We start from the raw sequence: 48,286 nt of genomic DNA on the forward strand, positions 1-48,286 counted from the left end.
TTGTTCGCGTGGCTGTGAAACCCCGTAAGGGTTTCGTTTGAAGCTCTGGAGCCTCTCGGGGGAGAGACCGTCTTCACCATCCTGTCGGATGGCCCCGCTTCCTCACTTCCACCTTGTCATCCTGCTCGCCTTCCTTGAAGGCTCAGAAAGAATAGTCCAAAGTTCGCGACCTGTCAAGGGGCTTCTCCTTCGACATGAAAAAGGGCGCCCGAAGGCGCCCCCGAGCCGAAGGTTTATCAGCGCAGCAGCCAGGCGAACAGCGCCTTGACCAGGATGTCGCGGTTGGTCGGATCGAGACCTTCCAAGCCGAATCCCATCGTGACCGTGCGGTAACGGCCCGCATCGTTGAGGACGATCGCGCCAGCGTCCGACGCGGACAAAGCGCGCACGCGTCCACCTTGCGCCGCCTTCACGCGCGCACGCTGAGCATTCGGGTCGGTACGAACCGACTGAGCGGAGACCGCCTGCGTGTTGTAGGTCGCGGCGAGCGTCGCGCCGCTGTTGGCATCGATGACGTCCGGGTAGAACTGATTCTGCTGACTGCCCGGCGCGTTGAGGACGTAGCGGCGCGAGCCGATAAAGCCACTCGACACGACGTTCGTGGTCGTCGACGAGTCGGCGACGAACGTCGCCTTGAGGACGTTGCGGTAGAAGTCGCTGTCGCCGATGTCGAAGCCGACATCCTGCCCGGTCACGATGAGCTTGCCGCCGCCTTGCAGATACTGACGCAGCGTGTTCTGGTCTTGGGCACTGATGGTGTTTTCGTAGGATTCACCCGCCGCCCAGATGACCACTTCGGCGCGTTGCAGTTGCGCGAGAGGCACGGGGCCTTGCGTTTGCACGTCCCAGCGCAGAGGCGACGTGGCATTGGCGCGCAGGATGTCGCGCAGGGCCGCCGTGACGTCCGCTCCAAAACCTTGATCGTCGTCGACGAGCAGCAAGGTCGGCTTGCGGGCAGGTTGAGGCGTCGGCGTCGGCTGCGGTTGAGGGGTGGGCTGGGGTTGAGGCGTCGGTTGCGGGGTGGGCTGAGGGGTGGGTTGCGGAGTTGGTTGAGGCTGCGGAGTCGGTTGCGGTTGAGGCGTCGGGGTCGGCTGCGGTTGAGGCGTCGGTTGGGGTGTCGGTTGAGGGGTGGGCTGTGGAGTCGGTTGCGGCTGGGGCGCGGGCTGAGCCGCCGCACCGAGCTTCGCGAGCGCACCCGGCAAGTTCACGAGGCCGTATCCCGACGTGTTGTCCTTGCCGCTCGCGCCGAGGTTCGTCGCCGAGGTGTACAACGCGTTCTTGATCGTGTCGACGCTCGAGCCGGGACGAGCGGACAGCATGACCGCCACGGCGCCTGCCGTGATCGGCGCGGCTTGCGACGTGCCGCTGAGCGAGCCGTATCCGCCGCCCGGGAAGCTGGAGGTGATTTCCACGCCGGGGGCGACGACATCAGGCTTCACGAAGGTGCCGCTGATGACCGAAGTCCAGTTCACCGGGCCACGGCTGGAGAAGCTCGCCACTTGATTGTTCTGATCGGTCGCGCCGACGCCAATCGCCTCGGGAATATTGCCCGGGCTGGCCGTCGTTCCGGCATTCGGGCCGAAGTTGCCGACAGCGAACACGGCGATGACGCCCGCGTCGATCATGTTGCGCGTCGGTTGCACGAACTCGTCGTACGTGCCTTGCAAGCCGAGCGACATGCTCACGACGTCCGCGCCGTCGTCCGTGGCCGAGTTGTTGTCGGGATCGAGCACCCACTGCATCCCGGCGATGACTTGCGCGAAGGTGCCCGAACCGTTTGGAAGGACGAGCGCGGACAGCAATCGAGCGTTGGGTGCCACGCCGACCGTGTTGCCGACCAGCAATCCCGCCGTGTGCGTTCCGTGTTGCTGCGTATCGCGCGCTTGCGCGTTCGCGACGCGGTTTCCGTTGTCGTCGAACTCGGCGAAGGAGAGAATCTTGCCTTTGTACTCGGGCGAGTTCGGATCGATGCCCGTGTCGAGGTGGCCGATGCGAACGTTTTGCCCGCGGAACCCGGCCGCCCACGCTTGTTGAGCGCCGATCTTTTGCAAATACCAAGGATTTCCCGTCGGTGCGGCCGCACCCGTCGCGCTGAGCGGGCGGGCGAGGCGCACTTCGAAGTTCTCGAAGATGCGGTCGACGTTCGGCAGGATGGCGAGCGTCCGAATGATCGCGGGAGACGTCTTGAGGACGATCGACTGATCGAGCCACAATTCCGCGTACTGCAAGGCTTGCTGCGCCGTACGGTTCGCCTGGCCGCGCGCGGCGCCCGTGAGAGGCTCGATGGTGCGCAGTGCGTCTCGCAGTTGCTTGCGCAAGGCTTGGAACAGCTGCCTGCCCTTCTCTTTTTGCGTCAGGCGGAAACGCACGACGACTTCAAATTGACCGTTCGGATTCTGCTGCATCTTGCGTTGCAGTTCCGGATCGATTTGACCCGCGTGCGCCGCGCCGAGGCTCGCGACGGTCAAGGCCGCCCCGAGAATCACCATCTTTCGCTTCATGCGGTTAGCCTAGTGGCTCACGTGTGACGCGCCCTGAAAAAAATTTGAGAGGCTCTTCATAGCGCGTCAGAGCCTCATCAGACGAAAAGGTGAATGAAGATGTGTGGAAGTGCGGCAGTCAGGCTTTGTCGGTCACCTCGAACGCCGTTCGCGTTCGATTCGGGTTGTGCCCGTCGACGACGCGAACGTTCCGAATGTGATAGTGCTGCCCCTCGTGGATCATGTGGTTGTCGTAGGACGGGGGCTGCGCGGGAACCAGGAAGATCGTGGCTCCTTCGGGAAGCCAGGCGTGGGGACTCTGAACGACGACGTGTTCGTTTTGAGCGCCATCCGGTACGGTTTCGGCAAGGATGTCCATACGCTTATCTTTCTCGCGCCGTACGGTCTGCCCGTGAGGAGGACGTCAAGCAGGCTTAGACGTTGCTAAGTTGAAGAGGTGTTCGACCCCTTCCTCGATCGCTGGAAGCTCACTCGCGACGGCGACCCGATTCGCACGTTCAGCAGCGATCTGCTCCCCGTTCTGTTCGAGGGACGGCCCGCCATGCTGAAAGTCGCTCGCTTCGAAGAGGAAGTCCGCGGCGGACGGCTGCTCGCGTGGTGGCAAGGACGTGGCGCGGCGCCCGTGCTCGCGTTGCATGGCGACGCCCTGTTGCTGGAGCGAGCGAACGATGACGGTCGTCTCACACGCCTTGCCCACGAGGATGACGACGAGGCGACGCGAATCTTGTGCGACACGGCCGCCCGACTGCACGAGCCGAGAAACGATCACCCACCCGCCTTGACTCCGCTGCGCGAGTGGTTTCGATCCTTGTGGCGCGCGGGCGAACGGTACGGCGGAACGTACCGAGCGGCCCTCGAAGCGGCCGAGCGGCTGATCGCCGAGCCTCGAGACGTTCGCCCCCTGCACGGCGACTTGCATCACGGCAACGTCCTCTCGTTCGGTGAGCGCGGTTGGCTCGCCATCGATCCGAAGGGTTTGATCGGCGAGCGGAGCTTCGACTACGCCAATATCTTCTACAACCCGGTCCCGCTTCTGGCGACGAATCCCGAGCGCTTTCGCAGGCGGGTCGACGTCGTCTCGGAACGGGCGGGCTTGGAGCGAGAACGCCTCGTGCAGTGGATCTTGGCGTACGGCGGCTTGTCCTCGGCGTGGCATTTGGAGGACGGCGATGAGCGAGGCGCCCGCCTTGCCCTGATCGTCGCGGAACTCGCTCGTCAGAACAGCTCGTCCAGCAAGCGGTAGTAGGCGAGTTTCGACGCGTCCACGAGAAAGCGGCCGTAGGCGTCCAGGAAAAGCTCGGCGAACTCGGGGCCGTAGTTGTGCGAAAGGCTGCGCGCGGCGAGCGCGAGGTCCGCGTGTCGGTCGGCGATACCCGCGCGACCCACGTCCACGAAGCCTTCCACGAATTCGCCGGAGACGATCACGTTCGGAAGACAGGGGTCGCCGTGCGTCACGACGAGGTCCTCGCGAGACGGCCGGGTGCCGAGCAATTCACGCAAGACGTCCTCGGCTCGTCTTCCCTGCCGCTCGTCATCGAAGTCTTGCTCGTCGACGAATCCGGCGCTCACGCGTTCGCGCGCTTCTCGAAGCTTCGTTCTCAAGGACGCGTCGAACGGACAGTCTTGGATCGGGAGGGCGTGCAGTTCGCGCAAGGCGCGCGCCAGGAGTTCCGCGTTGCGGCGAGGATGCAGTCGCGCGTCCTCGTGACTCATGTCGACGCCGGGCAGGCGCGTCACGGCGAGGTACTCTCCCGTGGCGTCCTTGAGGTACGCCACGACCTTGGGAGCGGGCACGCGCCCCTCCAGCCAGCGCAACTTCTCCTTTTCGGCGAACAGCGTGTCGAAGGGTTCGGTCGTGCGCTTCACCTTCAGGACGTGGCGTGTGGAGCGGTACACCCTCGAACTCGACATCCCGACGGTCACTTCCTCCCAGCGCGCGACGGGCAAGACGCGCCGAAGCGCTTCCGGTAGGTCGAGGTTCATCCGCGCACTTTAACGTCTGGGAACTTTCACGTCTCTTTGCGACTCTAAGATTCGAGGGCCGCGTTGAACGACTCCTTCGAATCCTGGACGGACGCACAACTCACCGTGCTCGCTCGCAGAGACGACGCTGCCTTCGAGGCGTTGGTGCGACGTCACGCGCCGCGCGTGCATGCCGTCGCCGCCAGCATGGTCGGGTCGGGAAGCGCGGACGACGTCGTGCAGGAGGTGTTCTTGAGCGTCCACAAGAACCTGAGGAACTTTCGCGGTGACGCGTTGTTCACGACGTGGCTGCACCGCATCGCCCTCAATGCCTGTTACAAGGTCTTGGGCGCGAAGGAGACGAAGGCGACCGTGCCCCTGGACGACATCTTGGAACCTTCCGCTCCGCACGATCCCGTGCGCGCGGGCGAAGCGGCGGACTTGCGCGAGAAGTTGTCGCGAGCCCTCGCCCAGTTGCCCACGGATCAGCGCGAAGCGGTGGTCCTGCGCGAACTGTCGGGCTTGGAATACGCCGAAATCGCCGAAGTGCTCGGCGTGGAACTCGGCACCGTCAAGTCCCGCATCAACCGTGGACGCACCGCCTTGAAAGCCTTGCTGCTGCGAAGGGGCGTCACTCCTTGAGATTCACCTCGAATCGGACCGACCCTAGACCGACGGAGCACGTATGAACGACGATCAAGACCTGCAACTCGACGCTTTGTTCGCGAGCGCACGCACGCTCGGACCGGCAGACATCGCGGCAGCCGAGCGCGTCCTGCCTCACTTGCGCGACGCGCACGCTCGACGCCAACGCTCCGTGGTGCGCGCTTGGACGTCGGGCTTGCTCGCAAGCGCCGCGATGCTGGGCGCGATTCTGTACGTTCGTCAAGACGCGACGTTACCGACGAGCGCCGCCTACGAAACGTACAACTCCATCTCGGGGAGCGGCTGGTGAGGTTTTTGCTGTCGGCAGTTCTGCTCGCGGCGTTCGGAGTCGGGCACGCGCAGGACCTTCCCGCCTTGCTGCAGATCCTGCGGCAAGCCGAGCGCTTCGACGTGCGCGGCGAGGTCACGAGCAGCGTGTACTTCCCGCCGCGCGCCAACCCGACGCGCACGCTCGACGCGTTGCCACGCGTGGAGTTCGTTCCGTGGCTCGTACGCCGCAACTTCACCTTGGGCGACGCGGCGAGCGACAAGGTCGCCGGGCGGGACGCCAAGCGCTTCGACCTCACGCCGAGCAACGCGAACGCGAGCCGTTGGTCGATCTGGGTCGACGTGCAGTGGCACGTGCCACTCGCGTACGAGGAGCGCTCCCCGAGCGGCGATCTCATACGTCGCGCCAGTTTCGAGCGAGTGCAGGACGCGCCGCGCCGACGCCCCAACGGCTCTGCTGCGCGCTTGCCGAGTGCCGAGTTCCGCCGCGCCGTCCTCGCCGCCCTGCCGGGGTTGCGCTTGCCGAGCGGCTTCGAGCCCGTTCGGTTGCTGCGTTCGCAGCGCGGTCTGGAGATCGCCTTGTCGGACGGCATCAACGTCCTCGCGCTCGTCATCGCCGATCGCAACGTCCGAGTCGGGGAGGGTGTGTTCGCGCGCAAAGTCGGCGCCCGGTTCGTGTGGCTCGTCGGAAACCTTCCGGAAGCCCAGCTTCGCCTCGTCTTGGGAAAGATCAGCGCGGTGCAGCAAGACAAGCTCGGAACTTTCGTGTCGAGCGCCGACTCCAATCCGTAGACCAGCGCGACTTCGCCTTCCATCTTCCAGAGGAGCTTTCATGACCTTGTCACCTTACCGACCTCGCACCTTTTCGCTCGAAGACGCCGCGCACCTCCTGAGGCGCGCGGCATTCGGCGCGACGGCCGCGTTGACGCGCGAGTTCGCCGCCCTCGGCCCCCAAAAGGCCGTCGAGCGCCTCTTGAACTTCGACACGACCGAATTGCCCGACAACCCCTTCGATCCGGCCGAAGGCGTCAACGGGGGCGCGGCCGTCCGGCTCGCCCAGATGCGCTGGCTGCACGAACTGATGTACTCGCCGCATCCGCTGCGTGAAAAGCTCGCGTTGACGTGGAGCAACCACTTCGTGATCGGCGTGGACAAAGTTCGGCAAGCCGGGATGCTCAAGGGGTACATGCGCGTCTTGCGCGAACACGGCCTGAGCAAGTTCGAGCGGCTCACGCTGGAAGTGTCGAAGACGCCCGCGATGCTGTTGTACCTCGACAACAACCAGAACAAGAAAGGCAAGCCGAACGAGAACTTCAGCCGCGAACTCTTGGAGCTCTTCACGACCGGCATCGGGCATTACACGGAAGAGGACGTCAAGGAAGGCGCGCGCGCCTTCACCGGATGGGCGTTTCGCGGGTTGCTGGGTCTCAACAACCCCGCTCAGACGGCCGTGCCGGAGTTCGTCTTTCAAAGCAACCAGCACGACCGGGGCCGCAAGACGTACCTCGGGCAGAGCGGGAACCTCACCGGAGAGGACGTCATACGCATCGCGACGCACCACCCGGCCACAGCGGACTTCGTGGGCCGCAAGTTGTGGCGCGCGTTCGTGAGCGACACGCCGAGCGACGCGGGCGTGCGTGAGCTCGTGCAGCTTTGGAACGACACGGACGGCGATCTTCGAGCGATCTTGACGGCGCTGTTGACGTCGGAGACTTTCTACGCGCCGGAGAACCGCCACGCGATCATCAAGAGCCCCGTGGAATACGTGGTGGGCACCGTGCGCGCCTTGGGGCAGCCGAAGCTCAAGGACGAGAAGCGGTACACGCAAGTGGTACAGCAGATGGCGAAGATGGGCCAAGCGCTGCTCGGGCCGCCCACGGTGGAAGGATGGAAGGGCGGCCGCGACTGGATCAGCGACACGGCCCTCTTGACCCGCATGCAAACCGCCGCGAGTTTCGCGTTGGGAAGCACCCTCTCCAAGGACGTCAAGGCGGCCGATCTTCCCCTCGCGTTGCTGGGCCGCGAGCGCGCTCCCTTCGAGGCGGCCCTGCGCGGCCTCGGCGTGCCGCAGCAAGCCTACCTCACGCTCATCTCGCCCGAATACGCCCTCGCTTAGGAGCCGCCATGCAACGACGTGACTTTCTCAAACTCTCGGCCCTCGCCTTGTCCGTGACGAGCGGCATGCCGGGCTTTCTCGCGCGTGCCGCCACGGTCGCGGGCGGCGACAAGATCCTCGTGGTGATTCAACTCACGGGCGGCAACGACGGTCTCAACACCCTCGTGCCGTTCAGCAATTCCGCGTACTACGCCGCTCGGCCCACCATTGCCATTCCGAAGAAGGACGTGCTGAACCTCACGGCGGATTTGGGCATGCATCCCGCGCTGCGACCTCTGTCGAAGCTGTGGGATGATGGAGAACTCGCCTGGATCGAGAGCGTCGGCTATCCGAACCCGAACCGATCGCACTTCGCGTCCATGGCGATTTGGCACACGGCCGATCCGACGCAGGCGCAGCGCGAAGGCTGGATCGGGCGCATCGCCGAGAAGATCGGCGATCCTTTCTGCGCGAGCAACCTCGACCGCCAACCCGTGAAGGCCCTGCGGACCGACACGATGATCCTCCCGACGATCGACGACCTCGACACGTTCGCCTTGACGCTTCCCAAGGGCGTGGAGGACGCGTACGCGGCGCTGCTGAACATCAAACGTGACGGCGAAGTGGCCTTCGTGGAGAAGGCGGTGCGGCAGATGGCGCAGAACACCGCCAAAGTCCAGGCGAACATCAAGAAGTACAAGGCGGGCGTGACGTACCCGCAAGGGCGCTTTCCCGAGCAGCTCAAGGACATCGCGCGCCTCATCGCGTCGGGAACGGGCCAGCGGGTGCTGTACACGAGCCTCGGCGGGTTCGACACGCACGCGGGTCAGCGCGCCGAGCAAGACGAGTTGCTCACGGTGCTGGCGAACTCGCTCGTGGCGTTCCGAGCCGACCTCGAAGCGCAAGGACTCGCCGACAAGGTCGTCGTGATGGCCTTTTCGGAGTTCGGACGGCGCGTCGCCGAGAACGACTCGGCGGGCACCGATCACGGGCAGGGCGGCGTGATGTTCACGCTCGGCAAGGCCGTGAAAGGCGGCGTTCACGGCGAAAGTCCGGATCTCGAGAACCTCGCCGACGGCGACGTGCGCTACAAGCAAGACTTTCGCGGCGTGTACGCCGAGGCGCTCGACAAGTGGCTGGGCCTTTCGTCGGCCGACATTCTCGGCGGCAAGTTCGGGGGCCCCGCGTGGATCGCCGGTTGAAGTTCGTGCTCTGGGGTTTGCTGTGCGTCGCTCCGCTCGCGCTCGCGCGGCCCGTGTACCGCTCTCAAGCGATCAACCAGCTTCACGTCGAAGGGTCGAAGCTCAGCACGAAGACGATGGCCTGCACCTACTGTCACGTCAATCCGAGCGGCGGCGCTCCTTGGAATTCGTTCGGCGAGGCCCTCAAGAAGGGCTTTCGCGAGAATCCGAAGGCGAAGTTCGACGAAGTCTTGTACCTCGTGCTGACGCAAAGCGAGGACAGCGACGAGGACGGCTACCCGGACGTGCTGGAGGTTTTCGCGAAAACGTTGCCGGGCGACGCGAACAGCAAACCGACGCGCAGCCTCGCAGAGTTGCGAGAAGCGTTCGAGGCCGCCGGAGGCGTGAAGCAGTACGAGAGCGAGCGGATGAAGAAAGCGTCTTGAACGTCCGCGTAGCAGGAGGTCGGCAACAGGAGCCGACCTTCGCTCTTTGGTTCTCGCGGGGACGTCAGCGGCTCGCGCCGTCTTCGTCTCGGTCGTCGTCGGCGTCGCCCGCGTCTCCGGGATCGGTGGGATCGAGGCGAACGGCGTCGGCAGGGCCAGGTTCGGGACCGTCGTAGTAGTCGCCCGCGTCAGGCGCGTTGTCGAGTTCGACTTTCGGTTTGGAGCGTGCGAGGCGCTCCTCGAAGCGGCTCATGGCGCTTTCCAAGTCGTCTCTGTGTTGGTCACCGGGATCGAAGCGGGTAGCGAGGCCGTTAGGGTAGACTTTCGTGCGGTACTCGCACAGCGCGTGCGCGAGGAGGTACGTCTCGCGGTTCATGTCGACGGGCCCTTCGTACGGTTCGGAGAGGTCGGTCAGGGCTTTCGGCGGGTCGACGGGCCGTGCGATGGATCGTGCGAGCGAGGCGATCCACTTGCCGAGTTCGGGCCTCAAGTTCGGAAACAGCGTGACGGCACTCTCCAAGAGATTGAGCGCCTTGTTTTCCGGATGGAGAGTCGGGAAAGACATGCCTTCATGCTAGGAGGCGCGCCGCATGTGCGCGAGAGTATGAAGGCAAGGTGAATTCCATGCAAGCTTTATTCACGAAGTCACATTTACTGCTTCTGCCATCAGCGTAATATGAAGACACCGGGGCGGGAGATCCACGAGCGAACTCGCAGTCGAACTCCGGCGGGCCAAGCCAAAGCCAATGCAAGAATCGACCTCCACGACCGTGGAGGTTCCTTTTGTTTTCCGCGCGCCACGATCCGGCCCTTTCGCTCGCTGGCGTCTCGCTTGCCAATAATTGATCCTTCTTGTAATCTTTCGCCAGCGTTGTGACCGTGCGTCTTCAATCGCGCACAAGGCATAAATCGAGCGCTTCCGATTCGTAGTACAGTAGCGGTGTCGATCAGTTCACATTCGCAGCGAGGTCCGTATGAACAGAGTGAAGGCCCGTCGGCTTCTGTCCGTGTTCGCCCTCTCGACCGCCCTTGGCGTCGGGTACATCACCGTGGCTACGCACGCCGAAGCTCAGCAGCGGCAAGTGACCTTGAACGTCTTCATGGGAACTCAACAGCGGCCCGAGATCTTCCAGCCGATCTTCGACCGCTTCACGCAAGCCAACCCTAACATCAAGATTCGCATCGAGACGGGAGGCGCGACTTCCGAGCAACAAAACGCCTACCTCACGACCGTCCTCGCCGCGCGCGACACCAGCCTCGACGTTTTCCTCATCGACGTCGTTCGCACGGCCACGTTCGCGTCGGCAGGTTGGGCCGAACCGCTCGACGCCCTGCTTCCGCAGCGCCAAACGTACTTGCAGCAGTTCCTGCCCGGCACGATCTCCTCCGCGCGCTTCAACAACCGCCTCTACGCCGTGCCCGCCTTCACGGACGCGCAGTTCCTGTACTACCGCAAGGACCTGCTCGAAAAGTACAAAGCCCGCGTGCCCCGCACGTGGGAGGAAATGATTCAAACCGCCCAGCGCATTCAAAAAGCCGAGGGCGGCAACATCCAAGGCTGGAACTTCCAAGCCGCCCCCATCGAAGGCACCGTTTGCAACTTCTTGCAACTCGTGTGGACGGGCGGCGGTGACGGCGACCAAGTGAACTCCACGCAAGGACGCCAAGCGCTGCAGTTCATGGTCGACGCCGTGAAGAGCAAGATCTCTCCGGCGTCCAGCGCCGAAATCCGAACTGACGACTCGCGCAAGCAGTTCCAAGCAGGCCAAGCGGTGTTCAGCAACAACTGGAGCTACGCCTGGGCGCACTTTCAAGGCAACTCGCCCGACCCCACCAAGGTCAAAGGCGAAGTCGGCGTCGCGCCACTGCCCGTTTTCGGCAAGAACAAGACGGCGACGTGTGTCGGCGGTTGGGAGTGGGCCCTCAACGCCTTCGGACGCAACAAGCCCGAAGCGGCCAAGTTGCTGCAATTCATGGCGAGCCCCGAAGTTCAACGCGAAATCGCCGTGAAGGGCGCGTACCTCCCCGTGCGCCGCGCCTTGTACAACGACCGGCAGGTGCTTCAAGCCAATCCGCACTTCAAGAGCCTTTACAGCACCGTCCTCGCCGCGAAGGCGCGCCCCGCCTCTCCCGCTTATCCGCGCATCTCCGAAATCATCCGCACGAACGTCTCGGCCGCCGTCGCGGGCAACAAGACGGTGGAAGCCGCTCTGCGCGACATGCAGCGCGACTTGGACGCGGTGAGGTGAGAAGCTTGCAGCCGTCGGCGACCCGCGATCGATAAACCGTCGATTTTGCCAATCGCCGACGGCTGCGCGCCGAAAGCTCGTTATGGCCAATCCCACGATTCCGCGAACCAAGTCTCGGCGTCCTCGACGCGACCTCAGCGAAGGCGCGCTCGCCTTGCTGTTGCTGCTGCCCGCCGCGCTCGTGTTCGGCGCCGTCCTGCTCTACCCCATGCTCAACACCTTGTGGCTGAGCTTGCACGCACAAAAGCTCACCGAGCCGTGGCTCGGCACGCCCTTCGTCGGCTTGAAGAACTTCCAGACGATGCTGGGTGACGCGCGATTTTGGAACGCGCTGCGCAACACCCTCTTCTTCGGCCTCATGACCGTCGGCGGATCCTTCCTCGTCGGAGTGCCGATGGCGCTGCTCGCCCACGTGAAATCGCGCTTGCAGTGGCTCGCACGCGTGGCCATGCTGCTGCCGTGGGCGCTTCCGCCCGTCATCACCGGCCTGATCTTCGCGTGGCTGTTCAACGGGCAGTACGGAGTCTTCAACGACTGGCTCGTGCGCCTCGGCGTCGTCAGCGCGCAAGAGCCCGTGAGGTGGCTTTCCACTCCCGGCCTCGCCGTGGCCGCCATGGTCTTCACGATCGTGTGGAAGACCTCGAGCTTCGTGGCCCTGATCGTCCTCGGCGGGCTGCAAGGCGTCCCGAAAGACCTCATCGAAGCGGCGGAAGTCGACGGGGCCACGAAAGTGCAGTCGTTTTGGCGCATCATCGTGCCGCTGCTCGTTCCCGCCCTCACCGTCGCCCTGATCTTCCGGGTGATCGCCGCCGTGCAAGTCTTCGACGTTCCGTACGTCTTCATCTCGCAGGCGCCCGCCCAGAACCTCTTGGAGACCCTCGGCGTGTACACCTACACCCAAAGCATCACGTTTCTCGATTTCGGCTACGGCGCCGCCCTGAGCGTCGCCTTGTTCGCCGTGAGCCTCGCCATCACTGCTCTGTACGTGCGCTACGTGCGAGGAGGTGACGCGTGACCGTCGTGCCGCGCTCCCGAGCGTCCACCCTCGGCGACGCGCCGCGACTTCCGCTTCACGAGCGGTTCGTCAAGGGCTTGGGCCTCACGGTGATGATCCTCGGCGGGCTCTTTCCGCTCGCGTGGATGTTCATCACGAGCATCTCGGCCGAGACGGACTTGCAAAGCTTGCCGCTGCGCTACATCCCGGCGAACCCGAACTTCGGCAACTACGGACGCGTCTTCAGCGAGCAGCCGTTCGGCACGTTCTTCCTGAATTCGCTGATCGTGTCGAGCGTCAGCACCGTCGTCGCCGTGGTGATCGCCGCCCTCGCCGCCTACGCCCTCGCGCGGCTCAACCTCAAGCGGCGCGGCCTTCTCATGACGCTCGTCGTCGCGTTCAGCATGTTTCCCGTCGTGAGTCTCGTCGTGCCCCTGTTCCGCCTCATGCGCGGCGCCGACCTTCTGAATTCCTACCCCGCGCTGATCCTGCCTTACACCGCCCTGAGCCTGCCCGTCGCGATCCTCGTCCTCGTCGCGTTCTTCTCCTCCATCCCGAAAGACTTGGAGGCCGCCGCGATGGTCGACGGCTGTTCGCGCTTCGGCGCTTTGTGGCGCGTCGTCGTGCCGCTCAGCGCGCCCGGCATGGTCACGGCGGCCCTGCTCGTCTTCGTGAATTCCTGGAACGAGTTTTTGCTCGCCTTGTCCTTCAACACGCGCGAGACGATGCGAACCGTGTCCGTCGGCGTCACCCTTTACCAAGGCGAGTTCTCGTTTCCCTGGCCGATCATTTCCGCCGCCATCATCATCGCCGTCGTTCCCGTCGTCACCCTCATCGTGATTTTTCAAAAGCGCTTCGTCGCCGGACTCACGGCGGGAGGCGTGAAAGCGTAAGGTACGGCATGCGCAGACACCTTCTCCTCGTCGCTCCCCTCCTCCTGGCGAGCTGCGACCAACTCGGCGCCCTGCCCGGAACGCCCGCGAGCGTACGAATCGCGGTCGACACGAATTCGCTCGACCGCGACTTGAGCGGAAACGTCGTCGCCCGCGGCGTAGGAGACGACCGCACGGTCGTCTCCTACTTCTCGTTCAAGGCGAACAGCGGCGTGCAAGAGCGGGAAGTGTTCGCCGGAACGATCGGGACGACCGTCGACGTGTGCGTGAACGACGCGGTCACGCCGAAACTCGCGGGCGTCGAATTCACGCTCTCGAAAGCCAGCCATCTCGTGTTGCTTCAACAAGCGGGCGACTCGGTTCGCTTCTCTCCCGACGCCGACTCGACGCCGAGTTCACGCGCGAGTTGCAACAACATCCAGTAAAGGAACGTGCCATGACCCAGCCTTCTGCATCCGAGTTCTTGTGGTTCTGCCAGCTTTCGCGTGACGGCGAGTTTATCGGCACGAAGGAGAAGCCGCCGCGCAAGCCGACCTTGGAGTACATCTCCAGCCTTATCGAGACGGCGGCCGAGGCGGGGTTCGCCAGCCTGCTGACGGCCACGAACTACCACTCGGAGCACGAGAACTACACGGCGGCCGTCGCGGCCCTCGCGAGGACACGCGGAGCGGGCCTGCTGATCGCGGTGCGGCCCGGCATGTTCCACCCCGCGATGTACGCCAAGATGATCGCCTCGCTGCAAAACCTCTTCCCGGGCCGCGTGCGCGTGAACATCGTGACCGGATCGAGCCGAGCGGAGAACGCGATGTACGGCGACTTCGAGGAGCACTCGAACCGCTACGAGCGCACGCGCGAGTTCATGAAAGTCTTGCGGACCTTGTGGACGCAAGCGCCGCCCGTGAGCTACAAGTCGGACCTCTACGCCTTCGAGAACGCCGTGCTCGACCCACCTCCGGCGCAGCCCATTCCGCTGTACTTCGGTGGTGCGTCCGAAGCCGCGCAGCGAATAGCGGCCGAACTCGCCGACGTGTACCTGCTGTGGGGCGAACGACGCGACATGCTCGAAGAGCGCCTCGGAAAGATGCGAGAATTGGAAAAGGAGTACGGACGCACGCTCGGCTACGGCTTGCGCACGCACGTCGTCGTACGCGAAACCGAGGACGAAGCGTGGGAAGCGGCGAACCGCCTCATCTCCCGCGTGGACCCCGAGGTGCGCCGCGCGTTCGTCGAGAGTTACAAGCACGTCGACTCGGTCGGGCAGCGACGCCAAATCGAAATGCTGCAAAGCGGCAACTTGCTCGTCGAGCCGCACTTGTGGGCGGGCGTCGGCATGGCGAGAAGCGGCGTCGGCGTCGCCATCGTCGGCAATCCGCAGCAAGTCGCGGACAAGATTCGCGATTACGAGTCGATGGGCATCTCCACGTTCATCTTCAGCGGCTATCCGCACCTCGAAGAAGCGCGGCGCTTCGGCGAGCTCGTCATGCCGCTTCTGAAAGGCAAGGCCGAGCAGGAGCGCGTCATCCACACGGCCACGGTCGCGCCCGTCGCTTGAGGCGCCGCGCGCGTGCGGAACCGAGCGGCGCTCGGTTCCGCACGCGCTTCGGCGCTACCGAACCTCGAAGCGCACTTTGTCCGCCGCGTTGAATTCGTAACCGTCGGGATTCCAGTCGTCTTCGGGATCGAGAGGCTGGGTGACGCCGTGCTCGTCCGTCGCGCGGCACCACACCTCGTGCTCGCCTCGCGCCAAGGTCGCGACGAGTTCCCAGCGGCGCCATCCGAAGCGGCTCGACTCGACCTCCAAGGTGGCTTCGCTCCACGACCGCCCGCCATCGACGGAAAGCTCCACCTTCGAGATGGAGCTTCGACCATCGTTGAAGGCACAACCCGAGAACGTGACGGTTCCCCGCACGATCTCTCCTTCCTCGGGCGTCCAGATCACGCTTTTGAGAAGTTGCCGCCAGCACGGCGTTCGGCGTCCGTCCGGGTGAAGCGTCCGGTAACGTTCCTGCTGCGCTTCGTGGCTCGTCTCGTCTCGGGTGAGGGTGAGCTTGCGCAGCCACTTCACGTTCACCGTGCCGTAGAAGCCCGGAACGAGCAGGCGAGCGGGACCGCCGTGCACGCCGCCGAGCGCCTCTCCGTTCATGCGGTAAGCGACGATGCCGACGTCGAGGGCGTCGGCGAGGGGCACGCTCTTCTCGAAGCCGTCACCGTCCCCGTCCCCGCCCGTCGCGGTGAGAAAGCGTGCGTCCGCCAGCACGTGCGAGTCGGCAAGCAGGGCCGAGAGCGGCACGCCGCCCCACAAGACGTTCATGACGCCGCCCCTTCCCCACTGGCAGCCTTCGATCAAGTGCGCGTCGCGGTAAAAGGCGCGCCCGTTGCCCGCGCACTGCATGACCGCCTCGACTTCACGCAGTGGAAAGGACGCGAGATCAGCGAGATCGAGCGTGAATGGCCGCCCGATCAACCCGCCGACTTCGAGCGTGCCCGTCATGGAAGGCGCTTCGAGCGTCTCGGTGCCCTCGGGGTAAGGATTGGAGTTGCGGACGAACGCGACGCTTTGCGGCGTGAAACGGTAGGCTCGCAGCAGCGCGAGCGGGGTTTCGAGCACTTCGCCTCGGTCCTCGAGGGGCCGAAGGGCAGCGCGTTTCTCCGCGAGGGTCGTCGGGAGATTCGACCTGTCCTGAATCGTCATACCGCCTCCTGAATGCCTTCAGGATGACAGATCGCGCGGCTCGCTTCCTTGAGTTCCGATTGTGTTTCGAGGCCAGACGGGCTCGCGCTTCTCCAAAAACGCCGAGACGCCCTCCTTGAGGTCGGCGGTCGTGCGCGTCCACGCGTTCACGCCCACCGCGTAGCGAAGCGCCTCGGCCAAGCCCATGCCGGGCACGAGGGCGAGCATCTCTTTGGTCGTGGCGAGCGCCGTGGGCGAATTCGAGGCGATGACGCCCGCGAGGCCGAGCGCCCGCTCCAAGGCGGTTCCGTCGGGCACGACCTCGTTCACGAGCCCCATGCGGTACGCCTCGGCGGCGGGCACGAGCTTGCCCGTCAGCAGAAGTTCGCGGGCGTGCTTCTCACCGACGACGCGCAGCAAGAACACCATCACGATCGCCGCGACGAAGCCGAGCTTCACCTCGGTGTAACCGAACTTCGCGCTTTCCCCGGCCACGACGAGGTCGCACGCGGACGCGAGGCCGGCGCCGCCCGCGATAGCCGCGCCCTCGACCGCGGCGACGACCGGCTTGTCGAAGGTGTAGATGCGCTCCAGCAAGCTCGCGAGGCGCTGCGAGTCGGCCTTGTTGGCCTCGCTGCTCGCCGAGCCGAGGGCCTGCAGGGCCTTGAGGTCCGCTCCGGCGCTGAACACCTTGCCTTCCCCGGTGAGGACGACCGCTCGGACGTTCGCGTCGTCGTGCAGCGCTTCGAGGGCGTCGTGCAGGGCGGCGACGAGGTCGGCGGACAAGGCGTTGCGAACGTCGGGGCGACTGAGCTTCACGAGGGCGACGTGGTCGGCGGTCTGCACTTGAACGAGTGACATGCAGGCACGATACAAGCCCGCGCCGTCATACTTCGCGCCTTCACCGTGCGTGAACGACCGTCACATTCACTCACTTGACGTTTGCTAGGATGTCCAACCGGAGGAAAGCAGACGTGCCGACGTATCAATACAAGAACCTCGAGACGGGTGAACTCTACGAGATCAAGCAGAGCATGACCGAAGCGCCTCTGACAGCGCACCCGGAGACGGGCGCGCCCATCAAGCGCATCTTGTCGCGTCCGGGAATCGCGTTCAAAGGCTCGGGCTTCTACGTCACCGACAGCCGTCCCGCCGAAACCAGCAAGGCGTCGGGAGAGTAAGTGCGGGCAGTTCGTCGGGCGCTTCTCGTCGCAGGGCTCCTGAGCCTCGCGACGCTCGGGTACGTCACGGGCCGCGTCACGGCTCAGCGCGCGCTCGTCACGCCCGACGAAATCAACACGGTGGAAGTCACGCGCGACGCCATCAAGGCGGTCGTGAAGATCGACGTCCGCATTCCCAAGGCGCAACTCCAGCCGGGCGAGCCGCCCACGGACACGGGGTCGGGCTTCTTCTACAAGCCCAACCTCATCATCACGAACTACCACGTGGTGCAGTTCCAAGAAGGCATCACGGTGACGCTGCACGACGGTCGGCGCGTCGCCGCGAAGCTCGAAGGCATCGATCCTGGCGTGGACGTCGCGATTCTGCGCGTGTCGGGCGTGACCGCTCCGAAAGCCGTTTCGTTCGGTTCGAGCGCGCGTCTCATCCCGGGTCAGCGACTCATCGCGATCGGGGCGCCATTCACGTATCAGAACTTCATCTCGACCGGCGTGTTCTCCACGGCGATCAGCGGCTTGCCGCGCGCCGACAATCTGGGCCTCGAAATCGGTCAGTACCTGCTGACCGACGCGAGCATTCAGAGCGGCAACTCGGGCGGCCCGATCTTCAATTCACGAGGAGAAGTCGTGGGCGTCGCGGACGCGAACGTCGCCACGAACAACTTCCTGCCCGGCGCGATCGGCGTGATCATTCCGAGCGACGTCGTGCGGCAAAGCGTCCAGGACCTCGAGCGAGTCGGCGTGCCGCAACGCGGCACGCTCGGCGTGACCTTCGTGGACCTCGGCGACATCGACCCCGCGTTTCGCCGCGGCCTGGGACTCACGAGCAGCGAAGGCGCCTTGGTCGACGAGGTGCCCGCCGGTTCGACCGGGGCGCAGGCGGGCTTGCGAGGCAGCGTACGCAACGCCAACGGCCAGCTCGTCACCCTCGGTGACGTCATCGTCGCGGTGGACGGCCAGCGGGTGAAGTCGTCGTACGACGTGTACCGTCTCGTCGCTGCCAAGCGCGCGGGGCAAAGCGTGACGCTTCGCGTGTGGCGCAACCGCAAGGAAGTCAACATCAAGGCGACCTTGCTGCGCCGCACGTTGTGACCTTCCGCTTCTTCGAAGAGGCCCCCGAGCGGGGCCTTTCTCGTTTCGTCCGCCTTTCACGCGGGCGGTTCGGGGAACGCGGGCGCTGTCAAGAAGCCGTCCTCACGTGAAGGCATTGTGAACGCAGTTAGACTGCTTCCCGATGTACGTCGTCGTCGAAGGTCCGATCGGGGTGGGCAAGACAAGCCTCACCCGCTTGCTCGCACGCGAGTTCAACGCGCGTGTCAACCTCGAGGTCGTCGAGGAAAATCCGTTCCTGGCCAAGTTCTACGAGAACCCGGGAGCGTTCGCCTTTCAAGTGCAAGCGTTCTTCTTGCTGTCGCGCTTCAAGCAACTCCAAGCGCTCGTGCAAGGCGACTTGTTCAGCGGAAACGTCGTGTCGGACTACTTCTTCGACAAGGACTTCATCTTCGCCGCAATGAACCTCAAGGACGACGAGTTCGCGCTGTACGAGGATCTCTACCAGCACTTGAAGCCGAGGGTCGCGCAGCCGGATCTGGTCGTGTATCTGCGCGCCGAGACGGACGTGCTGCTGTCGCGGATCGCCAAGCGCGGCCGATCGTTCGAGCGGGACATGCAAGCGGCGTACCTTGCCGAACTCACCCGCCGCTACGACGAGTACTTTCGCACGTACGAAGGCTCGCTGCTCGTCGTGGACGCCGCGCAGTACGATTTCGTCGGCAACGCCCTCGACGAGGCCGCCGTTTTGCGGTGCGTGCGCGACGCGCTGCCAGGAGAGGCCGCGGTGGCGTGATGTACTTGGCGATCTCCGGCAACATCGGCAGCGGAAAAAGCAGCCTCACGGGCCTGCTGTCCGAGCGGTACGGCCTCGCGCCCGTGTACGAAGCGGTCGACACGAATCCGTACTTGCAAGACTTCTACGCCGACATGCGCCGCTACTCGTTCCACAGCCAAGTGTTCTTCTTGTCGAAACGGCTGGAGCAGCACCTCAAGCTCATCAACGGAGCGCGAAGCGTCATCCAGGACCGCACGGTGTTCGAGGACGCGAACATCTTCGCGCGCAATCTCTTCGAGTCGGGCAGCATGGAAGGGCGCGATTGGCAGACGTACCTGGGCCTTTACGAAGGCATCCTGCCCGCCTTGCGCGAGCCCGACTTGCTGATTCACATCGAGGCGGGTCTGGGAACGTTACGTCGCCGTATCGCCTTGCGAGGACGCGACTACGAGCAAGGAATTCCCGACGAGTACCTGCTGCGTCTCAGCGGCCTGTACGACGAATTCGTCGACACGTACGCCCTGTCTCCCATCGTTCGCGTGCCCGGCGACGACCTCGACTTCGTGCACGACGACGCGGCGTTCGCGTGGATCTGCGACCGCATCGAGGCGCTGGGCTTCGGTGTGCCACTGCTGCGGTGACATCGGGCTGGCAAGCCTCACACCGCACGCTTCGAGAACCCTCCCGCTGGGGCGAGAACCCGCACCTTCTCCGGTTCTCGCCAAACGTCCTTCATCGCCTTCGCGTCGACGCCGTCTCGAACAGCGTCGACGCTGCTAGATTGACGTCATGTTGCTGTCGCGTCTCGCCGCCGCCTTGTCCCTGCCCGCTCCCGACCGCGATTCCGACGTGCTCGGGGTCACGCACAACGCCGACTGGGTGAAGCCCGGGGACGTGTTCGTGGCGATTCGAGGCGCCAAGTTCGACGGGCACGCGTTCATCCCCGAGGTGATCGAGCGAGGTGCGGTCGCGGTCGTCGGGCAAGGCTGGGAAGGCGAGGCGAGCGTACCTTACCTCAAGGTACCGCATGCCCGCGAGGCGCTCGCCGACCTGGCGGCCGAGTTGCGCGGCCATCCGAGCCGCGCCTTGAAGGTCGTCGGCGTGACGGGCACGGACGGCAAGACGACGACGAGTTGGCTGACCTTGCATCTTCTGAGAAGCGCCGGATTGAAGACGGGCTTGCTTTCGACGGTGGGGTATCAGCGTCCCGACGGCGAGCTTCATCACTTCCCCGCCCACTTCACGACGCCCGAGGCGCCGCAAGTGCAAGCGACGCTGAGCGAAATTCTGGAAGCGGGCGGCGAGGCGGCCGTGCTGGAGTCGAGCAGCCACGCTTTGCAACTCGACCGCGTTCGTGGCGTCGCGTACGACGTGGCCGTCTGGACGAACCTCACGCCCGAGCACCTCGACTTTCACGGGACGATGGAGGACTACTTTCTCGCGAAAAAGCGCCTCGTCGACTGGGCCGAGTTCGCGGTCGTGAACGCCGACGACGCGTGGGGCCGCCGCCTCGACGAGAAGCCGAGGTGGACGTACGGCGTCGATCACGACGCCGACTGGCGCGCGTTCGACATCCGCGACGTGCCAGGCGGCCTGGAATTCGCCGTGACCTCGCCGCTGGGTTCGTTCGACGCGCGTCTCCCGATGATCGGGCGCTTCAACGTCCACAACGCGCTCGGCGCGATGGCCGCCGCCGCGCGGCTCGGCGCGACCCTCGACGAACTTCGAGACGGCCTCGCGCGCTTCGCGGGCGTGCCGGGCCGCATGCAGATCGTCGCCGCCGAGCCCGTGCGGGTCATCGTGGACTTCGCGCACACTCCGCCGAGTCTGGAGAAGGCCCTGTCCGCCTTGCGCCCCACGACGCTCGGGCGTCTCATCGTCGTGATCGGCTCGGCGGGCGGCTTGCGCGATCCGGGCAAGCGCGCGCCCCTTGGCGAGACGGCGACGCGCCTCGCCGACGTCGCGATCTTCACGGAAGAGGATCACCGTGACACGCCCCTGGACGACATCCTGAACGAGATGGCGCGCGGCGCGCGCGAAGCGGGCCGAAGCAACTTCCTCCTCGTCGGCGATCGCCGCGAAGCCATTCGGGCCGCCATCGAGCGAGCGGAGCCCGGCGATACGGTCTTGCTCGCCGGGAAAGGCGCCGAGGACATTTTGGAGCGCACGCACGAGACGGTTCCCTGGGATGAAGCGGCGGAGGCGCGGCGGGCACTGCGGCCCGCGCCGTGAAGAGGGGCGGGTGCCTCCCGCCCCTCGTGACTTGCGCGCTCGGGGTCAACCGAAGTAGGTCAGCATGTCGAGCAGCACCCTCGGGTACTCGTCGGGCTTGAGGCCCTTCTTGTCGAGCTTGACGCCCGGCGGAAACGTGGTGACCTCGGTCTTGTGCGCATACTTGCGCAGACCGGACGCGTCGTAGTCGAGGTTCTTGTACGCGAAGGCGACGTTGATGCCCGTCATGGTGTCGTTGATGCTCGCGACGCGCTTCGCGAGGGCGGTGAGACGCAGCTTGGCGAGGTCGAGGAAGTGTTGCACTTCTTGTGGAGGAACGCCGAAGCGCTTGCGAAGATCGCGTTCGATGCGTGACAAGGCGGCGAGGGTCTTGGCTTCGGAGATGCGGCCGTACGCTGCGATGCGCTCGTCCTCGTCACCGAAGTAGGCGGGCGTGAGACGCGCGTTGACGGGCAAGTCGATGCTGACGGTCGCGGGGGCCACGAGCTTCTCGCCCTTGAGTTTCGAGACGGCTTCGGCGAGCAGTTCCGTGTACACCTCGATGGACACGGCTTGAACGTGTCCGTGCTGCTCGCCACCGAGGATGTTGCCAACGCCGCGAATCTCCATGTCCTTCTCGGCGAGCTTGTGGCCCGAGCCGAGGTCGTGCAAGTCCGCGATGGCCCACAAGCGGCGCGACGCGTTCTCGGTGATGCGCGGCGGGTAGAAGAGGTACGCGAAGGCTTCCTGAGCGCGTCGCCCGACGCGACCGCGAAGTTGGTAGAGCTGGGCGAGGCCGAGGCGATCGGCCCGCTCGATGAGGATCGTGTTCGCCTCGGGAATGTCGAGGCCCGTCTCGACGATCGTGGTGGACAGCAAGACGTCGAAGGCGCCTTCGGAGAAGCCCATCATGATCTCCTCGAGCTCCTCCTCATTCATCTGGCCGTGCGCGACGCCCACGCGCGCTTCGGGCACGAGGTTGCGCAAATACAGGCTGCGCGCGCCCATGGACGCGATGCGGTCGTGGATGTAGAAGACCTTCCCGCCGCGCTCGATCTCCGTCATGATCGCGTTGCGAACGGCGATGGGCTCGTACGGCGCGAGGACCGTCTGAATGGGCTTGCGGCCCTTCGGCGGCGTTTGAATGGAGCTCATGTCGCGCAAGCCCACCATGCTCATGTACAAAGTGCGAGGAATGGGCGTCGCCGAGAGGCTGAGGACGTCGGGTGAATTCATGCCGCTCGGGATGTCGACTTTGCCTGACTTGTCGGGTTCGGGCAGGCCCTTGAGGGCGCGCAGTTTTTCTTTCTGCGCGACGCCGAAACGGTGCTCCTCGTCGATGATGACCATGCCGAGATCCTTGAACGACACGTCTTCGGAAAGCAGGCGGTGCGTGCCGATGAGGACGTCGACTTTGCCAGCGGCCAAGTCCTTGAGGATCTGCGTCTCCTGCTTCGGCGGCGTGAAGCGCGAGAGTCCCTCGACGCGAACGGGCAAGTCCTTGAAGCGGGCGCGGAACGTCTCGGTGTGCTGCTCGGCGAGAAGGGTCGTCGGGACGAGCATCGCGACTTGCTTGCCGTGCCCGATGACGCGGTGCGCGGCGCGCAGCGCGACTTCGGTCTTGCCGAAGCCGACGTCCCCGGCGATGAGGCGGTCCATGGGGTGTGGCGCTTCGAGGTCGCGAAACGTTTCCTTCAAGGCCGTGCCTTGGTCGGCGGTAAGCTCGTACTGGAAGTTCTGCTCGATTTGCGCGTCCCACTCGGAAAGCGGGCCGAAGGAAAATCCGGGCGTCACTTGCCGCGCGGCGTACTGCACGAGAAGCTTCGCGGCGAGTTGCTCAGCGTTCTTGCGCGCCTTTTCTCTCGCCTTGCTCCAGTCTTTCTTGTCGAGGCTCGACAGCGTCGGCGGATCGTCGGTCGTGCCTGGGTGGCGACGCAAGACGGGCAGGAGTTCGATGGGAAGGAAGAGTTTCGCGCCGTTCTTGTACTCCAAGTGCAGGTAATCGCGCGCGACGCCCAGCACCGTGCGCGTTTCGAGGCCCAGGAAGCGGCCCACGCCGTGCTCGGGGTGGATCAAGAAGTCGCCGATGCCGAGTCCGAGCGCGTCCGTGACAGGTTTGCCGGCGAGTTTCTTGCCGCGCAGGGCCGCGCCGCCCTGGAATCCGTACAGCAAGTCCTCGGTGAGCACGACGATCTTCTCGTCGACGACCTCGAAGCCTCCCTCACCAGGAGCGCGCAGAAACCCGATGTCGCCCGGCCGGACTTTGGGACCCGTCAGCCACCTCGGTTCGCCTCCTCCGAGGAGGTTGTGCGAAAGGTAGGTGGCGGTGCGCTCGTGGCGTACGAGCATCAAGATCTGGTAGCCGCTCGCACGCCACGCGTCGACTTGGGACGCGAATTCGGAAAGCTTGGCGCGGTAGAAGGGCAGCGGTCGAAGCGCAACGGTGGCGTCGGGCAAGTCGAGGGGAGCGCGGCCGAAGCTCGTCACTTCACGGCCCTCAAGCAGCGACCACAGCGTGTCGAGTTGCGGACCGAGCGCCGAACCGAAGAATTCGGGCGAATCCAGAAAGATTCGCCCGGGCAGCAATTCGAGGCGCGTCGCGTCCCACTTCACGTCGCTGAGGTAGCCCTCGGCGGGCGCGAGGCTGAAGGATTCGAGCTTTTCGCCGGGCTGCCCGTACTCGTCGACTTTGCGCAGCGTATCGAGGTCGTCTCCGAAGAACTCAGCGCGAATCGTTTCCTCGCCGACGCGTAGTTCGAGGAGGTCGCCGCGCAGTTCGTACCCGGCGTCCTCGCCGCGCTCGTAGCCGAGCTTCTCCAACTTCGCGAGCAGATCCTCGCGCGGATACGTTTCGCCGACGCGCAGCGTCAGGGCGTGCGCGTCGGGATCGCGTGGAAACAGGTCGAGGGCCGTCACGACGTCGAGGACGACGTGGCGCTCGCGCCCGCTCCACTCGCGCAAGCCTGGATTGACGGACAAGGCGGACCCGAGCGGCTCCGCTCCCGCGTACAAGTGCAGACGTTCGGGCGTCGTGAGCAGAACGGACGAGCCGGGGTGCGCGGCGAACAGCGCGGCGCGCGCCACTTGCGGCAGCATCAGAAGGGTACCGAGCGGCGCGCGGGGAACGAGGGCGGTCAAGGGTCGTGCGGCGGTCGTCACGATTTGAAGGTCTCCAATCAATGCAAGCGAGGGGAGCAACGCCGATTCACGGTCGTTCTCCGAAGGGTAGGCTCCGACGTCGCGGAGCGATGACACCTCAGTGTACTCGTCGCGCGGCGCGTGAAGTATGCGAATGGTGGACGGCCCCTTGAGTTCGCCGCCGACTTCCCACTTCATGCGCGTCAACCTTAGAACACTGTAAAGTGGTCCTAATGCGGTCCTTTCAACTCGCGCCCAGCCTTCTGTCGTGCGACTTCACACGTCTCGGCGAGGAGCTCGCGGCCATCGATGCGGCGGGCGCCACGTACGCGCACATCGACGTCATGGACGGCGCGTTCGTTCCCAACATCTCCTTCGGCCTCCCGATCCTCGCGGCGGCGCGGCGCGCGTCGAGCCTGTTCTTGGACGTGCACCTCATGATCCAAGCGCCCGAGCGTTACCTCGAAGACTTCGTGCACGCGGGCGCGGACGGAATCACCGTGCACGTGGAGGCAACGCCGCACGTTCACCGCGCGGTTCAAGTCATCAAGTCCCTTGGAAAGCGCGTGGGCGTCACCCTCAATCCCGGCACGCCCCTGGAAGCGATTCGGCCCGTTCTCGCCGACGTGGACCTCGTGCTGATCATGAGCGTGAATCCCGGGTTCGGCGGCCAGCGGTTCATCGAGAGCAGCTTGGAGCGCGTCCGAACGGTGCGCGCTTGGCTCGACGCGCTCGGCTCGAGCGCCGAGCTCGAAGTCGACGGCGGCGTCTCTCCCCACAACGCCCGGGCGCTCGTGGAGGCGGGCGCGACGGTCCTCGTGGCAGGCTCCAGCGTCTTCGGTCCCGACGGACCGGAAGCGGGCGTGCGGCGCTTGCGGGAGAGCGTTCTGTGAGGCTGCGCGTCGATCTCCTGCCGCATGGAAGTTACCCCGACACCGTCCTCGTCGTGGACGTCTTGCGGGCCACGACGACGGCGAGCGTCTACTTGGAGCGTGGCGCGGAAAGTCTGCTGCTCACCTCCTCTCCCGAACGCGCCTTGGAGTTGCGCGGTGAAGGCGTGCTGCTCGGCGGAGAACGCGGCGGTCTGCCCATTCCCGGCTTCGACTTCGGCAATTCGCCCATCGAGGCCGACTCGCAGAACTTCACGGGCAAAGTCGTCGTGATGAACACCACCAACGGTACGGGCGCCGCTCACGTCGCCGGAAAATCGGGCAAGCACGTCTTCCTGGCGTCCTTGCGAAACGCGCACGCCGCCGCGCGGCGCGCGCGTGCCATCGCCGTCGAGGAGATCGCCATCGCCTGCGCGGGCACCGACGGTCGCGTCGGTTTGGAGGACGTGTACACGGCGGGCGTGTTGTGCGAGTACCTCATGGCGATGAGCAGCGTCACGATCGACGACGGCGCGCGCATCGCCCTCATGGTGCGGCGCAACACGCCCGACCCGCTCGAAGCCTTGTCGAGTTCCACGCACGGAATCGCCCTCGACCGCTTGGGTCTGGGCGAGGACGTTCGTTACAGCGCCCAACCTTCCACGTCCACCCTCGTGCCCGTTTTGGCCGAAGGGCAAGACGTGGAAGGCGCGCTACGTTTCGTGAAGTGATCGCTGCGCTCGCCCCTTCAACTCGTTCGTGATCGAGCGGGTATCTCCCGCACGCCTTCGCTCGACGCCACGAACGCCTGGGTCGCCATCCCGAGGAACAGGCCGTGCTCGACGACGCCCGGCGTGAGCTTGAGGCGCTCGGCGAGCGTGGCGGCATCCGGAAGGGCGTCGCCGAAGCGGGCGTCGAAGATGTAGTTGCCGTTGTCGGTGACGTACGCTTGCCCGCCTTGCTCGCGCAGCGTGCCGCGGGCGCCGAGGTCGGCGAGACGGGCCAGGGTGCTTTCGAAGCCGAAGCGCACGACTTCGATCGGAAGGGCGGCTTTTTCGCCGAGACGCGTGACGAGCTTCGCGTCGTCGGCGATGATCACGAGGCGCTTCGCGCGCAGTTCCACGAGTTTCTCGCGCGTGAGCGCGCCGCCGAGCCCTTTGATGAGGTCGAGATTCGGGTCGATTTCGTCCGCGCCGTCGATGGCGAGGTCGAGCTCGAGCGTGCCGAGCTCGACGATCTCGATGCCTTGCGCGCGCGCGAGCGTATCGCTGGCGTCCGAGGTGGGCACGCCGACGATGTCGGTGAGTTCGCCTTCACGCAGACGACGCCCGAGTTCGAGAATCGCGTACTTCGCGGTGCTGCCCGTGCCGAGCCCGACGCGCATGCCCGACTCGACGAGGGCGGCGGCCCGCACGGCGGCTTCCTGCTTGAGCTCTTTACGATGAGGCATGATTTGCCTTGTGCTCTTGAAGGGCCGCGAGCACTTGCTGCGCGTGGCCCTCGACGTTCACGGCCCTCCAGGCTTTCACGAGCGTCCCGTCGGGCGCGATGAGGAAGGTGGAGCGCTTCACGCCCTCGCTGACTTTGCCGTACGTGTTCTTCGTGCCGAACGCGTCGATGGATTTCAGGTATTCGGCGCTCTCGTCGGTGAGCAGGGGAAAGTTGAGGGAGTACTTCTCGGTGAACTTAGCGTGGCTGTCGGCGTCGTCGCGACTCACGCCGAGGATGACGGCGCCGTGCTCGCGAAGTTCGGCGTTGTCGCGAAAATCGCAGGCTTCCTTCGTGCAGCCCGGCGTGTCGTCCTTGGGGTAGGCGTACAAGACGACGTAGCGGCCCGCGTACCGCGCGAGGGTGTGCAGTTCACCGCTCGCGTCATGCAAGGCGAAAGGAGGAAAGGGGACTCCGGGTGCCAGCGTCTCGGGTTGCGTCATGACGCGAGAATACCAAGGCTCGGCGAGACGACCGTCATCTCCTCTTAAGTTTCCCCGCTATTCTGTGAGACGTGAATTTGGCCGATTTCATTGACCACACCCTGTTAAAGGCGACCGCAACTCCGAGCGACATTCGAAAGCTGTGCGCGGAGGCGCGCGAGCACGCGTTCAAGGCGGTGTGCGTCAATTCCGTGTACGTTCCCCTCGCCAAAGAGGAGTTGGCGGGGTCGCGCGTGTTGATCGCAACCGTCTGCGGCTTTCCGCTCGGCGCGCTCTTGCCGCGCCAGAAAGCGGCGGAAGCGGCAGCGAGCGTCGAAGCGGGCGCGGACGAAATCGACATGGTGATCGACATCGGCGCGGCCGTCTCGAACGACTTCGGCCGAGTCCAGGCGGACATCGTCGCCGTGCGGAGCGCCACCGAGGGCAAGATCCTCAAGGTCATCATCGAAACGTGCTACCTGTCCGACGACCAGAAGCGCGGCGCGACCCTCGCGGCCCTGAGCGCGGGCGCCGACTTCGTGAAGACCTCCACGGGGTTCGGCACGGGCGGCGCGACCCTCAGCGACGTCACCCTCATGAAGGACGCGCTGAAGGGCGGCGCGCAGATCAAGGCTTCGGGCGGCATTCGCACGCGTGAGGACGCCCTCGCGATGATCGCAGCGGGGGCGACGCGTCTGGGCACGTCGGGAGGCGTGGCAATCGTGACGGGCGGCGAGAACCGTACATCGTACTGATCTCGCTCGCCTTGCCTGCGCTGCTTCGAGGAGAATGAAGTCGTGACGGATCTCGTGCTCGCTTCGCAAAGCCCTCGACGGCGCGACCTCCTGTCGCGCCTCGGGGTGACGTTTCGTGTCGTGACCGCCCACACCGAGGAAGTGTCGACGTTCGAGGACCCCGCCGACGTGGCGCGCGACCTCGCGCTGCAAAAAGCGCGAGCGGTGAAAGCGCTCGCGCCGCACGCCGTCGTGATCGCCTCGGACACGCTCGTCGCACTGGACGGCGAGATTCTCGGCAAGCCGGTCGACGAAGCCCAGAACGCCGCGTACGTTCGCAAGTTGGCGGGACGCACGCACGCCGTCTTCACGGGCGTGGCGGTCCTCGGCGCCGCTCAGGAGGCGCGCGTGGAAATGACGCGCGTGACGTTCCGTGACCTCACAGACGCCGAAGTCGCGTGGTACGCGCGCAGCGGCGAAGGTCTCGACAAGGCGGGCGGCTACGGCATCCAAGAGCTCGGGCTCGCCCTCGTCGCGCGCGTGGAAGGGGACTACTCGAACGTCGTGGGCTTTCCCCTTCCGCTCGTGATCGACTTGCTGCGGCGCGCGGGCGTGGAGGTCTTGGCGTGAACGCGTGGCGTCGCCTCGCCGTCGTCTACGTCCTGCTGATGCTCGTCAGCATGGCAGCGACACGCTTTCAAATCACGCCGCCGCTCGCCGTGACGAGCGGCATCCTGCCCTTGACGCAACTCTTCGACGGCGCCGCCGACAACGTTCGTGGAGCGTACGGCACGCTCGTGGAGGAACGCGACATCGCGCGGCGCTACCGTGAGCTTCGCTCGCAAAACGATGTGCTGCGCGGCCGTCTCAGCGTCCTGGAGCGCGAAAACGCACGCTTGAAGGAAGCCGCCCAGATTCGCGCGACGCAAAGCCCGAGTCTCGTGACGGTCGCGTCGGTCGTCGCCGTGGACCCGTCTCCCCTGCTGTCACGCCTCACCGTGAACAAGGGAATTCGTGACGGCGTGAGCTTGCGCATGCCCGCCACCGTGCCCGCCGGCCTGGTCGGGCAGGTGACGAGCGTGGACGGCACGAGCGCCGCCATCACGACGATCCTCGATCCCGAAAGCCGCGTCGGCGTGAGCCTCGCGCGTGAAGGTTGGCGCGGAGGGCGGGGCCTCGCGTTCGGGTATTCGTCCGAGCGCCTCAAGGCCGAGTTTCCCCTCAGCGTCGACGTGCGCGTCGGAGACGTCGTGGAGACGTCGAACCTCGGCGGAGTGTACCCGTCGGGCATTCGCGTCGGGTCCGTCGAGGAAATCTTGCCGCTCGGCTCGAACGACGTGCGCCGCAGCGTCATCGTCAAACCCGCCGCCGATATCACATCTCTCGAAGAAGTCGCGCTGCTGCGCGCCCTTTAACGGCCCTTCATGCGAATCCTGGTGTACCTCCTGCTTCTGATCGGCGTTCAAGGCGCCCTCACTCGGCTGCTGCCCGCGAGCGTCAGCGCGCCCGACCTCTTTTTGCTGACGGCGGTGGCGCTCGCGTTTCGCTGGCGTCCGCTGCCCGCCTTGCTCGCCGCGTACCTCATCGGCCTCGTGCAAGACGTCCTGAGCCACGCGTCCCTGCTGGGCTTGCATGCCGCCGCCGTCGCGGGCGGCGTGCTGCTGGTGCTGGGCTTGCGGCGCTTTCTCGCCTCCGACGGCTTGCTTCAGACGATCGTGTCGGTCACGACGGCGACCGTGGGTCAGTGGATCGCGTTCCTGATCCTGACGTACTGGCTGCGCAACGACCTCGTGACGGTCACGACGCTCTCGACCGTTCTGCCCGCCGCGCTCGTCGGAACGCTCGTCCTCGCGCCGATGGTGGAGCGCTTCGCGACGTGGGCGTTCGGGCCGCGCGGCAGCGTCGAGGAGGGGCTGGCGTGACGCGCACGAGAGGCCGGTTCGTCGCTCGTCCCCGACGCGAGCAGGGTGCGTCCGCCCGTCCTGCTTCCCGCAGTCTCGTGGGCCGCCCGCACGTCCTCGCGCTCTTGTTCACGCTTTTCCTCGGAGGCTTCACGGCCCGCATCTACGACTTGCAGATCAAGCGGTACTCCAGCTTCGCCACGCAAAGCGCCGACAACTTTCAGCGTGACGAGATCGTGCGCGCGCTTCGCGGCGAAATCCGTACGCGTGACGGCGTGCTGATCGTCACGAACCGCCTCGCCGTGGATCTCGTGTACAAGGGCGGCGACATTGCCGATTGGGAACGGCTGCGCTTTCTCAGCGGTTACGACAACGCCGACTTGCCGAAGGTCGAGCCGGGCGGCGAAGTGACGCTTGTGCGCAACGTGGCCGAAGACAAACTGGCCGCGTTGTACGAGTTCACGGTGGGCTTGGGCAACGTGGAGTTGCGCGAGCGCGTCGAGCGCTTCTACCCGCAAGGCTCGCTCGCCGCGCACTTGCTGGGCTACACGCGCGAAGCGAACGAATCGGAAGTCAAGGAGAGCGGCTACGCCCTCGGCGATCTCGTGGGCGCGACAGGTCTCGAGGCGAGCTTGCAAGACATTTTGAAGGGCCGCAACGGCGTGCGACGCGTGGAAGTCACGGCGGCAGGTCAAGCGCAAGGCGAGCGCGTCGTCGATCCTGGTCAAAAGGGGAAGGACGTCGTCCTCACGATCGACTCGCGTCTTCAAGCGGCGGCCGAGCGGGCGCTGCGCGAAGGCCTCAAGCAAATCAACGAGACGCGCGCCAGGCACGGCGATCCGCCCGACACGAGCGTTAACGGCGCCATCGTCGCGCTCGATCCGCGCACGAACGAGGTGCTGGCGCTTGCCAGCAGCCCGACCTACGATCCGAACTGGTTCTCCCAATCGCCGAGGCCGCCGCAACTCGCCGATGCGCTGCTGGGGCGAAACGGGTACTCCACCATGAACCGCGCCGTGCAGATGTACGACTCGGGCTCGGTCTTCAAGCCGACGTCGACCCTCGCGTACATCGAGCGTTGGGGCAACAAGAGCTTTTCGTGCACGCCCTTCATTCGTTACGGCAGCATTCGCCGCAACTGGTCGTTTCGATTCATGGGGATGATGGACGGCCGTGCGGCGATCGCGAACTCTTGCAACACCTGGTACTACCAAGCGGCGATCGACGCGAATCCCGTCATCTTCAGCAACTACCTCGCTCAGCGCGCCAAGGAGCTTGGATTCGGCCGCGAGACGGGCTTGGAGATCATCGGCGAGAAGACGGGGTACTTGCCGAGCCAACGCAACGAGGAGAAGCGCTGGGCCGACGTTCGACCGGCGGGCGAACGATACTTCCCGGGCCAAGCCTTGTCGTTCGCGATCGGTCAGGACGCCCTGCGCGTGACGCCCGCACAAATCGCGTACGTTCTTTCGGCCATCGTGGACGAGGGGCGCCAGCGACCATTGACAGTCTTGAAGGCGGTCGGGGGCGAGCCGCGTCCGCGCAAGGCCGAGCGCCGAGTGCCGGGCGACGTGAAGAACTTCAAGCTCGTGAAGCAAGGCATGGAGTGGACGACGACGCGCGGCAGCGGACAAAGTGGCACGGCGGCGCACATCCTCGGGCCGGACAAGTTCCCGGTTCCGACGGCGGGCAAGACAGGTACGGCCGAGAACGCCCTCAGCAAGAAATTCAACCTCGGCTACACCAACGCGTGGTACGAAGGTTACGGCCCGGTGGACAACCCGAATTTCCTCGTCGTGGCCTTTTTCGAAAACGGCGGCGAAGGCTCGGGAACGGCCCTGCCCGCCGTGGCGAAGATGTTCGCGGCGCGCTGGTGCTTGAAGGTGGACGAAAACGGCAAGCTCGACCCGCCGATGTATCAGCAGACTCCTTGCCTTGGGGAACTGGACGCCCGCGGGCCGGCGAGCGACGGCGCGCACGCTTCCACGGCGCAGCCGACCGCCCCGAAGAAGACGCCCTGAGCGTCAGTCGGCCGCTGGAGTGGATCGCTTGGCGGCGATTCGTTCCAGCCACGCCTTGTCCTCCACGCGGCGCAAGTACGGATTGAAGAGCTGGGCGATGCAGAACACGACTTGCACGATGCCGAGGACGAGCAGGACGCTCGACGGCGAGAAGACGCCTCCGGCGATGCCGGCGAGGAAGGTGGAGAAGGGACCCGTGCACTGAGCGATCAGGCGGCGAACGCTGAACACGCGGCCTTGCATCTCGGGGGGCACCTGCGTTTGCCAAATCGCTTGAGAGTGCGCGTTGAGGATGGGAGTCATGCCGAAGTTGATCGCCGCGAGAAACGCCGAGAGGTACAAGTTCGTGGACAGCGCGAACGCGATCAAGGCGAAGCCGGCGAGAATCATGGGAACGAGCACGCCAAACACACGCCGCTCCTTGAGGCCGCCCCACGTCGAGATGAGCACGCCGCCGAGCACGCCGCCGAGACCGCCGATGGTCGTGAGGATGGCGAGGGCCGCCTCGAACGTCAAACCGCGCGCCGTCCAGTCGGGTCCGAGGGTGAACTTCACGATGAGCGGCTCGAACACGCCGAGCGGTCCGCCGATGAAGTTCACGACGCTGAACGTTCCGAGCAGCCACAGCAACGGTCGGCGCGCGAAAATGTACTTGAAGCCGAAGCCCACGTCCGACCACAAGCTCTTGGGCCGCTCGTCGCTTCGAGGTGGCGTCGGGATGTGCAGTCGCGTGAGGACGAGACCGGCGAAAACGAAGGATACCGCGTCGAGGAGGAAGACGAGGGCCGTCCCGTCGTGCAACAACGGCAACGCCACGCCGCGCTGTCCGAGCAAGGCCGGGGCGGCGATCAGGAAGGCCGCGAGCCCCGGGGCCAGCAAGCCCGACAGCGTCCACAGCGTTTGCATCATGCCGTTGGCCCGAGGCAGCTTGTCGTGGGGAACGAGAACGGCGTAACTCGTGTCGAACGCCGATCCGTGGAAGGTGCCGAGAAGGGAGCCGAGCGCGACGAGCGGCACGAGCGCCCACAACGGCAGCGCCCCGAAGACCACGAGGACGGCGAGCAGGGCGCTCACGAGGGCGCTGCCGAAGTCGCACGTGAGCATGACGCGTCGCCGATCATGGCGGTCCGCCCACGCCCCCGCGATGGGCGATCCGAAAATGGCGGGCAACGCTCCGGCGAGCGCGACCGCCGAGAGAGCGAACGCGAGGCTGGCCTTCTGATCGGGATTGGGGTAGAGCGTCTGCGTGAGGTAGATGGTGATCGCGAAGTATGACAGCGCGCTGCCCACGACGCTCAGGGACTGGGTGCCCCACAGAGTCAGGAAGGTGCGCCAGCCGTTCGGCGTCGGCTCGGACATGCGGACAGTGTAGGCAAGACGAGCGGGCGAAGCGTCCGCCTTATGGCGCATCGCGCAAAGAGAACTTGTAATCTGGCGTCATGACGAAAACGAATCCTCAGCCGCCCGTCGCTGCGTCGCGTCCGGTCGTGCACGAGCGCCACGGAGACCGCCGCACGGACGAGTACTCGTGGCTGCGCGAGCGCGACCATCCGGACGTGATGGCGCACCTGCACGCCGAGAACGCCTTCCTCGCGAAGGTGATGGAGCCCCTCCGAGGATTGCAAGGCGAGCTGTATCAAGAGATGCTTTCGCACGTTCAGGAGACGGACGACTCGCCGCCCGTGCCATGGGGCGACTTCGAGTACTACACGCGCACCGTCGAAGGCCTCGACTACCCCATTCACTGCCGCCGCCACCGAGAAGGAGGCGCCGAGGAAGTCTTGCTCGACGGCAACGAGCTCAAGCGGCGTGAGGGCCTGGAAAACGTCTGGATCGGCCGGACCCTGCCGAGCCGCGACCATGCCCTCTTGGCGTATCAACTCGACACGGCGGGCGCGGAGCGATACGAGCTTCGCGTGCGCGACCTCATGACGGGCGCGGAAACGCGGACGGGCGTTCAAGATGTGAGTGACGCGGGCCTCGCGTGGAGCGCGGACGGATCGTACCTGTACTACATTCGCAACGACGAGGCTTGGCGGCCCTTCGAGGTGTATCGCCACCGACTCGGCGAAGATCCGGCCTCGGACGAACGGCTGTACCGCGAGGATGACGAGACGTACACGCTGCGTCTGAACACGAGCGACTCGGGCGACGAACTTCTCTTGACGTCGGATTCCACGATGACGACCGAGGTGCGGCGCCTTCGAGCGACCGACACGAGCGGCGCCTTCGAGGTGATCGCGCCGAGGCGACGTGGCGTGGAGTACAGCGTCGAGGACGGCGGGCATGAGTGGCTGATCCTCACGAACGAGGACGGCGCGCGCGAATTCAAGCTGATCGGGCTCGCCAAAGAGGGCGGCGAAGTACGCGAGATCTTGCCGCACGACGAAGCGCGCTTTCTGGAGGGCGTCACGGTCTTCGAGAACTTCTTGCTCGTGAGCGGAAGAAGCGGCGGCACGACGCGCTTGTGGGTCCTGCGCCGAGACGAGGACACGGCGCGTGAGGTGACGTTCCCCGAGGAGGTCTACACGGTGCGCGTCGGCGAGAACCACGAGTTCGCGGCGACGACCGCCAGGCTCGTGTACACGAGCCTCGTCACGCCCTCGACGCACCTCGACTTGAACCTCGAAACGCTGGAGTTGCGCGAGGTGAAGCGAACGCCCGTCCCGAACTACGATCCTGAGCTGTACACATCGTCGAGGATGTGGATCACGGCGCGTGACGGCGCGCGCGTTCCCGTGAGCCTCGTGCACCGCAAGGACATCGCGCGGCCCGCCAAAACCCTCTTGTACGGCTACGGCAGCTACGGCTTGAGCATCAACCCGTCGTTCATGGCAACGCGCCTTCCGCTGCTCGATCGAGGCTTCGTGTTCGCGATCGCGCACATTCGAGGCGGCGGCGAGATGGGCCGCGCGTGGTACGAGGGCGGCAAGCTGCACGCGAAGTCGAACACCTTCACGGACTTCGTGGACGTCGCCGAGCACCTCGTTGGGCAAGGCGTGACGACGCCTTCGCACCTCGCGGTGATGGGACGCAGCGCGGGCGGCCTTCTCATGGGCGCCGTCACCAACATGCGGCCCGACTTGTTCAAGGTGGTGCTCGCCGGCGTTCCGTTCGTGGACGTCGTGACGACGATGCTCGACGCGTCGATTCCCCTCACGACGCTCGAGTGGGACGAGTGGGGCAATCCGGCCGATCCGACGTTCTACGAGGTGATGAAGGCGTACAGTCCCTACGACAACGTCGAGGCGAAAGCCTATCCGCACTTGTGGATCTCGACGGGTCTCAACGATCCGCGCGTGGCTTACTGGGAGCCGGCGAAGTGGGCGGCGAGGCTACGCGAGCGCAAGACGGACGGGAACGTCCTCGTGCTCAAGACCCTCATGGGCGGCGGGCACTTCTCCAGCAGCGGTCGCTACGACGCCCTCAAGGAAACGGCCGAGGAGTACGCGTTCATGATCGCCGCCCTCGAAGGACGGTTCGACGCCTGAGGTGAGTTTCGTCGTGACGCTCGCGTCGTGGAAGGGTGGAGTCGGAAAGTCCACCCTCGCCGTTCACCTCGCCGGCTGCCTCGCTCGACGAGACAAGCGAGTGGTGCTGCTCGACGAGGACGAGCGGGTGGGCAGCGGCGCGAGGTGGGCTTCGCGCGGCGAGACGCTCGGCTTCGAGGTACTGCGTCCCGAGGACGTGAAGCCCAAGAAGCTGCGAAACGTCGACTTCGTCGTGATCGACACGCCCGGCCGGGGCGGTCTCCGCAAGCTTCGCGAAACGCTGAAGCGCACGGACGTCCTGCTGGTACCGACGGGCCCCTGGGTGACCGAGTTGGACGCGACGCGCAGCATGGTCGAGGCGCTGCGTCCTCACGCGGAGTTCGAGAAGGTGTCGTGCGTCATCGCGCGCGCCCCGGCCGTCGGCGGAGCAGGCAAGCGGGCGCGGGACGCCCTTTCCAGAGAGGGAGTCTCGGTCGCTTCGACGATCATTCGTGCGTACAACGCTTACCTGACGGCCGCCGAGCGCGGCTGCCTGGCGTGCGACGTGCGCGGTGGAGCGAGCGCGTGGAGTGACGTGAGCGCCCTCACGAGCGAGCTGTTTTCAGCTTGACGCGCCGAGGGTGCGCGACACGAGAAACCAGACCGCTTCCGAGAGCGCTTCGGGCGGGCGGGTCGCGTCGAGAATCACGAAACGTTCCGGCGAGGCGTCCGCGAGCGTCAGGAAGCCGCGCCGAACGCGCTCGTGAAAGGCGAGGTCCGCTCGCTCGAGGCGGTCGTGCGCGCCGCGTGTCGCCGCGCGGCGCAAGCCCTCTTGCGGATCGAGGTCCAGCAAAAAGGTCACGTGCGGCATCAAGCCGCCCGTCGCTTCCCACGTGACGGTGCTCAGGAAATCGAGCGGCAAGCCGCGCCCGTACCCTTGGTAAGCGACGCTAGAGTCGGCGTAACGGTCGCACACCACGACGTTTTTGTCGTCGAGGGCGGGTCGGATGACGTCGCGTACGAGTTGCGCGCGGCTCGCCGAGTACAGCAGGAACTCGCTCAACGGCGCGATGTCGAGGTCGCTTTCGAGGACCACTTCGCGCACCTTCACGCCGAGTTCGGTTCCGCCGGGCTCGCGCGTCAGGAGGTGCGGCACGCCATGGTCATCGAGGCGTTCGGCGAGCCTGCGGACTTGCGTGCTTTTCCCGGCGCCCTCCGGACCCTCGAAGGTGACGAACAGGCTCACGGGTTGGCTTTCACAGACCCGTCGGCACGTGGATGAACTGCCACGGCAAGCCGAAGGTCTCCTCGATCTTGGCGGCGAGGGCGCGCACGCCGAAAGTCTCGGATTCGTAATGCCCGATGTACACGGAGTTGACTCCGAGTTCGAAGGGCAACGCGAAGTCCTGGTGCTTCGGCTCGCCCGTGATGAAGGTATCGAGTTCCTCGGCCGCCGCTTCGACGACACTTTCGGACGCGGCGCCCGAAATGATTCCGACGCGGCGCACCTCGCCCGGCCCGCCTCCGTGCACGAGGCAGATTTCCCCGGTGAGGCGCTGCAAGCGGTCCGCGAAGTCCTGCAGCGACATGGGGATGGGCAAGTCGCCCTTCACGCCGATCTTGAAGCCTCGGTAGGAGCCGAACGGCTGCGCGTTTTGCAATCCGAGCGCCGAGGCGATCATGGCGTTGTTGCCGACTTCGGGGTGCGCGTCGAGCGGGATGTGCGACGTGTAGAGGTTGAGGTTCGCGCCGAGCGCTTCTTGTACGCGCGTGCGGTGAGGACCGACGAGCGCGAGCGGCTCACCCCAAAAGAGGCCGTGGTGGGTGATGAGCAGGTCGGCGCCCGCGTCCACGGCGTCTTGGATGGTGCGCAGGTTCGTGTCGACGGCGACGGCCACGCGGCGAATCTCGGGCTTGCCCTCGATTTGCAGGCCGTTCATCGAGCGGTCGGGAAAGCGGGTCGTGCCGAGGTACTCGTTGAGCCAGCGAACGAGCTCGGCGCGCGCGACGGTGGGAGCGGAAGCGGTCACTGAGGCATTGTAGCGAGTTCCGAAACGTGCGCGCCCTGCACGATCTCCAAGCGGTTACCCCAAGGATCGCGAAGATACAGCCGAGGCACGTCGACGCGCTCGTCGATCTCGAACGGAATTCCGAACGCTCGGGCGCGTTCGATCATGGCGCTCAGCTCGGCGCAGCGAAGGCACGGGTGCGCTTTCGTCGCGGGCGTGAAAGGGCGCTCTACGCCGACGTGAAGTTGCCGACCGTCGGGCAAGCCGAACCAGGCGCCGCCGTTGGCGCGCAAGGCGAGCGGCTTGACGAGTTCGGGCAAGCCGAGGAACTCCCCGAAGAAGCGGCGGGCGTCGTGCTCGCATCCTTCGGGCGCGCACACTTGCACGTGGTCCAATCCGACGATCAAGGAAGTCATGCTGGAAGCGTAATGCTCGCGCGCACCCTCGCCTTGTCACCTCGCGAGAGACGTCAGCTGACCGCCCTCTTCCCCGCCTTCGACGCGAGCGCCACGTACCCCTCGACGAGCTTCACGATGACGGGGTTGTGCGTGTGAACGCCGTGCGCCTCGCGTGAACCGTCGGGCACGAAATGCGCGATGACGGCCGCCTCGTCGTCGCGCGCGAGCAACAAGCCGCTCTGCCCCACCGCCGCGATCGCCGGCAGGTCGCGCAATCCCGTTCGCGTCACCTCCACGCCTCTCGGCGTGACGTCCTCTAAGTGCGCCACGAACGGCCCCTCTCCCGCCAAGAAGAGGCAACGACGCGCGCCGAGCGCGAGCGTCTCGCACAGCGAGCGGATGGCCGCCTCGCCGCGCAGGGCGTACACGGCTTCGGGCGCGGGGTCGGGCGTGAGCCGCGACAAGTCACGCTCCAACGCCGACAGGCGATCTTGAAAGCCGCGCCGCGCCCGCTCGATGTACTCTCGGGCGGACAGCGGCGCATATTCCATGGGGCTCTCGGAGACGCGCGCGGCGAGTCCGCGCGCTTCGAGGCGTTGCAGCGTTTCGTAGATCTTCGGCCGGGGAATGTTGGCTTGACGCGCGATTCTGGCGGGTTGCGCGCGACCGAGGGCCAAGAGGGCGGTGTACGCGCGGGCTTCGTACTCGGTCAGGCCCAGCGCTTGCAAGTGGACGACGGCGCTCATTACCTCCCAGCCTACTCTGCCTCTTTCCGAAAGGAACGAGGCGAAGCGGAAGCGCTGGAGTCAGCGCCCCTTCAAGATCTCGACGGCCTTGGCAAGTTGCGCGTCTTTGGCAGGATCGACGAGAGCTTGGCCGTCGTTGTTGACGTTGGAACGCGCCGAGCGTTGCGGCGTATCGGAGAAGGTGAACTTGCCCTTGTCGTCCGCCGTGGCTACCAGCGTGCGCCCTCCGACCGACAAGCGGACTTTCTCGCCGGGCTTGGCGCCCGTACCCTCGTAGGTGACGAATCGAGGCCGAGTGGTGTCGGCGACGACGACGTCGGGCTTGATGCCTTGCCCTTGAATCGAGCGTCCCTTGGGCGTCAGCCACTCTTCGAAGGTGACGGCGAGGTGGCCTCCGTTCGCGAGGGGTTGCACGCTCTGCACGACGCCCTTGCCGTAGGTCTTCTCGCCGATGATCGTGGCGCGACCCGCGTCTTGAAGAGCGCCCGCGACGATTTCGGAGGCGGAGGCGCTTCCGCCGTCGACGAGCACGGCGAGCTTGCCGGTGTAGTCGTTGGGGGAAGGTGACGCTTGCGCGTTGTCGTCGCAGCTTTGCACCTTTTCGCGCACGCCGCCTCGCCCGCGCACCTGCAGGATGTCACCGCTCGAGAGAAAAAGGTCGGCGACGGGGCAGGCGATGTCGAGGTAGCCGCCGGGATTGCCGCGCAGGTCGAACACGACCTTGTCGATGTTGCGGCGCTTGAAGTCGGCGAAGACGGCGGGGAACTCGGTGAGGATACGCTCGTTGTCGAATTGATTGATGGCGACGTATCCGACGTTGTCGGGCAGCACGGCGGACTGCACGGACGCGACTTGCACACGCGCGCGGCGAATGGTGGCCTCGTACGTGCCGCTTCCGCGCCCGAACTCGATCTTGACGTCGCTGCCCTCCTTGCCGCGCACGAGGTCGCGGAGGTCGTTGAAGGGAATCGCGGTGACGTCCTTGCCGTCGATCTTTCGGAACACGTCGCCGACCTGCACACCTGCCCGATCTGCGGGCAGCCCTCGGTAGACCGCCTCGATCGTGCCGCCCGTGCCTTTTTGCAGATCGTTCGCGATGAAGGTCACGCCGATGCCGAAGAACTCGCCTTGGCGGTCCTCGGTGTCGCGGGCGGCTTCACGCGGAGTGATGTAGCGCGTGTACGGATCGTTCAGCGTGGCGAGCGCGCCCTTGATGGCGCCTTCGAACAGTTGCGTCCGGTCGGCGGGCTTGAGGCCGAGTTGCTCCACGATCGCGATCGTCTGAAGCAAGGTCTGATTGAGCGGAGAGGCGGCGAGGTCGCTTTGGCTGTACGACCGGAATTGCGCGTACCCGACGGCGGTCGTGCCGATCAGCAGACCGATCGCGAGAAGTGTCTTGCCCGTCTTGTTCATGGCGTCAAGCTAGCGCGGCGCGGTGAAGTCGGCGTGTGCCGACTTCACGAACTCGCGCCGAACCGCGTTCACGGCGGGTTTCTTCACGCATGAGATGAAGTTGTTGGTTATGCTGATGTTCAGCTCATGCTTGCCTTCGAACTTTGCTACGTCGTTCGCTTCCCTCGGGGAGCGGCATGATCGAATTCCACCACGTCAGCTTGGAGTACCCCATCACCCGCACCCTCGCGCTCGACGATCTCAACGTCCACGTCCGGCGCGGCGAGTTCGTGTATCTCGTCGGCCACAGCGGCGCCGGGAAAAGCTCGTTCATGAACTTGATCCTCAAGCGCGCCCTTCCGAGCCGCGGCGAAGTGTACTTCAGCGGCGAGCCGCTCAAACGCTACCGACGTGCCCGCACGGCCATGCACCGCCGCCGCATCGGCATGGTCTTTCAAGACAATCAACTTCTGCCGCACCTCAACGCGTTCGACAACGTGACGTTCGCGCTTCGGGTAACGGGCGTCAAGAAAGTCGAGTGGCAGGAGCGCACGCGCGAGGTGTTACGCCTCGTGGGCTTGGAACACAAGCACGGCGCCTTGCCGATGCAGATGTCGCAAGGCGAGCAGCAGCGCGTGGCCATCGCGCGCGCCATCGTGTGCGAACCGCCCGTCCTGCTCGCCGACGAGCCCACGGGCAACCTCGACCCGGATTCGAGCCGCGAGGTGCTGCGCGTTTTGCAAAACATCAATTTGCGCGGCACCACCGTGATCGTGGCGACGCACGCCCGCGACCTCGTCGAGACGTACCGCCACCGCACCTTGACGCTGCGCAAGGGCCGATTGGTGCGCGACGATCCGTATGGAGGGTACGCGCTATGAGATACCACGTGCGACAAGCCCTCATCGCCTTGAAAGCGAACTTCACGGCGACGATGGCCACGATGACGACCATGATTCTCGCGCTGTTCATGCTCGGCGCGGTCGTGCTGCTGACCCTCAACGTGGACCGCGCGCTCGGCCAGTTGGAATCCCAAGTGGAAGTCGCGGCCTTCTTGGACGACGACGCCGACAAGCAAGCGATTTTGACGCGCGTCCAAGCCTTGCCGGAGGTGCGTGACGCGGTCCTCACGCCGAAGGACCGCGTGCTGCAGGAGATGACGCGCGACTACCCGTACGTGCGCGAAGCGGCCGATCTTGCTGGGAATCCATTTCCGGACACGTTGAAGTTGCGCGTTTCCCGAGTCGCCGACACGGTGAAGGTCGCTCAAGTCGTGCAGGCTCTGCCGGGCGTGGAGAGCGTCGAGTACGGCGCGAGCTACGTGGACCGCGCGGCGCGAACCCTCACGGTCGTGCGAACGGGCGGCTTCGTGCTCGTCGGCTTGCTGCTGTTCGGAACGCTCCTGAACATCCTCAACGCGGTGCGCGTCACCATGTACGCGCGTCGCGGCGAAATCAACGTGATGCGCCTGCTCGGCGCGACGGGCAGCTTCATCCGCGCGCCTTACCTGATCGAGGGCGTGCTGCTCGGCCTCCTCGGCGGGCTCATCGCGGGCGGCCTGCTCTATCCCGGTTATGGAGCGCTCGTGACGCGCGTCGGAGAGTTCGCCCCCGCCTTGCCGCTCGTGCGCAACTCGCTGTTGCTCGCGCAGCTCGGGGCAGCCTTGGTGGGGCTGGGGGTGTTCGTCGGCTTCGTGGGCAGCCTCTTCGCATCGGCGCGCTACCTCAAGGAGCTCGAATGAAGCGCCGGTCGCTCGCACTCGTCACGCTCGTGGCCTTGTCGAGCGGCGGCATGATGGTCGTGAGCGCCCAAACGATGTCGCGCAAGTTGGAGGCGTTGCAGTCCAACCTCGAGCAGCAGCGCGTCCTCGGCGACACGCAAAGAGCGCAACTCGAAGACCTCCAAAAAGAGCTCGCTTCGCTCGACGCCCAGCAGCGCGCGGCCATCGACCGCCTCGACGCCTTGGGCGATCAAATCGCGACGCTCGAAGCGCAAGGCCGCGACTTGGAAGCGAAGCGTCAAAGCGTTCAGGAAGGCATCGGCATTCTCGACACGCAGATCGAGGTCGTGTCGGCACGCGTAGAGCGTCTCAAGGCGAGCGTACGCCAGTTCATGCGAGCTTTGCAGCGCGAGCGCAGCGGACAGTACCTTGCCGTCTTGTCACAGTCGCGCAGCATTCAGGATCTGCTCGTCCGCGCTCGGTACGCGAACGCACTGGGGCAGCAGAACGTGCACCTCACGCAAGAGCTGCGCGAACAGACGACCTTGCTCCAATCGCAACGCGAGCAGCGCGTCGCCCTCGAAGCGCAATTGCGGGACGTGCAGACGCAACTCGCCGCCAAGCTCGTGGACGTGCGGTCGCGCCGCGACGAGCAAAGCGTTTTGCTGGCCAATTTGCGTGAAACCGAAGCGGGCAAGCAGGCGCTCGCCGTACGGACGAAGGCGCAGCAAGCGATCACCTCGCAAACCATCGACGATCTCATCGGCCAAGTCGTGACCGAGCGCGCAAGCATCGAAGCGGAACGCCGAGCGCGCGAGGAAGCCGAGCGGAGGCGACGCGAGGAGGAAGCGCGTCGCCTCAAGGAAGAGCAGGAGCGCCTCGCCCGCGAGCGTGCCCGGCTGGAAGCCGAGCGCAAGGCGCGCGAGGAAGCGGCAAGACGCGAGCAAGCCCGCCTCGTCAAGCTGGAGCAGGAACGCAAAGCGCGAGAGGAGGCCGAGAGGCGAGAGCAAGCTCGCCTGGAAGCCGAGCGCAAGGCGCGCGAAGAAGCGGCGAGACGCGAACAAGCACGCATCGCCGCCGAACAGCAAGCGAAGGAAGAAGCCGCGAAGCGAGAGCAGGCTCGCATCGCCGCCGAACAGCAAGCGAAGGAAGAGGCCGCGAAACGAGAGCAAGCCCGTCTCGCTGCCGAGCAGAAAGCGAAGGAAGAGGCCGCGAAACGGGAGCAAATCCGCCTCGCCGCAGAGCGGCAAGCTCGAGAAGACAACACGAAACGAGAGCAAGCCCGTCTGGAAGCCGAACGCAAGGCGCGCGAAGAAGCGGCGAGACGCGAACAAGCACGCATCGCCGCCGAACAGCAAGCGAAGGAAGAGGCCGCGAAACGAGAGCAGGCACGCATCGCCGCCGAACAGCAGGCGAAGGAAGAGGCCGCGAAACGAGAGCAGGCTCGCATCGCCGCCGAACAGCAAGCGAAGGAAGAGGCCGCGAAACGAGAGCAGGCTCGCATCGCCGCGGAGCGTGAAGCACGCAAGAAGGCGGAACGGCAGCGACAACTCGACGCAGCCCGAGCGGCGGCCGAGCAGGCACGGCGCAAGGAGCAGGAAGCGGCCGAAGCCCAGGCGCGCGTCCAGCGCGAGCAGCAAGCGAACGCGGCACGGCAAGCGCAGATTCAACAGGAAAACCGTCAAGCCCAAGCGCAAAGTGCTCCGCTGCCGGCCAATACCGGCGGTCTCAGCTTTCCCATCGCTGGTGGACGCATCAGCGTCCCGTTCGGAGCGGAAGGGAGTTGGGTCGTCATCGAAGGTGGAGCGAACGCGCCCGTCTTGTCGGCCGCCGATGGGGTCGTCGTCCGCGAGCTCACGAACGCGAACGACGGCTACGTTCTCATGGTGCAGCACTCGACGAAGCTGCTCGGCGTGTACATGGGCTTGCAGCAACCGACAGTCAACCTCGGGGACCGCGTGAGTCGCGGGCAGGCGCTGGGATACACCGGAGGCTCGCCGATTCTCGGCGTCACCGGCATGCGCTTCTCGGTCGCGGTGGTGAACAGCGGCGGCAACGGTTGGGATTACGTGGCCCCGAACTTCTGAAGCGCTTCGCGAGCGCTCCTTGTTCTGACCGCCGCGTTTTGATACACTTCGTCGGTGCGCTCAAGCTGGCTGCTGGGGGCGCGAAGCCTAACCCTCACCCATTAGGAAGAGTAGAAATCCATGGTTAAAATTCGTTTGTCGCGTTTCGGCTCCAAGCACAACCCTCACTACCGTATTGTCGTCGCGGACGCTCGTCGTCCGCGTGACGGCGGCTACATCGAGAGCGTCGGTCACTACGACCCGCGCAAGACCACCGAGAGCTACCTCAAGGTGGACGTGGAACGCGCCCGCTACTGGCTCGCCCGCGGAGCGCAACCGACCGACACGGCGCGTCGCCTCCTGCGCTCACAGGGAGTCTTCGCCGCCCAGGCGCCCGCCGCCGAACAAGTCGAAGCCTAAGCCGACAACTCCTCGAGAGAACGATGCGCCGCGAGCTGGGCTCGCGGCGCATCGTTCTCTCGATTCAAGTCAGAAAGTTCAGCAGCACGTCGTTGAATGCCTCGGCGGCGTCGAGATTGCTGAGGTGACCAGCGTTCGGCAGGACGTGCAAGGGCGACCCGAGCGCTTTGGCGAGTTCGCGCGCCGTGTCGGGAGGCGTGACCGTGTCGTTCTCGCCGACGATGACGATCGCCCGTTCGCCAAGCTTGGGAAGATCCTTCCTGGAATCGACTCGGGCAGCCATAGCGTGCAAAGCGCCTGCCACGCCTTCGCGAGACGCTTGGTAGATCATCTTCGAAGCGCGCTGCGCGGTGAGGGGCGGGTGCGTTTGCGACGCGTCCGCGATAAGGAAACCGACGCCTTCGGTCAGAGCCCGCCGAGCTTGCTCCTCTCGCTGAGCAACGCGCTCGCTCGTATCGGCGCGGGCCGTCGTATCGGCGAGGACGACTCGGTCGAAGCGAAGGGGATCTTGCCGCAGCAATTCCATCAGCAAGTACCCTCCCATGCTGAGTCCGATGGCGTCGAGCGGACCGGTCGGTACGCGCTCCAAAATCCACTCGGCCGTCTCGGGCAGCGAAGATATCGCGCCTTCCTCCCCGCCGAAGCCTGGCAGGTTGTGCGCCACCGTACGCTTGCCGGCCGCTTCGAGCACCTCGATTTGCTCTCGCCACATGTCTCGGCACAAGGGGAAGGCGTGCAGGAACAGCACCGTGTCAGCCATGCGCCGAGTGTAGAACGCGACACGCGCCGCGACCCGTCAAGCCAAGATCGAATGAAGCGCGTCGCCTTCCTGCACTCTGTCCACCTGATCGTCGTAGCTGTACGCGGGAACGTTGGGACACGACTTGCGCAGCAAGGCCGCCAAGTCGGAATCGAGCACGGCAGTGTACCGCCCGAGGCCGACCGACTTCACGAGGTTGTGTCGCGCCGCTTGTCGCCAACGCTCGGACAGTTCAGGGCAAGCAGCGACGGCCGATGTGATTTCGAGTGCTTCGAAAGTCAGATAGATCATGGCGATGAATATACAGGGGGAATCGATTCCAATTCTCGTCGTCAACGCAGAACAAATTTAGCTAATATCCATCGGGGACGTATATGCATGGCGTCATTCATACACGAAGTGTGCCGCCGCGAGGGATGTCACGCTACCATGCGTCTCGTGACATCCCTCGCCGTCATCCTTGTATCTCCCAAGTCTCCCGGCAACATCGGCTCCAGCGCCCGCGCCATGCTCAACATGAACGTGCGCGAACTGCGCCTCGTCGCGCCGCGCTGCAATCCCCTCGACGAAGAAGCTCGCAAAATGGCCGTGCACGCCGAGCCACTCCTGCACGAAGCACGTACGTACCCGACGTTGTCCGAGGCGATCGCCGACCGCGATTTTTGTGTCGCCACGACCGCTCGAGAGCGTAAGAACCTTCCGATTCCCCGCCTTCCAAGTCAAGTTCGGCCGTCGGTCGAAGCGTCCGCTTCACCCGCGCTCGTCTTCGGACCCGAAGAGTCGGGGCTTACCAGCGAAGACGTGGCCCTTTGTCAAGCCAGCGTTCGCATTCCCACCGGTGACTACGCCAGCCTCAACCTCGCGCAGGCCGTCCTGCTGCTGTGCTACGAGTTCGCCCAAGCGCGTGAGGAAGCGCCTCCCACGTTCAAAGCGGCGCCGCGCGCAGCCATGGACGGCATGTACGATCATCTTCTGCAGTTCATGCTCAACATCGGCTACACCGACGAAGCGCGCGCCCCTCAAATCATGCGCAATTGGCGTACCCTCCTCGACCGTGCCAAGCCCTCGGAACGCGAAGTGCAGTTCTTGCGTGGGCTGTGGCAGCAGGGCTTGTGGGCAGCGAATCGCGAAAAACCCTGACGCGCCACACGGCCCGCTTGGCGTCATGCTCCTACACTGAGCGTGTGACCACCTCCCCTTCGCCACCTCCCAGCGTGAGCGTTCTGCAACGCCTTCGCCTCACGCGGCACTTATTGCCACCTCTCATCGTCCTCGTCGTCGTCTTGTACGAGTTGTTCGCAACGGGTCTCAGCAGTGGTCAAGCTCAATTCTGGGCGCACCTCGCGTTTTACGGCGTCCTCGGACCCCTCGTCACCTTTTTCACACTGCAGTGGCTTGAAAAAGGGGTCCTCGCCCGCGAGCTCGCCGAGCGCGAGTTACGCCGTCTCTACCGAGAGCTTCGGGCTTCGCACCAACAACTCGATACCGTTCAGAGCCTCATTCGTACCCTCGCGGAGGCAGCCGACCTCGAACAAGTTCTGGACGCCGCCGTATCAGGAGCGCAACGAGCCCTCGGCGCCGTCTTCGTCAGGCTTCAACTGTCCGAGGGCTTGGAGCGCGCCGTGAGCGAAGGCACCTTGCTCGTCGCGCCCTCCGCCGACTTGCACGAGGTACGTCTCGCGCTTACCACCGGAAGCGAGGCGACGGGCCGCCTCACGCTGCACTTCGAGCAGGCGCCGTCTCCCGACACGCTTCGCCTGGCGGGCGCCCTCGCAGCCGAAATCGGAACGGCCGTCGAAGCGGCGAGGCGACGCACCCAGGATCTGATTACGCTCTACCAAGTCGACCAGAGCATTCGTGCGGAACGTAACATGCGGCGGTTGCTGGAGCGGGTCACCCAAAACATGGCGGTGCGAATCGGAGCGGCCGCGCGAGCCGTTTACCTCACCGATGAAGACGGCGTCCTGCGGCACGTCTGGTCACGCGATTCCCACGGAGAAGTGAGTCGCAAAGGCTACACGCCCGACTTCGTGAAGCGCACGGCCGCATCCGGGCAAGCAGTCGTCGCCACGTCGGACGAAGCACGTCAAGTATTCGAAAGCGCGAGCGCTGCGCTGGGTCTAGCTATGCGAGACGACGCGGGCATCGTCGGCGTCATCGTCCTGGGCGACACGCATCTCAACGCGTTCGAAAGCGTTCGGGTTCCCCTCCTCGCCTTGCTCGCCAATCAAGCGACGCTCGCCATTCGCAACGCCCGAGCCTACTTGTACAGCGAGGAGCTCGCCATCGGCGAGGAACGCGCTCGCATCGCTCGGGAAATTCACGACGGTGTCGCTCAGTCCCTGGCTTTTTGTGCGTTGAAACTCGACGTCGTCGAACGGCTCATCTCCAAGAATTCAGAGCAAGCAGTCCACGAAGTTCAGGTCGCACGCACCATCCTGCGCGAACAAATTCGCGAGGTGCGGCGCTCCATCTTTGCGCTGCGCCCCATCGACTTGGAACGCTTCGGTCTCCTCGAAACCTTGCGGCGCTACGTGCAGGACTTCGGCGAGCAAAACTCGATACGAACTCACTTGTCCATCGAAGGCGACATCAATTTGGCGCCGAGCGACGAAGCCATCGTATTCCGAATTTTGCAGGAAAGCCTCAATAACGTCGCCAAGCATGCCAAAGCCCGGGAAGTTTGGGTGACCCTCACAGGCGGAGATACTGTCGAATTAGAGGTAAAGGACGACGGACAAGGCTTCGACTTTGCCCAGCTTACCGGCCGGGTCAGCAGTGCGGGCGGCCTCGGCCTCGCTCAAATGAAAGAGCGAATCGAAAGCCGAGGAGGCCATTACACGGTCCTTAGTGAGTGCGGCAGTGGCACGTCCGTTCGCGCGCAACTCCCGATCGCTTGAATACAAATACGTAAAATAGGGTGCCCCTCCAGTGATTGGAGGGGCACCCTAGGTTGGAGCGGGAGACGAGATTCGAACTCGCGACAACCACCTTGGCAAGGTGGTGCTCTACCAACTGAGCTACTCCCGCAAAAAACCCCCGCACCAACCTACTCTCCCAGGACCCTGCGGTCCAAGTACCATCGGCGCCACTGCGTTTCACGACCCAGTTCGGGATGGAATGGGGTGGGTCCACAGCGCTATGAGCACGGGGGCATCTCTTGTTATGCACGACAACAGGATGCAGAAGCGACACACGACGTATCATGGCATTCCAAGGTCAAGACCTCGACTGATGAGCACTCGTCCACTCAACACGTTACCGTGCTTGCATGCCGAGCCTCTTAACCCGGTGATCTTCCGGGAGTCTTACCTGCTTGCGCAGTGAGACACCTCATCTTGAAGTCGGCTTCCCACTTAGATGCTTTCAGCGGTTATCCGATCCGCACATAGCTACCCTGCTTATGCCCTTGGTAGAACAGCAGGAACACCAGCGGTGCGTTCACTCCGGTCCTCTCGTACTAGGAGCAACTCTTCTCAAGTGTCTTCCGCCCGTAGCGGATAGAGACCGAACTGTCTCACGACGTTCTGAACCCAGCTCGCGTGCCGCTTTAATGGGCGAACAGCCCAACCCTTGGGACCTTCTTCAGC

Annotated in this window: 49 protein-coding genes, 1 tRNA gene and 2 rRNA genes; 32 read left to right on the forward strand and 20 right to left on the reverse strand. The window is 65.0% G+C overall.

Annotated features, from left to right (window positions below; translation table 11 throughout):
• Positions 1-236 precede the first annotated feature (236 nt).
• Complete coding sequence (locus DES52_RS20940; RefSeq protein ID WP_110888784.1) at positions 237-2,501, reverse strand: S8 family peptidase; 2,265 nt, start codon at positions 2,499-2,501, stop codon at positions 237-239.
• Between the two features lie 118 nt (positions 2,502-2,619).
• Entirely contained in the window at positions 2,620-2,859 is a 240-nt protein-coding gene (locus tag DES52_RS20945; protein WP_110888785.1) for a hypothetical protein, read from the reverse strand.
• Positions 2,860-2,937: 78 nt separating this feature from the next.
• Between DES52_RS20945 and DES52_RS20950 the strand changes: the two genes are divergently transcribed.
• Positions 2,938-3,744 (forward strand): aminoglycoside phosphotransferase family protein, encoded by an 807-nt coding sequence (locus DES52_RS20950; protein WP_110888786.1) that lies wholly within the window; start codon positions 2,938-2,940, stop codon positions 3,742-3,744.
• Here the strand turns inward: DES52_RS20950 and DES52_RS20955 are convergent.
• The gene (locus DES52_RS20955) at positions 3,717-4,484 is read right to left on the reverse strand and encodes an APH(3') family aminoglycoside O-phosphotransferase (RefSeq protein ID WP_110888787.1); all 768 of its coding nucleotides are present in this window, start codon (positions 4,482-4,484) and stop codon (positions 3,717-3,719) included. The genes DES52_RS20950 and DES52_RS20955 overlap by 28 nt on opposite strands.
• A 63-nt stretch (positions 4,485-4,547) precedes the next feature.
• Here DES52_RS20955 and DES52_RS20960 point away from each other — a divergent pair, with 63 nt between their 5' ends.
• From DES52_RS20960 to DES52_RS20985, 6 genes are read left to right on the forward strand one after another with little or no spacing between them, the layout of a single operon-like run.
• Positions 4,548-5,105, forward strand: coding sequence for an RNA polymerase sigma factor (locus DES52_RS20960; RefSeq protein ID WP_245901211.1), 558 nt, complete (start codon positions 4,548-4,550; stop codon positions 5,103-5,105).
• Positions 5,106-5,148: 43 nt separating this feature from the next.
• Positions 5,149-5,418, forward strand: a complete 270-nt coding sequence (locus DES52_RS20965; RefSeq protein WP_110888788.1) for a hypothetical protein — start codon at positions 5,149-5,151, stop codon at positions 5,416-5,418.
• Entirely contained in the window at positions 5,415-6,188 is a 774-nt protein-coding gene (locus DES52_RS20970; protein WP_245901212.1) for an outer membrane lipoprotein-sorting protein, read from the forward strand. The genes DES52_RS20965 and DES52_RS20970 overlap by 4 nt, the downstream gene beginning before the upstream one ends.
• A 40-nt stretch (positions 6,189-6,228) precedes the next feature.
• Positions 6,229-7,512 (forward strand): DUF1800 domain-containing protein, encoded by a 1,284-nt coding sequence (locus tag DES52_RS20975; RefSeq protein ID WP_110888789.1) that lies wholly within the window; start codon positions 6,229-6,231, stop codon positions 7,510-7,512.
• 8 nt (positions 7,513-7,520) lie between these two features.
• Positions 7,521-8,693, forward strand: a complete 1,173-nt coding sequence (locus tag DES52_RS20980; protein WP_110888790.1) for a DUF1501 domain-containing protein — start codon at positions 7,521-7,523, stop codon at positions 8,691-8,693.
• Positions 8,678-9,118, forward strand: coding sequence for a hypothetical protein (locus DES52_RS20985; protein ID WP_170131209.1), 441 nt, complete (start codon positions 8,678-8,680; stop codon positions 9,116-9,118). Before DES52_RS20980 ends, DES52_RS20985 begins: the two co-directional genes overlap by 16 nt.
• Before the next feature lie 64 nt (positions 9,119-9,182).
• Here the strand turns inward: DES52_RS20985 and DES52_RS20990 are convergent, their stop codons facing one another.
• The gene (locus tag DES52_RS20990; RefSeq protein ID WP_110888791.1) at positions 9,183-9,683 is read right to left on the reverse strand and encodes a hypothetical protein; all 501 of its coding nucleotides are present in this window, start codon (positions 9,681-9,683) and stop codon (positions 9,183-9,185) included.
• 409 nt (positions 9,684-10,092) lie between these two features.
• Here DES52_RS20990 and DES52_RS20995 point away from each other — a divergent pair, with 409 nt between their 5' ends.
• The 5 genes from DES52_RS20995 to DES52_RS21015 all read left to right on the forward strand — a co-directional run bounded on the left by DES52_RS20995 (position 10,093) and on the right by DES52_RS21015 (position 14,806).
• On the forward strand, positions 10,093-11,367 hold the full coding sequence (locus DES52_RS20995) for an ABC transporter substrate-binding protein (RefSeq protein WP_110888792.1): 1,275 nt from the start codon (positions 10,093-10,095) through the stop codon (positions 11,365-11,367).
• An 82-nt stretch (positions 11,368-11,449) separates the two neighbouring features.
• A complete protein-coding gene (locus DES52_RS21000) occupies positions 11,450-12,382 on the forward strand; it encodes a carbohydrate ABC transporter permease (RefSeq protein WP_110888793.1) in 933 nt (310 codons plus the stop codon).
• The gene (locus DES52_RS21005) at positions 12,379-13,254 is read left to right on the forward strand and encodes a carbohydrate ABC transporter permease (protein WP_245901213.1); all 876 of its coding nucleotides are present in this window, start codon (positions 12,379-12,381) and stop codon (positions 13,252-13,254) included. The genes DES52_RS21000 and DES52_RS21005 overlap by 4 nt, the downstream gene beginning before the upstream one ends.
• An 8-nt stretch (positions 13,255-13,262) precedes the next feature.
• Complete coding sequence (locus DES52_RS21010; RefSeq protein WP_110888794.1) at positions 13,263-13,679, forward strand: hypothetical protein; 417 nt, start codon at positions 13,263-13,265, stop codon at positions 13,677-13,679.
• Positions 13,680-13,690: 11 nt separating this feature from the next.
• Positions 13,691-14,806: an LLM class flavin-dependent oxidoreductase gene (locus DES52_RS21015; RefSeq protein WP_110888795.1), complete on the forward strand. Its 1,116-nt coding sequence runs from the start codon at positions 13,691-13,693 to the stop codon at positions 14,804-14,806.
• Between the two features lie 54 nt (positions 14,807-14,860).
• Here DES52_RS21015 and DES52_RS21020 read toward each other — a convergent pair whose 3' ends face one another.
• Both DES52_RS21020 and DES52_RS21025 read right to left on the reverse strand, forming a co-directional pair.
• On the reverse strand, positions 14,861-15,946 hold the full coding sequence (locus DES52_RS21020; RefSeq protein ID WP_110888796.1) for a sulfite oxidase: 1,086 nt from the start codon (positions 15,944-15,946) through the stop codon (positions 14,861-14,863).
• A gap of 18 nt (positions 15,947-15,964) precedes the next feature.
• Positions 15,965-16,786: an enoyl-CoA hydratase/isomerase family protein gene (locus DES52_RS21025; RefSeq protein WP_110888797.1), complete on the reverse strand. Its 822-nt coding sequence runs from the start codon at positions 16,784-16,786 to the stop codon at positions 15,965-15,967.
• A gap of 113 nt (positions 16,787-16,899) precedes the next feature.
• Here DES52_RS21025 and DES52_RS21030 point away from each other — a divergent pair, with 113 nt between their 5' ends.
• From DES52_RS21030 to DES52_RS21050, 5 genes are all read left to right on the forward strand, one after another.
• On the forward strand, positions 16,900-17,106 hold the full coding sequence (locus DES52_RS21030; RefSeq protein ID WP_110888798.1) for an FmdB family zinc ribbon protein: 207 nt from the start codon (positions 16,900-16,902) through the stop codon (positions 17,104-17,106).
• Complete coding sequence (locus DES52_RS21035; protein WP_110888799.1) at positions 17,107-18,195, forward strand: S1C family serine protease; 1,089 nt, start codon at positions 17,107-17,109, stop codon at positions 18,193-18,195.
• Between the two features lie 142 nt (positions 18,196-18,337).
• Positions 18,338-18,949 carry a deoxynucleoside kinase gene (locus DES52_RS21040; protein WP_110888800.1) on the forward strand — a complete coding sequence of 204 codons (612 nt, stop codon included), beginning with the start codon at positions 18,338-18,340 and terminating at the stop codon, positions 18,947-18,949.
• A complete protein-coding gene (locus DES52_RS21045) occupies positions 18,949-19,572 on the forward strand; it encodes a deoxynucleoside kinase (RefSeq protein WP_110888801.1) in 624 nt (207 codons plus the stop codon). The genes DES52_RS21040 and DES52_RS21045 overlap by 1 nt, the downstream gene beginning before the upstream one ends.
• Positions 19,573-19,720: 148 nt before the next feature.
• Positions 19,721-21,163 (forward strand): UDP-N-acetylmuramoyl-L-alanyl-D-glutamate--2,6-diaminopimelate ligase, encoded by a 1,443-nt coding sequence (locus tag DES52_RS21050; protein WP_110888802.1) that lies wholly within the window; start codon positions 19,721-19,723, stop codon positions 21,161-21,163.
• Positions 21,164-21,208: 45 nt separating this feature from the next.
• Here DES52_RS21050 and DES52_RS21055 read toward each other — a convergent pair whose 3' ends face one another.
• A complete protein-coding gene (locus tag DES52_RS21055; RefSeq protein WP_110888831.1) occupies positions 21,209-24,301 on the reverse strand; it encodes a DEAD/DEAH box helicase in 3,093 nt (1,030 codons plus the stop codon).
• A gap of 212 nt (positions 24,302-24,513) precedes the next feature.
• On the opposite strand from DES52_RS21055, the gene rpe reads away from it, so the two are divergent.
• Together rpe and DES52_RS21065 are read left to right on the forward strand one after the other, a co-directional pair.
• A complete protein-coding gene (rpe, locus tag DES52_RS21060) occupies positions 24,514-25,173 on the forward strand; it encodes a ribulose-phosphate 3-epimerase (RefSeq protein WP_110888803.1) in 660 nt (219 codons plus the stop codon).
• Positions 25,170-25,880 carry a 2-phosphosulfolactate phosphatase gene (locus tag DES52_RS21065; RefSeq protein WP_110888804.1) on the forward strand — a complete coding sequence of 237 codons (711 nt, stop codon included), beginning with the start codon at positions 25,170-25,172 and terminating at the stop codon, positions 25,878-25,880. The genes rpe and DES52_RS21065 overlap by 4 nt, the downstream gene beginning before the upstream one ends.
• Before the next feature lie 17 nt (positions 25,881-25,897).
• Here DES52_RS21065 and rpiA read toward each other — a convergent pair whose 3' ends face one another.
• Positions 25,898-26,599 carry a ribose 5-phosphate isomerase A gene (gene rpiA / locus DES52_RS21070; RefSeq protein ID WP_110888805.1) on the reverse strand — a complete coding sequence of 234 codons (702 nt, stop codon included), beginning with the start codon at positions 26,597-26,599 and terminating at the stop codon, positions 25,898-25,900.
• Entirely contained in the window at positions 26,586-27,080 is a 495-nt protein-coding gene (gene prxQ / locus DES52_RS21075) for a thioredoxin-dependent peroxiredoxin PrxQ (RefSeq protein ID WP_110888806.1), read from the reverse strand. Before prxQ ends, rpiA begins: the two co-directional genes overlap by 14 nt.
• Before the next feature lie 71 nt (positions 27,081-27,151).
• On the opposite strand from prxQ, the gene deoC reads away from it, so the two are divergent.
• Genes deoC through DES52_RS21100 form a run of 5 tightly spaced genes read left to right on the forward strand, consistent with a single transcriptional unit; the run spans position 27,152 to position 31,715 of the window.
• The gene (gene deoC, locus DES52_RS21080; RefSeq protein ID WP_110888807.1) at positions 27,152-27,814 is read left to right on the forward strand and encodes a deoxyribose-phosphate aldolase; all 663 of its coding nucleotides are present in this window, start codon (positions 27,152-27,154) and stop codon (positions 27,812-27,814) included.
• Positions 27,815-27,856: 42 nt separating this feature from the next.
• Complete coding sequence (locus tag DES52_RS21085) at positions 27,857-28,423, forward strand: Maf family protein (protein ID WP_110888808.1); 567 nt, start codon at positions 27,857-27,859, stop codon at positions 28,421-28,423.
• On the forward strand, positions 28,420-29,208 hold the full coding sequence (gene mreC / locus DES52_RS21090) for a rod shape-determining protein MreC (protein WP_110888809.1): 789 nt from the start codon (positions 28,420-28,422) through the stop codon (positions 29,206-29,208). The genes DES52_RS21085 and mreC overlap by 4 nt, the downstream gene beginning before the upstream one ends.
• 9 nt (positions 29,209-29,217) lie before the next feature.
• On the forward strand, positions 29,218-29,715 hold the full coding sequence (locus tag DES52_RS21095; protein ID WP_110888810.1) for a Rod shape-determining protein MreD: 498 nt from the start codon (positions 29,218-29,220) through the stop codon (positions 29,713-29,715).
• The gene (locus DES52_RS21100) at positions 29,712-31,715 is read left to right on the forward strand and encodes a penicillin-binding transpeptidase domain-containing protein (RefSeq protein WP_110888811.1); all 2,004 of its coding nucleotides are present in this window, start codon (positions 29,712-29,714) and stop codon (positions 31,713-31,715) included. The genes DES52_RS21095 and DES52_RS21100 overlap by 4 nt, the downstream gene beginning before the upstream one ends.
• 3 nt (positions 31,716-31,718) lie before the next feature.
• On the opposite strand, the gene DES52_RS21105 is transcribed toward DES52_RS21100, so the two are convergent.
• Positions 31,719-33,074, reverse strand: coding sequence for an MFS transporter (locus DES52_RS21105; RefSeq protein ID WP_110888812.1), 1,356 nt, complete (start codon positions 33,072-33,074; stop codon positions 31,719-31,721).
• Between the two features lie 80 nt (positions 33,075-33,154).
• On the opposite strand from DES52_RS21105, the gene DES52_RS21110 reads away from it, so the two are divergent.
• Both DES52_RS21110 and DES52_RS21115 read left to right on the forward strand, forming a co-directional pair.
• Positions 33,155-35,206 (forward strand): S9 family peptidase, encoded by a 2,052-nt coding sequence (locus tag DES52_RS21110; protein ID WP_110888813.1) that lies wholly within the window; start codon positions 33,155-33,157, stop codon positions 35,204-35,206.
• 1 nt (position 35,207) lies between these two features.
• Positions 35,208-35,816, forward strand: coding sequence for a ParA family protein (locus tag DES52_RS21115; protein ID WP_110888814.1), 609 nt, complete (start codon positions 35,208-35,210; stop codon positions 35,814-35,816).
• Here the strand turns inward: DES52_RS21115 and tmk are convergent.
• The 5 genes from tmk to DES52_RS21140 are packed head-to-tail and all read right to left on the reverse strand — an operon-like array spanning position 35,808 to position 39,751.
• Positions 35,808-36,431, reverse strand: coding sequence for a dTMP kinase (tmk, locus tag DES52_RS21120; RefSeq protein WP_110888815.1), 624 nt, complete (start codon positions 36,429-36,431; stop codon positions 35,808-35,810). The two genes, DES52_RS21115 and tmk, sit on opposite strands and share 9 nt — an antisense overlap.
• 10 nt (positions 36,432-36,441) lie before the next feature.
• Positions 36,442-37,215, reverse strand: a complete 774-nt coding sequence (locus DES52_RS21125) for a Nif3-like dinuclear metal center hexameric protein (RefSeq protein WP_110888816.1) — start codon at positions 37,213-37,215, stop codon at positions 36,442-36,444.
• A complete protein-coding gene (locus tag DES52_RS21130) occupies positions 37,212-37,610 on the reverse strand; it encodes a VOC family protein (RefSeq protein WP_110888817.1) in 399 nt (132 codons plus the stop codon). Before DES52_RS21130 ends, DES52_RS21125 begins: the two co-directional genes overlap by 4 nt.
• Before the next feature lie 53 nt (positions 37,611-37,663).
• The gene (locus DES52_RS21135; protein ID WP_110888818.1) at positions 37,664-38,338 is read right to left on the reverse strand and encodes a TrmB family transcriptional regulator; all 675 of its coding nucleotides are present in this window, start codon (positions 38,336-38,338) and stop codon (positions 37,664-37,666) included.
• Between the two features lie 60 nt (positions 38,339-38,398).
• Positions 38,399-39,751 carry a S41 family peptidase gene (locus DES52_RS21140; protein WP_110888819.1) on the reverse strand — a complete coding sequence of 451 codons (1,353 nt, stop codon included), beginning with the start codon at positions 39,749-39,751 and terminating at the stop codon, positions 38,399-38,401.
• A gap of 176 nt (positions 39,752-39,927) precedes the next feature.
• On the opposite strand from DES52_RS21140, the gene ftsE reads away from it, so the two are divergent.
• The 4 genes from ftsE (at position 39,928) to rpsP (ending at position 43,936) form a co-directional block, all read left to right on the forward strand.
• Positions 39,928-40,611: a cell division ATP-binding protein FtsE gene (gene ftsE / locus DES52_RS21145; RefSeq protein ID WP_110888820.1), complete on the forward strand. Its 684-nt coding sequence runs from the start codon at positions 39,928-39,930 to the stop codon at positions 40,609-40,611.
• Between the two features lie 8 nt (positions 40,612-40,619).
• Positions 40,620-41,471 carry a cell division protein FtsX gene (locus tag DES52_RS21150; protein ID WP_342767099.1) on the forward strand — a complete coding sequence of 284 codons (852 nt, stop codon included), beginning with the start codon at positions 40,620-40,622 and terminating at the stop codon, positions 41,469-41,471.
• Positions 41,468-43,537, forward strand: coding sequence for a M23 family metallopeptidase (locus tag DES52_RS21155; protein ID WP_110888822.1), 2,070 nt, complete (start codon positions 41,468-41,470; stop codon positions 43,535-43,537). Before DES52_RS21150 ends, DES52_RS21155 begins: the two co-directional genes overlap by 4 nt.
• Before the next feature lie 120 nt (positions 43,538-43,657).
• Positions 43,658-43,936: a 30S ribosomal protein S16 gene (gene rpsP, locus DES52_RS21160; RefSeq protein WP_110888823.1), complete on the forward strand. Its 279-nt coding sequence runs from the start codon at positions 43,658-43,660 to the stop codon at positions 43,934-43,936.
• Between the two features lie 64 nt (positions 43,937-44,000).
• Here rpsP and DES52_RS21165 read toward each other — a convergent pair whose 3' ends face one another.
• Positions 44,001-44,696: an alpha/beta fold hydrolase gene (locus tag DES52_RS21165; protein WP_110888824.1), complete on the reverse strand. Its 696-nt coding sequence runs from the start codon at positions 44,694-44,696 to the stop codon at positions 44,001-44,003.
• Between the two features lie 36 nt (positions 44,697-44,732).
• Positions 44,733-44,987, reverse strand: a complete 255-nt coding sequence (locus DES52_RS21170; protein ID WP_110888825.1) for a hypothetical protein — start codon at positions 44,985-44,987, stop codon at positions 44,733-44,735.
• A 138-nt stretch (positions 44,988-45,125) separates the two neighbouring features.
• Between DES52_RS21170 and DES52_RS21175 the strand changes: the two genes are divergently transcribed.
• On the forward strand, positions 45,126-45,836 hold the full coding sequence (locus DES52_RS21175) for an RNA methyltransferase (protein WP_170131210.1): 711 nt from the start codon (positions 45,126-45,128) through the stop codon (positions 45,834-45,836).
• Between the two features lie 44 nt (positions 45,837-45,880).
• Complete coding sequence (locus tag DES52_RS21180; protein WP_110888826.1) at positions 45,881-47,596, forward strand: GAF domain-containing sensor histidine kinase; 1,716 nt, start codon at positions 45,881-45,883, stop codon at positions 47,594-47,596.
• Positions 47,597-47,650: 54 nt separating this feature from the next.
• Here DES52_RS21180 and DES52_RS21185 read toward each other — a convergent pair.
• The 3 genes from DES52_RS21185 to DES52_RS21195 all read right to left on the reverse strand — a co-directional run.
• Positions 47,651-47,726: transfer RNA gene (locus DES52_RS21185), tRNA-Gly, on the reverse strand.
• A 6-nt stretch (positions 47,727-47,732) separates the two neighbouring features.
• A 5S ribosomal RNA gene (rrf, locus tag DES52_RS21190) occupies positions 47,733-47,849 on the reverse strand.
• A 62-nt stretch (positions 47,850-47,911) separates the two neighbouring features.
• Positions 47,912-48,286, reverse strand: a 23S ribosomal RNA gene (locus tag DES52_RS21195); the annotation flags it as partial.

Source organism: Deinococcus yavapaiensis KR-236 (assembly GCF_003217515.1).
Taxonomy (GTDB): Bacteria; Deinococcota; Deinococci; order Deinococcales; family Deinococcaceae; genus Deinococcus_A; species Deinococcus_A yavapaiensis.

Excerpts from the sequence above, each read along its gene's own strand:
- DES52_RS20940 (WP_110888784.1), bottom strand. The coding sequence starts at position 2,501 with ATGAAGCGAAAGATGGTGATTCTCGGGGCGGCCTTGACCGTCGCGAGC.
- DES52_RS20945 (WP_110888785.1), bottom strand. The coding sequence starts at position 2,859 with ATGGACATCCTTGCCGAAACCGTACCGGATGGCGCTCAAAACGAACAC.
- DES52_RS20955 (WP_110888787.1), bottom strand. The coding sequence starts at position 4,484 with ATGAACCTCGACCTACCGGAAGCGCTTCGGCGCGTCTTGCCCGTCGCG.
- DES52_RS20965 (WP_110888788.1), top strand. The coding sequence starts at position 5,149 with ATGAACGACGATCAAGACCTGCAACTCGACGCTTTGTTCGCGAGCGCA.
- DES52_RS20975 (WP_110888789.1), top strand. The coding sequence starts at position 6,229 with ATGACCTTGTCACCTTACCGACCTCGCACCTTTTCGCTCGAAGACGCC.
- DES52_RS20980 (WP_110888790.1), top strand. The coding sequence starts at position 7,521 with ATGCAACGACGTGACTTTCTCAAACTCTCGGCCCTCGCCTTGTCCGTG.
- DES52_RS20990 (WP_110888791.1), bottom strand. The coding sequence starts at position 9,683 with ATGTCTTTCCCGACTCTCCATCCGGAAAACAAGGCGCTCAATCTCTTG.
- DES52_RS20995 (WP_110888792.1), top strand. The coding sequence starts at position 10,093 with ATGAACAGAGTGAAGGCCCGTCGGCTTCTGTCCGTGTTCGCCCTCTCG.
- DES52_RS21000 (WP_110888793.1), top strand. The coding sequence starts at position 11,450 with ATGGCCAATCCCACGATTCCGCGAACCAAGTCTCGGCGTCCTCGACGC.
- DES52_RS21010 (WP_110888794.1), top strand. The coding sequence starts at position 13,263 with ATGCGCAGACACCTTCTCCTCGTCGCTCCCCTCCTCCTGGCGAGCTGC.
- DES52_RS21015 (WP_110888795.1), top strand. The coding sequence starts at position 13,691 with ATGACCCAGCCTTCTGCATCCGAGTTCTTGTGGTTCTGCCAGCTTTCG.
- DES52_RS21020 (WP_110888796.1), bottom strand. The coding sequence starts at position 15,946 with ATGACGATTCAGGACAGGTCGAATCTCCCGACGACCCTCGCGGAGAAA.
- DES52_RS21025 (WP_110888797.1), bottom strand. The coding sequence starts at position 16,786 with ATGTCACTCGTTCAAGTGCAGACCGCCGACCACGTCGCCCTCGTGAAG.
- DES52_RS21040 (WP_110888800.1), top strand. The coding sequence starts at position 18,338 with ATGTACGTCGTCGTCGAAGGTCCGATCGGGGTGGGCAAGACAAGCCTC.
- DES52_RS21045 (WP_110888801.1), top strand. The coding sequence starts at position 18,949 with ATGTACTTGGCGATCTCCGGCAACATCGGCAGCGGAAAAAGCAGCCTC.
- DES52_RS21050 (WP_110888802.1), top strand. The coding sequence starts at position 19,721 with ATGTTGCTGTCGCGTCTCGCCGCCGCCTTGTCCCTGCCCGCTCCCGAC.
- rpe (WP_110888803.1), top strand. The coding sequence starts at position 24,514 with ATGCGGTCCTTTCAACTCGCGCCCAGCCTTCTGTCGTGCGACTTCACA.
- rpiA (WP_110888805.1), bottom strand. The coding sequence starts at position 26,599 with ATGCCTCATCGTAAAGAGCTCAAGCAGGAAGCCGCCGTGCGGGCCGCC.
- prxQ (WP_110888806.1), bottom strand. The coding sequence starts at position 27,080 with ATGACGCAACCCGAGACGCTGGCACCCGGAGTCCCCTTTCCTCCTTTC.
- DES52_RS21095 (WP_110888810.1), top strand. The coding sequence starts at position 29,218 with ATGCGAATCCTGGTGTACCTCCTGCTTCTGATCGGCGTTCAAGGCGCC.
- DES52_RS21105 (WP_110888812.1), bottom strand. The coding sequence starts at position 33,074 with ATGTCCGAGCCGACGCCGAACGGCTGGCGCACCTTCCTGACTCTGTGG.
- DES52_RS21110 (WP_110888813.1), top strand. The coding sequence starts at position 33,155 with ATGACGAAAACGAATCCTCAGCCGCCCGTCGCTGCGTCGCGTCCGGTC.
- DES52_RS21130 (WP_110888817.1), bottom strand. The coding sequence starts at position 37,610 with ATGACTTCCTTGATCGTCGGATTGGACCACGTGCAAGTGTGCGCGCCC.
- DES52_RS21135 (WP_110888818.1), bottom strand. The coding sequence starts at position 38,338 with ATGAGCGCCGTCGTCCACTTGCAAGCGCTGGGCCTGACCGAGTACGAA.
- DES52_RS21140 (WP_110888819.1), bottom strand. The coding sequence starts at position 39,751 with ATGAACAAGACGGGCAAGACACTTCTCGCGATCGGTCTGCTGATCGGC.
- ftsE (WP_110888820.1), top strand. The coding sequence starts at position 39,928 with ATGATCGAATTCCACCACGTCAGCTTGGAGTACCCCATCACCCGCACC.
- DES52_RS21155 (WP_110888822.1), top strand. The coding sequence starts at position 41,468 with ATGAAGCGCCGGTCGCTCGCACTCGTCACGCTCGTGGCCTTGTCGAGC.
- rpsP (WP_110888823.1), top strand. The coding sequence starts at position 43,658 with ATGGTTAAAATTCGTTTGTCGCGTTTCGGCTCCAAGCACAACCCTCAC.
- DES52_RS21165 (WP_110888824.1), bottom strand. The coding sequence starts at position 44,696 with ATGGCTGACACGGTGCTGTTCCTGCACGCCTTCCCCTTGTGCCGAGAC.
- DES52_RS21170 (WP_110888825.1), bottom strand. The coding sequence starts at position 44,987 with ATGATCTATCTGACTTTCGAAGCACTCGAAATCACATCGGCCGTCGCT.
- DES52_RS21175 (WP_170131210.1), top strand. The coding sequence starts at position 45,126 with ATGCGTCTCGTGACATCCCTCGCCGTCATCCTTGTATCTCCCAAGTCT.